Annotated in this window: 51 protein-coding genes, 2 pseudogenes and 1 other annotated feature (1 of these 54 running past the window's edge); of the genes and pseudogenes, 29 read left to right on the top strand and 24 right to left on the bottom strand. The window is 44.1% G+C overall.

Features of this window, described 5'->3' with window-relative positions; translation table 11 throughout:
* Positions 1-99 precede the first annotated feature (99 nt).
* Positions 100-1,089: pseudogene (locus tag MHM99_RS09645) on the bottom strand (TonB-dependent receptor plug domain-containing protein); the annotation flags it as partial.
* A gap of 444 nt (positions 1,090-1,533) precedes the next feature.
* Entirely contained in the window at positions 1,534-2,187 is a 654-nt protein-coding gene (lepB, locus tag MHM99_RS09640; protein WP_049588638.1) for a signal peptidase I, read from the bottom strand.
* A 329-nt stretch (positions 2,188-2,516) separates the two neighbouring features.
* On the opposite strand from lepB, the gene MHM99_RS09635 reads away from it, so the two are divergent.
* From MHM99_RS09635 to MHM99_RS09625, 3 genes are all read left to right on the top strand, one after another.
* On the top strand, positions 2,517-5,432 hold the full coding sequence (locus MHM99_RS09635) for a pitrilysin family protein (protein WP_343213278.1): 2,916 nt from the start codon (positions 2,517-2,519) through the stop codon (positions 5,430-5,432).
* A 258-nt stretch (positions 5,433-5,690) separates the two neighbouring features.
* Positions 5,691-6,536 carry a formate/nitrite transporter family protein gene (locus tag MHM99_RS09630; RefSeq protein ID WP_049588640.1) on the top strand — a complete coding sequence of 282 codons (846 nt, stop codon included), beginning with the start codon at positions 5,691-5,693 and terminating at the stop codon, positions 6,534-6,536.
* Positions 6,537-6,627: 91 nt separating this feature from the next.
* The gene (locus MHM99_RS09625; RefSeq protein WP_168463728.1) at positions 6,628-7,488 is read left to right on the top strand and encodes an alpha/beta hydrolase-fold protein; all 861 of its coding nucleotides are present in this window, start codon (positions 6,628-6,630) and stop codon (positions 7,486-7,488) included.
* 157 nt (positions 7,489-7,645) lie between these two features.
* Here MHM99_RS09625 and hisIE read toward each other — a convergent pair whose 3' ends face one another.
* The 8 genes from hisIE to hisG are packed head-to-tail and all read right to left on the bottom strand — an operon-like array spanning position 7,646 to position 14,786.
* Positions 7,646-8,263, bottom strand: coding sequence for a bifunctional phosphoribosyl-AMP cyclohydrolase/phosphoribosyl-ATP diphosphatase HisIE (gene hisIE / locus MHM99_RS09620; RefSeq protein WP_014950034.1), 618 nt, complete (start codon positions 8,261-8,263; stop codon positions 7,646-7,648).
* Positions 8,260-9,072, bottom strand: a complete 813-nt coding sequence (gene hisF / locus MHM99_RS09615) for an imidazole glycerol phosphate synthase subunit HisF (RefSeq protein WP_039222819.1) — start codon at positions 9,070-9,072, stop codon at positions 8,260-8,262. Before hisF ends, hisIE begins: the two co-directional genes overlap by 4 nt.
* Positions 9,054-9,791, bottom strand: a complete 738-nt coding sequence (gene hisA / locus MHM99_RS09610; protein ID WP_239219144.1) for a 1-(5-phosphoribosyl)-5-[(5-phosphoribosylamino)methylideneamino]imidazole-4-carboxamide isomerase — start codon at positions 9,789-9,791, stop codon at positions 9,054-9,056. Before hisA ends, hisF begins: the two co-directional genes overlap by 19 nt.
* Positions 9,791-10,420, bottom strand: a complete 630-nt coding sequence (hisH, locus tag MHM99_RS09605) for an imidazole glycerol phosphate synthase subunit HisH (RefSeq protein WP_239219142.1) — start codon at positions 10,418-10,420, stop codon at positions 9,791-9,793. The genes hisA and hisH overlap by 1 nt, the downstream gene beginning before the upstream one ends.
* Entirely contained in the window at positions 10,420-11,490 is a 1,071-nt protein-coding gene (hisB, locus tag MHM99_RS09600; RefSeq protein ID WP_014950030.1) for a bifunctional histidinol-phosphatase/imidazoleglycerol-phosphate dehydratase HisB, read from the bottom strand. The genes hisH and hisB overlap by 1 nt, the downstream gene beginning before the upstream one ends.
* The gene (gene hisC, locus MHM99_RS09595; protein WP_239219141.1) at positions 11,487-12,566 is read right to left on the bottom strand and encodes a histidinol-phosphate transaminase; all 1,080 of its coding nucleotides are present in this window, start codon (positions 12,564-12,566) and stop codon (positions 11,487-11,489) included. The genes hisB and hisC overlap by 4 nt, the downstream gene beginning before the upstream one ends.
* Entirely contained in the window at positions 12,566-13,870 is a 1,305-nt protein-coding gene (hisD, locus tag MHM99_RS09590) for a histidinol dehydrogenase (RefSeq protein WP_049588648.1), read from the bottom strand. The genes hisC and hisD overlap by 1 nt, the downstream gene beginning before the upstream one ends.
* 13 nt (positions 13,871-13,883) lie before the next feature.
* Positions 13,884-14,786, bottom strand: a complete 903-nt coding sequence (gene hisG, locus MHM99_RS09585; protein WP_014950027.1) for an ATP phosphoribosyltransferase — start codon at positions 14,784-14,786, stop codon at positions 13,884-13,886.
* A gap of 50 nt (positions 14,787-14,836) precedes the next feature.
* Positions 14,837-14,955: a sequence feature (His leader region), on the bottom strand.
* A 230-nt stretch (positions 14,956-15,185) separates the two neighbouring features.
* Between hisG and MHM99_RS09580 the strand changes: the two genes are divergently transcribed.
* Positions 15,186-15,425: a hypothetical protein gene (locus MHM99_RS09580; protein ID WP_049588649.1), complete on the top strand. Its 240-nt coding sequence runs from the start codon at positions 15,186-15,188 to the stop codon at positions 15,423-15,425.
* A gap of 15 nt (positions 15,426-15,440) precedes the next feature.
* Here MHM99_RS09580 and MHM99_RS09575 read toward each other — a convergent pair whose 3' ends face one another.
* The 4 genes from MHM99_RS09575 to MHM99_RS09560 form a co-directional block, all read right to left on the bottom strand.
* Positions 15,441-15,737, bottom strand: coding sequence for a hypothetical protein (locus tag MHM99_RS09575; RefSeq protein ID WP_336246532.1), 297 nt, complete (start codon positions 15,735-15,737; stop codon positions 15,441-15,443).
* Positions 15,738-16,110: 373 nt separating this feature from the next.
* A complete protein-coding gene (locus tag MHM99_RS09570; protein WP_049588651.1) occupies positions 16,111-16,683 on the bottom strand; it encodes a YSC84-related protein in 573 nt (190 codons plus the stop codon).
* A 180-nt stretch (positions 16,684-16,863) separates the two neighbouring features.
* Positions 16,864-17,133 carry a DUF6482 family protein gene (locus tag MHM99_RS09565; RefSeq protein WP_257721543.1) on the bottom strand — a complete coding sequence of 90 codons (270 nt, stop codon included), beginning with the start codon at positions 17,131-17,133 and terminating at the stop codon, positions 16,864-16,866.
* A 116-nt stretch (positions 17,134-17,249) separates the two neighbouring features.
* The gene (locus tag MHM99_RS09560) at positions 17,250-17,732 is read right to left on the bottom strand and encodes a DUF2244 domain-containing protein (RefSeq protein WP_014950020.1); all 483 of its coding nucleotides are present in this window, start codon (positions 17,730-17,732) and stop codon (positions 17,250-17,252) included.
* A gap of 153 nt (positions 17,733-17,885) precedes the next feature.
* Here MHM99_RS09560 and MHM99_RS09555 point away from each other — a divergent pair, with 153 nt between their 5' ends.
* The 5 genes from MHM99_RS09555 (at position 17,886) to MHM99_RS09535 (ending at position 22,040) form a co-directional block, all read left to right on the top strand.
* Complete coding sequence (locus MHM99_RS09555) at positions 17,886-18,794, top strand: sulfite exporter TauE/SafE family protein (RefSeq protein ID WP_049588652.1); 909 nt, start codon at positions 17,886-17,888, stop codon at positions 18,792-18,794.
* A 113-nt stretch (positions 18,795-18,907) separates the two neighbouring features.
* Positions 18,908-20,212 carry an alpha-amylase family glycosyl hydrolase gene (locus tag MHM99_RS09550; RefSeq protein WP_049588653.1) on the top strand — a complete coding sequence of 435 codons (1,305 nt, stop codon included), beginning with the start codon at positions 18,908-18,910 and terminating at the stop codon, positions 20,210-20,212.
* A gap of 85 nt (positions 20,213-20,297) precedes the next feature.
* Positions 20,298-20,516 (top strand): hypothetical protein, encoded by a 219-nt coding sequence (locus tag MHM99_RS09545; RefSeq protein ID WP_049588654.1) that lies wholly within the window; start codon positions 20,298-20,300, stop codon positions 20,514-20,516.
* 280 nt (positions 20,517-20,796) lie between these two features.
* Positions 20,797-21,645 (top strand): IS91 family transposase, encoded by an 849-nt coding sequence (locus MHM99_RS09540; protein WP_049588655.1) that lies wholly within the window; start codon positions 20,797-20,799, stop codon positions 21,643-21,645.
* Positions 21,579-22,040: a transposase gene (locus tag MHM99_RS09535; protein WP_080986458.1), complete on the top strand. Its 462-nt coding sequence runs from the start codon at positions 21,579-21,581 to the stop codon at positions 22,038-22,040. Before MHM99_RS09540 ends, MHM99_RS09535 begins: the two co-directional genes overlap by 67 nt.
* A gap of 556 nt (positions 22,041-22,596) precedes the next feature.
* Here the strand turns inward: MHM99_RS09535 and MHM99_RS09530 are convergent.
* On the bottom strand, positions 22,597-23,973 hold the full coding sequence (locus MHM99_RS09530) for an MBL fold metallo-hydrolase (protein WP_015067241.1): 1,377 nt from the start codon (positions 23,971-23,973) through the stop codon (positions 22,597-22,599).
* A gap of 537 nt (positions 23,974-24,510) precedes the next feature.
* Between MHM99_RS09530 and MHM99_RS09525 the strand changes: the two genes are divergently transcribed.
* From MHM99_RS09525 to MHM99_RS09500, 7 genes and pseudogenes are all read left to right on the top strand, one after another.
* A complete protein-coding gene (locus tag MHM99_RS09525) occupies positions 24,511-24,681 on the top strand; it encodes a hypothetical protein (RefSeq protein WP_020745882.1) in 171 nt (56 codons plus the stop codon).
* Positions 24,681-25,082 (top strand): type II toxin-antitoxin system death-on-curing family toxin, encoded by a 402-nt coding sequence (locus tag MHM99_RS09520; RefSeq protein ID WP_020745884.1) that lies wholly within the window; start codon positions 24,681-24,683, stop codon positions 25,080-25,082. The genes MHM99_RS09525 and MHM99_RS09520 overlap by 1 nt, the downstream gene beginning before the upstream one ends.
* Positions 25,083-25,282: 200 nt before the next feature.
* Positions 25,283-25,894 (top strand): annotated as a pseudogene (locus MHM99_RS09515) (tyrosine-type recombinase/integrase).
* Positions 25,895-26,241: 347 nt separating this feature from the next.
* Positions 26,242-26,781 (top strand): Pycsar system effector family protein, encoded by a 540-nt coding sequence (locus tag MHM99_RS09510; protein WP_049589187.1) that lies wholly within the window; start codon positions 26,242-26,244, stop codon positions 26,779-26,781.
* A gap of 32 nt (positions 26,782-26,813) precedes the next feature.
* Entirely contained in the window at positions 26,814-28,136 is a 1,323-nt protein-coding gene (locus MHM99_RS09505) for an adenylate/guanylate cyclase domain-containing protein (RefSeq protein WP_239219139.1), read from the top strand.
* Positions 28,137-28,898: 762 nt separating this feature from the next.
* On the top strand, positions 28,899-29,024 hold the full coding sequence (locus MHM99_RS21195; protein WP_264353761.1) for a hypothetical protein: 126 nt from the start codon (positions 28,899-28,901) through the stop codon (positions 29,022-29,024).
* Positions 29,025-29,218: 194 nt separating this feature from the next.
* Positions 29,219-30,190: a tetratricopeptide repeat protein gene (locus MHM99_RS09500; RefSeq protein WP_049589184.1), complete on the top strand. Its 972-nt coding sequence runs from the start codon at positions 29,219-29,221 to the stop codon at positions 30,188-30,190.
* Positions 30,191-30,561: 371 nt separating this feature from the next.
* On the opposite strand, the gene MHM99_RS09495 is transcribed toward MHM99_RS09500, so the two are convergent.
* The 4 genes from MHM99_RS09495 to MHM99_RS09480 all read right to left on the bottom strand — a co-directional run bounded on the left by MHM99_RS09495 (position 30,562) and on the right by MHM99_RS09480 (position 33,837).
* On the bottom strand, positions 30,562-31,185 hold the full coding sequence (locus tag MHM99_RS09495) for a phosphatase PAP2 family protein (protein WP_049587711.1): 624 nt from the start codon (positions 31,183-31,185) through the stop codon (positions 30,562-30,564).
* A 134-nt stretch (positions 31,186-31,319) separates the two neighbouring features.
* Positions 31,320-32,015 (bottom strand): calcium-binding protein, encoded by a 696-nt coding sequence (locus MHM99_RS09490; protein WP_049587712.1) that lies wholly within the window; start codon positions 32,013-32,015, stop codon positions 31,320-31,322.
* 317 nt (positions 32,016-32,332) lie between these two features.
* The gene (locus MHM99_RS09485; RefSeq protein ID WP_049587714.1) at positions 32,333-32,734 is read right to left on the bottom strand and encodes a GFA family protein; all 402 of its coding nucleotides are present in this window, start codon (positions 32,732-32,734) and stop codon (positions 32,333-32,335) included.
* Between the two features lie 47 nt (positions 32,735-32,781).
* Positions 32,782-33,837, bottom strand: coding sequence for an SRPBCC family protein (locus MHM99_RS09480; protein ID WP_049587716.1), 1,056 nt, complete (start codon positions 33,835-33,837; stop codon positions 32,782-32,784).
* A gap of 161 nt (positions 33,838-33,998) precedes the next feature.
* Between MHM99_RS09480 and MHM99_RS09475 the strand changes: the two genes are divergently transcribed.
* Together MHM99_RS09475 and MHM99_RS09470 are read left to right on the top strand one after the other, a co-directional pair.
* A complete protein-coding gene (locus MHM99_RS09475) occupies positions 33,999-34,919 on the top strand; it encodes a cation diffusion facilitator family transporter (protein WP_049587718.1) in 921 nt (306 codons plus the stop codon).
* Between the two features lie 103 nt (positions 34,920-35,022).
* The gene (locus MHM99_RS09470) at positions 35,023-35,355 is read left to right on the top strand and encodes a hypothetical protein (protein WP_044556999.1); all 333 of its coding nucleotides are present in this window, start codon (positions 35,023-35,025) and stop codon (positions 35,353-35,355) included.
* Positions 35,356-35,430: 75 nt separating this feature from the next.
* Here the strand turns inward: MHM99_RS09470 and MHM99_RS09465 are convergent, their stop codons facing one another.
* Positions 35,431-36,237: an EAL domain-containing protein gene (locus MHM99_RS09465; RefSeq protein ID WP_239219137.1), complete on the bottom strand. Its 807-nt coding sequence runs from the start codon at positions 36,235-36,237 to the stop codon at positions 35,431-35,433.
* Between the two features lie 297 nt (positions 36,238-36,534).
* A complete protein-coding gene (locus tag MHM99_RS09460; protein ID WP_014976932.1) occupies positions 36,535-36,774 on the bottom strand; it encodes a hypothetical protein in 240 nt (79 codons plus the stop codon).
* A gap of 252 nt (positions 36,775-37,026) precedes the next feature.
* On the opposite strand from MHM99_RS09460, the gene MHM99_RS09455 reads away from it, so the two are divergent.
* The 11 genes from MHM99_RS09455 to MHM99_RS09405 all read left to right on the top strand — a co-directional run bounded on the left by MHM99_RS09455 (position 37,027) and on the right by MHM99_RS09405 (position 47,757).
* Positions 37,027-38,946 (top strand): ATP-dependent DNA helicase, encoded by a 1,920-nt coding sequence (locus MHM99_RS09455; RefSeq protein WP_014950010.1) that lies wholly within the window; start codon positions 37,027-37,029, stop codon positions 38,944-38,946.
* Between the two features lie 78 nt (positions 38,947-39,024).
* Complete coding sequence (gene tsaB / locus MHM99_RS09450; RefSeq protein ID WP_101565148.1) at positions 39,025-39,741, top strand: tRNA (adenosine(37)-N6)-threonylcarbamoyltransferase complex dimerization subunit type 1 TsaB; 717 nt, start codon at positions 39,025-39,027, stop codon at positions 39,739-39,741.
* A gap of 128 nt (positions 39,742-39,869) precedes the next feature.
* On the top strand, positions 39,870-40,163 hold the full coding sequence (locus MHM99_RS09445) for a hypothetical protein (RefSeq protein WP_014950008.1): 294 nt from the start codon (positions 39,870-39,872) through the stop codon (positions 40,161-40,163).
* Between the two features lie 343 nt (positions 40,164-40,506).
* Complete coding sequence (locus tag MHM99_RS09440) at positions 40,507-41,160, top strand: Slp family lipoprotein (RefSeq protein ID WP_239219135.1); 654 nt, start codon at positions 40,507-40,509, stop codon at positions 41,158-41,160.
* Positions 41,161-41,257: 97 nt separating this feature from the next.
* Positions 41,258-42,097: an alpha/beta hydrolase gene (locus MHM99_RS09435; protein WP_014976929.1), complete on the top strand. Its 840-nt coding sequence runs from the start codon at positions 41,258-41,260 to the stop codon at positions 42,095-42,097.
* A 122-nt stretch (positions 42,098-42,219) separates the two neighbouring features.
* Positions 42,220-43,872: a long-chain-fatty-acid--CoA ligase FadD gene (gene fadD, locus MHM99_RS09430; protein WP_014950005.1), complete on the top strand. Its 1,653-nt coding sequence runs from the start codon at positions 42,220-42,222 to the stop codon at positions 43,870-43,872.
* A 62-nt stretch (positions 43,873-43,934) separates the two neighbouring features.
* Positions 43,935-45,092 carry a ribonuclease D gene (rnd, locus tag MHM99_RS09425; RefSeq protein WP_239219134.1) on the top strand — a complete coding sequence of 386 codons (1,158 nt, stop codon included), beginning with the start codon at positions 43,935-43,937 and terminating at the stop codon, positions 45,090-45,092.
* 120 nt (positions 45,093-45,212) lie between these two features.
* Positions 45,213-45,509: a YcgL domain-containing protein gene (locus tag MHM99_RS09420; protein ID WP_014950003.1), complete on the top strand. Its 297-nt coding sequence runs from the start codon at positions 45,213-45,215 to the stop codon at positions 45,507-45,509.
* A gap of 6 nt (positions 45,510-45,515) precedes the next feature.
* A complete protein-coding gene (locus MHM99_RS09415) occupies positions 45,516-46,598 on the top strand; it encodes a lytic murein transglycosylase (RefSeq protein WP_239219132.1) in 1,083 nt (360 codons plus the stop codon).
* On the top strand, positions 46,598-47,266 hold the full coding sequence (locus MHM99_RS09410) for a fumarylacetoacetate hydrolase family protein (protein ID WP_187446649.1): 669 nt from the start codon (positions 46,598-46,600) through the stop codon (positions 47,264-47,266). The genes MHM99_RS09415 and MHM99_RS09410 overlap by 1 nt, the downstream gene beginning before the upstream one ends.
* Positions 47,263-47,757 carry a YcgN family cysteine cluster protein gene (locus MHM99_RS09405; protein ID WP_061486105.1) on the top strand — a complete coding sequence of 165 codons (495 nt, stop codon included), beginning with the start codon at positions 47,263-47,265 and terminating at the stop codon, positions 47,755-47,757. Before MHM99_RS09410 ends, MHM99_RS09405 begins: the two co-directional genes overlap by 4 nt.
* 15 nt (positions 47,758-47,772) lie before the next feature.
* Here MHM99_RS09405 and MHM99_RS09400 read toward each other — a convergent pair whose 3' ends face one another.
* The 3 genes in view from MHM99_RS09400 to nhaB are tightly spaced (at most 3 nt apart) and all read right to left on the bottom strand, a layout consistent with a single transcriptional unit that may run on beyond the window.
* Positions 47,773-48,327 carry a GNAT family N-acetyltransferase gene (locus MHM99_RS09400; RefSeq protein ID WP_014949999.1) on the bottom strand — a complete coding sequence of 185 codons (555 nt, stop codon included), beginning with the start codon at positions 48,325-48,327 and terminating at the stop codon, positions 47,773-47,775.
* Positions 48,324-48,851 (bottom strand): disulfide bond formation protein DsbB, encoded by a 528-nt coding sequence (gene dsbB, locus MHM99_RS09395; RefSeq protein WP_187446650.1) that lies wholly within the window; start codon positions 48,849-48,851, stop codon positions 48,324-48,326. Before dsbB ends, MHM99_RS09400 begins: the two co-directional genes overlap by 4 nt.
* Before the next feature lie 3 nt (positions 48,852-48,854).
* On the bottom strand, positions 48,855-50,230 hold the 3' portion of the coding sequence (nhaB, locus tag MHM99_RS09390; RefSeq protein WP_014949997.1) for a sodium/proton antiporter NhaB. Its footprint extends 199 nt past the window's final position; the window shows 1,376 of its 1,575 coding nt (coding positions 200-1,575); its start codon lies beyond the right edge, outside the window; the stop codon is at positions 48,855-48,857.

The following is a 50,230-nucleotide window of genomic DNA, read 5'->3' as shown; positions in this document are numbered from 1 at the left end:
TTGAACACTTAAGGTAAAAATCGACTAGCCAACGATGCGTTGATCTGAGGTGTTCAAATAAAACCGGAATGGGTGTTCAAGTAAATCGGAATACGCAGCTGCACCGCCTACTTCAGACGTATTGTGCTGCATTGCAACTTCCATAAATGCTGTGGTTTCGTCGCCAATTTTATAGTCGAACTGACCAATAAAGCCCACGCGCTCAGAAGCCGGTATGGTTAAACCAAATGGGCCATAATCGAACAGACAGCTGCCTGACGCCGTTGCGCTGTCTTCCGGACAGTCAGGGTCGATAGTTTTAACGCCGTCTACGTAGAAGTAGCCTGGGTAACCTCGTGACGAACGGAAGTCCATACCGCCATAAGGAGATTGGTTGGCTGTACCGTAACGACCCATTTCGTCAGCGCCGAGCGTGCTGTTGTTGAAATAGTCGATGATAACTGTAGCACTGCTTTTTTCGCTTTGAGAGCCCCATAGAATACTGGCGGTGGTCTCATCATAGCTTGGGCCTGTTGTACCACCATAACCTGCATTAATCTCTAGACCTTCGTAGTCTTTCTTCAGTACTACGTTTACTACACCTGCAACAGCGTCTGAGCCGTAAATCGCAGAGGCGCCGTCTTTTAAGATATCGATACGTTCGATGGCGGATACAGGAATAGAGTTAATATCAACGAATGAGTTAGTGATACTTTCAGCAAAGGCACTAATTGCCACGCGACGTCCGTTTATTAGAACAAGCGTTGCATCTGGCCCCATACCTCTGAGGGATACCGCTGCCGCGCCATTGGCTGTAGAGTCTTGGCTGTTATTGCGCGTCGAGAAGGTACCCGCACCGGTGGCCGGCATACGCTCGAGTAGTTGTTGAAGGTTTTCATAGCCCATGCCTTCAATCATTGTTGCATCTATTGATTGAATAGGTGAAGGGCCTTCCATATCTGTACGTTTGATACGAGAACCGGTGACTGCAATTCGTTCAAGGTTGGCTGCTTCTTCGTCAGCTTGCTGTGCATACGCAGGAGATAGAGAGGTTAATCCTGAAAGTGCTAATCCCACTGCAATTGCACTTACTTTACGACCTTGTTTCATTGTTATTTCCTTATTTCCATTTTACTTGTTGTGTGTTTTTGCAACACGATGATGTTGCAGATTTATCAATAGCACTCCTAATACTTAAGTTGCAATAGGGTAAAACACGAAAGATGTGACACTTGGTTACAAAGTGTGTAAACCGAGTATTACTAATGTGAATTTGAAATAAGGGAATAGGGTATTATTGCGAAGCGTAAAAGCCTTGGGACAATGCTTCTACAACAAGACTAAATAAAAAAGTGGAATAAAACCCGTGCGTTCTGATAAGAAACAGAAACGCACAAATGGTAGTATTTTAGGTATTAAAAATAGTGCCTACTTTTTCGTGTAGATAACTTTTGATGGTAAACGCAGCTGATCTGACCAGTGACCGGGTGTTTAAAAATTGAGCGTAGGTAAAGGTCTATTTGCACTAATGTAAAGAGAATTTATCCTCGACATCTAATAAAGAGAAGTGAAAAGCCTGTCTTTTCGCGGTAAATACATATCGTCCGGATCTAGTGAAAATGCAACAGCGTTGGCTTTGCCCTGAATTTCTTCAATTGGAATGAAGCCATAATAACGAGAATCAACGCTATTGTTCCTATTATCCCCCATTGCCAGCACGTGATCTCTAGGTACAGTGACCAAGTTAAAGTTTTTCGCAGGGCTAGGTAATGGGTTAAGCGCTATGGTTCGTGTTTGGCCTAAAATCTCCTCGGAATAAAGATTGTGATCTTTGGCGCTTACCGTTGCTTTTTCACCATTGATAAAAAGTACGTTGTTTTCTAATTTGACCTTGTCACCTTCAATGGCAACCACACGTTTAATGAGTCTGGTTTCAGCTGCATTACTGTCAATGATTACAATGTCACCGCGATTGATGTTACCAGTTTTCGCGACAACAACGTCTGTGAACGGTAATTCTAGCGTGTAGGCTGATTTATCAACCACTACGCGGTCGCCTACTTGAATGGTGGGCTCCATAGAGCCTGTAGGAACATAATACCAATCAGCAACACTGCTTCGAAACGAGAAAAGCAAAACCATAAATAAAATGAAAGGCAGGTTGTTCTTAACGCTCTGTTTTAGATTTAACACGGCTTCGGTTCTCACTTTTCGTAGATTGCTCGTTAGTTCAAAGTTTTATTACGACATGGCTTGTGTAATAGATGTAGATTGTAAATTACCTAATTTGTTCAAAATTGAGGTGTGGAAAATGTAACGAACTATGTCGGTAGCTAATTAAGTTTGCTCTAGCTGCCGGGTATTGAGTGTTGATAAAAAGCAATAAAGCTCATAAAAATCATGTATTTATTTTTCTCTCTGTAAAAAGTGAACGCTGCTTCTTTAGGCATGCTAAAAATGACCGAAAAAGGAATGTCATGGCACTGGTGGTGCACTTGTGGTACTTGTTACGTTTTTGATTGGCAAAGAATAAAACAATGCTTAAAACATTCAAACGAACAAGAATGTACACTGCAATCGCTGTAATAGCGCTAAGTTCAGTATCGATAGGGTGTACGCATAACACCAATTACCCTCAAAATGCACAAACAGCTACCAACATAACTAGCGAAGCGAACTCTAATGCGGATACAACTACCGCTTCCTCGAATACGTCATTATTCAACGTAGACTACGAGCGCTTTACCCTGGATAACGGGCTTACTGTTGTGCTGCACGTTGACAGCTCTGACCCTGTTGCAGCTGTCGCCTTAACTGCCCACGTAGGCTCAGCCAGAGAAAAGGAAGGGCGAACGGGTTTTGCACACTTATTCGAACACTTACTTTTTCTCGAATCAGAGAATTTAGGAAAAGGCGGTCTTGATAAACTCAGCGCCAAAATTGGTGGCTCTGGTGCAAATGGATCGACGAGTCGTGATAGTACCAATTACTACCAAACGGTCCCTATTGATGCCTTAGAAAAAATGATCTGGGCTGAGGCCGATAAGTTGGGTTTCTTCATTAATACCGTGACAGATCCTGTGCTCGCTAAAGAAAAGCAAGTGGTGAAAAACGAAAAGCGCCAGAGTGTGGATAATCGCCCTTATGGTCACAATCAATATGTGATTGATAAAAACCTTTATCCTGAAGGGCACCCGTATAGTTGGCAAGTGATTGGGTCGTTAGAAGATCTGCAAAACGCAACGCTTGCTGACGTGAAAGAGTTTTTCAAAAAATGGTATGTACCTAATAATGTGGTGCTTACCATCGCGGGTGATATTAACGTAAATCAAACTAAAGCGTGGGTTAAAAAATATTTCGATGAAATTCCTGCGGGAGAGCAAATCAATAAATTACCGCCCCAACCTGCGAAGCTCAATGAGACTATAAAACGATTCCATATAGATAATTTTGCACAAGCGCCACTTTTAACTATGGTGTGGCCAACCGTACCTGAATATCACGATGACTATTATCCACTTCAAGTACTTTCTCAGTACTTAAGCCAAGGCAAAAATGCTCCGCTGAACAAGGTGCTTGTTGACGAGAAGAAGCTCACCAGTGATGTTTATCTTTATGGCTATGATGCTGAGATTGCTGGACAGCTACAACTGCAGGTTATGGCCTTTAATGGCGTGAACTTAAACACTGTTGCAGATGGAGTTAACGAAGCGTTCGCCCGCTTTGAGAAAGACGGGATTTCTTCAAAGGATTTGGCGCGTATAAAAGCAGGTCAAGAAACAGAATTTTATCAAGGACTTTCAAGCGTCTTAGGTAAAGGTTTTCAATTGGCGCAATACGAAATTTTTGCGGGCGGGGCTGAATTTATCAGCCAAGATGTTCAGAAAATTCTGGGCGTTTCACAACAAGATGTAATGCGTGTTTATAGCACCTATATTAAGGATAAACCGTTTGTGGCCACCAGCTTTGTACCTAAGGGACAGCAAGAGTTGGTGTTAAGCGGCTCTACAGAAGCTAATGTAGTGGAGGAGCAAATTGTCGCGGGGGCGGAAGAGAGCTTTGATGCGTCAGTTGCGGCTGAATACGAACGTACTCCGTCATCGTTTGATCGCACGAAAGAGCCTGCTTATGGTGAATCAATAGAAATTACACCACCTAAGGTTTGGCAAAATACACTGTCGTCTGGCATCAAAATAACGGGTATTGCTAATGACGAAGTGCCATTGGTCGCGTTTGAGTTAAAGCTGGATGGTGGCATGCTTCTAGACTCAGAAGGTAAAACAGGAACCGCCAATTTACTTGCCGCAACTTTGCTTAAAGGTACGGCGGAAAAAACACCCGAGCAGCTGGAACAGGAAATTGAGCTTTTAGGCGCTTCTCTGGAGGCCAGTGCTTCTGAAACTGACATTACTATTAGCGGAACGGTCTTGTCTAAGCACTACAGTGACTTAATGCAGCTTGTCACTGAAGTGATACTTTCTCCTCGCTTTGATGAACAAGAGTTTGAATTAGCTAAAGACGATACAATCAACCAGATTGAACAAATAAAAGCGAACCCTAATGCCATTGCATCGGTTGAGTTTAAAACACTGCTTTACGGAAAGGCGCATCCGTTTGCTCAAACGGTTCTTGGTGATAAGCAAACTGTAGATGACACAACGCTCGAAGATGTTAAGAAGTATTACGAGAAATACTTCACACCGTCATTGGCAAAGTTCCATGTTGTGGGAGACATCAAACAACAGGACGTTGTAAAAAGCCTAGCGCCACTTAATGCGCGATGGTTACCAAAAGATGTTACTTTTGCGAAGGTACCAGAGCCCAAGCTGCCAGAAAGCGCCCAACTCTTTTTCTATGACGTGCCTGGGGCTAAACAGTCAGTGCTTTATTTCGGCCATTCCGCCCCGAATGTTACTCATGATGATGCTTATAAAGTCAGTGTGATGAATTATCGTTTAGGCGGGGGCGGTTTCGCCTCACAGCTTATGCAGGAACTACGTGAAAACAAAGGCTACACCTATGGCATTCGTTCATCGTTTTCTAGCGATAAATATACCGGTGAATTCACCATACGAAGCGCCGTAAGGTCGAACGTTACCTTAGAAGCAACGCAAGCTATCATGGATATATTAGCAGAGTTTGGTGCAAACTATTCAGATGAAGATTTAGGCGTTACGAAAGGATTCACACTTAAATCTGGTGCAAGGGCGTTTGAGACGCTAGGCGCTAAACTGAGTATGGTTAGCGAAATCAGCGATTTTGGCTTGCCCAATGATTACGTTTTACAGCAAGAAGCTGAGGTGAAAGCGTTAACCGTGGGTGAGATAAAGCGCCTATACGGTGAATATGTACATCCTGATAAGATGATTTATTTGATAGTAGGGGACAAAGATACCCAGTTTGAGCGTTTAGAAGCGCTTGGGCTAGGGCAACCAACCTTGTTAAACCCTTAGTTCATGTTTGACGTTTTGCGAGCATTATAACGACCGGCAATAAAACCAAAGCCCTTGTGAACAGCGTTCACGCGGGCTTTTTTATTAAAATGGGTGCTATATCTGAAATAGGCAAATTTATTGTGACCAAAAACGTGCTTAATCAACGTAACCTAATAGGGAGGTCTGGTGATGCCTGTTAAGTAGCTGTGTCGTAGACCAAATACTATGTAATTGAGGTAAACGTCCTAGTTAAGCAAAGAGTTGCAGGAGGCATGAGTGACAGAAAAAGTGAAGGAGTCTGGGCATAGAGAGCAAGACGTTGCCCTTAGTCATACTGAAGAAAAAGATGTACGAGATAATCAGAGCTTAAATTCTGTTTCTTTGTATGCCATTGTCCACAGGGAAGGGTTAGAAGAACTTCAACGTCCTATGATGTCATTGTGGTGGTCTGGTGTGGCAGCAGGCATTGGTATCTCGATTTCAATTCTTGCTGAAGGAATTCTGCATCACCTCTTTGCAAACTCTCCCAATCAGTTTGTTATCGAAAACCTGGGCTATACGGTTGGTTTCGTGCTGGTGATTGTTGGTCGCCTACAGCTATTTACCGAAAATACGCTGTCAGTTATCCTGCCTTTGCTAAGCAAGCCATCGGTTAACATGGGAGTGTGCATCGCGCGCTTGTGGGGCATTGTCTTCGCCGCCAATATGTTCGGCACCTTTTTGGCTGCGTTTTTCAGCTTTTCGCTGCAATCTGTTCCACCAGAGCTGGTTGAAGGGATGACCGCTATTTCTGAACATTATGCCAAGCTATCACCGTCAGACGCCTTCTCATACGGCATTATATCTGGGTTTATCATTGCCGCTATTGTATGGATGAAGCCTTCGGTTAAGCATTCTCAAATATTGATGATAGTTATTTTTACTTATTTAATTGCTATAGGAAATTTTACGCACGTGATAGCCGGTTCAACAGAACTTTTCTTGTTAGCACTGCAAAATAAAATAAGCGTTCTTGAAACACTCTCACTAATTGGTGCAACATTACTAGGAAATATTGTGGGCGGAACGGGGCTGTTCGCGCTGCTGGCTTATGGCCAAGTGGTAAGAGAAATCGAGAAATAGAGAAGTCAAAAAGTGACCCTTGGTGTGCAAACAGTGGTTAATTGAAATTAGCTGCGTTATAACATTCCGTTTAAACCACTAAGGGATTACGGTGCTTCGCTTTCTAACAGCAATAATTCTTGTCGGAAGTGCATTTTCATGTGCTTTTGCTGAATCAATCATTAAACCTATCATTTCTGAAGCGTCTGTTTCGTTACCTAGAAGCAAAATGGTGACAATAGAAGATACGGAAACTGCACGTAAATATACGTTATTTGTACAGTTGCCAAAAAGCTATAACACATCTCCTTCCAAGGATTACCCCGTAATATACACAACAGATGCGCCTTACAGTTTTCCTATTATCGTAGGCTCTATGCGAATGCCAGTAAACGTAGGCCAAATGGAAGAAGCGGTCATAGTGGGGTTGTCTTATTCCCTAGAATCAAAAGGCGTGGAGAGTAGAGTAAGGGACTACACTCCTGCCATAGCCAATAGTTGGAAACTGGAAACCGGTCTTGCTGCTGAGTACCTGTCATTTATTAGACGAGATGTATTAACATTTATTGAATCTACATATCGAGTAGACGCCAATCGACGGACTTTTATTGGGCATTCATTAGGCGGGCTATTTGGCGGCTACGTGCTCATGCAATCTCCTGAAACCTTTTCTAACTATGTGCTTGTTAGCCCTTCAGTGTGGTTTAATGACGATTACTTACTAACCTTAGAAATGGCTGAAACTCAATCGCCCAAGCGTGTTTACATTGGTGTGGGAAGCTTAGAAACGCCTGAGTTTGGCGAGGGTCAAGATATGGTTGCGGGGAGCAAAGCATTGGCAAGTAAAATCATCGCTAAGGCAGATCAAAACATAACACTACAATTGCATGTTATCGGCGGTGCGTCACATGCGACCGTATTTCCCACCGTTGCTATCCAAGGGATCGATTGGATATTGGGAACGCCGCGTTAGTCGCGTTTTCTTTAACTGACGGATTATTTTATGCTCAATTTTTAGGCAGGCTAAACAATGTTAATTGCAATGAAGTGCAAAGCTCTGCGATACAAAAATGCCCTTCGCGTAGAAAACGAGAAGGGCATTTTGAATAATAAACGAGTTTTACAACGGATTACTTGTGGCGCTCACGCAACACATCAAGTGCATCGTTCAACGACATATCGCTCGCCTGAAGCAGTACCGTTAAGTGGTACAACAAGTCAGCGGCTTCATTCTTTAGCTCTTCTTTGTCGTGCACAGTAGCCGCCAATGCGGTTTCTACACCTTCTTCGCCCACCTTCTGCGCTATGCGCTTAATGCCTTTGTTGTAGAGGCTAGCGGTATAGCTACTTTTAGGATCCGCGTCTTTACGGGAAGCCAATACACGCTCTAAATCTGCAAGAAACGTAAAGGCTGGTGTGTTGCCGTCGAACCAACAGCTTTCAACACCAGTGTGGCATGTCGGGCCGTTAGGGTTGGCAAGTACCAACAGTGAATCTTGGTCGCAGTCACAAGCAACGCTCACTAAATCTAGCGTGTTACCTGACGTTTCACCCTTGGTCCAAAGACGCTGTTTTGAACGGCTGAAGAATGTCACTTTGCCCGTTTCAAGGGTTTTCGCCAATGCGTCTTGGTCCATGTAGCCCTGCATTAATACCTTGCCAGACAGTGCGTCTTGCACAATGGCGGGTAGTAGGTTGTCCATTTTGTCCCAAGCTAATTTATTGCTGTTTTCGTTAGTAATGATCACGGGTTTACTCCTTCTGCTTGCGCCGTTAATCCGTGACGCTTACGCATGGCAACGCCATTGCTGGTCAACTCTGCTTTCAACTCATCAATATTGATGATGCCCTTGTGAAATACTGATGCTGCAAGCGCGCCATCTACGTCAGCCTGTTGAAACACATCCGTAAAGTGGGCAATTTCACCTGCGCCACCCGACGCAATTAGCGGCACTTCACAGATATCGCGCACGGCTTTTAGCTGCTTCACATCGTAGCCTTTGCGCACGCCGTCTTGGTTCATGCAGTTCAGAACAATTTCACCCGCACCGCGCGACTGAACTTCTTTAATCCAATCGATGGTTTGCCACTGGCTTTTTTGCGTTCGCGCTTCATCACCAGTGAATTTGTACACTTCGTATTGGTCGGTTGCTTCGTTATAAAAGCTGTCGATACCAATCACGACGCACTGTTGACCGTATACGTCGTGTAGCTGGTTAATTAGATCTGGGTTATTAAGGGCAGGGGAGTTAATCGAAATCTTATCTGCACCCATTTCCAAAATGCGCCCGGCGTCTTCAATGCTCTTAATGCCGCCCGCTACGCAAAACGGGATATCAATAACCTGTGCTATACGGCTTACCCAGCTTTTGTCTACCACGCGGGCATCAGAACTTGCGGTGATATCGTAAAATACCAACTCGTCGGCCCCCGCTTTTGCGTATTGCTCGGCAAGAGGCACAATATCACCAATAATTTCATGATTTCTAAACTGAACGCCTTTAACGACTTTGCCGTCGCGTACATCCAAACAGGGAATTATGCGCTTTGCCAGCATGCAATAGCCTCCTTCACCGTGAATTTACCTTCAAGTAGTGCGCGGCCTAAAATTACGCCACCAACGTTTGTGGGTTTTAGCGCTTCGATATCAGCGATGCTGCCAATACCGCCAGACGCTTGCCAGCTAACGTGTGGGAAACGGGCTGCCATTTCTTGATACAGCTCAGTGTTCGCACCTTGTAGCGTGCCGTCGCGGCTAATGTCGGTACACAGCACATGCTTTGCGCCTACTGTAGCGAAGTCTTCAAGCAAGCCTTCAAGGGCTACGCCAGAATTCTCTTGCCAGCCGTGGGTAGCAATAAGCTTTTCACCGCTGTCGCTAATATTGATATCAAGGGCCAATACAATGTGCTCTGGGCCGTATTTTTCTACCCAAGACTTCACAAGCTCGGGTTGTTTTACCGCCAAAGAACCAATCACTACGCGGCTTACGCCCGTTTCTAGTAATTGCGCCACTTCTTCTTCACTACGGATACCGCCGCCTGCTTGAAACTGCATGCGCTTGGTGTCCACCATAGACTTAATTAGTGAAAGCTGACGTTTACTGGTGTCTTTAGCGCCTGTTAGGTCAACAATGTGCAGCCAGATTGCACCTTGGTCGGCATAGTCGTGAACCACGTCTACTGGGTCCAGTTCGTATTGGGTTTTCTGCTCGTAGTCGCCTTGATAAAGGCGTACTACGCGTCCGTCAATAAGATCAATTGCTGGAATAATCATTATAGGTTCACAAAGTTAGTCAGTAATTGTGCTCCGGCCTCGCCAGAACGTTCTGGGTGAAATTGCACCCCGTAAAAGTTGTCTTTATTTATCGCTGCTGAAAAAGTATTACCATAAGTGCAGCTTGCAAGCGTGTGCTCGTATTCAGGAACGGCAAAACTGTGCACAAAGTAAAAGTAGGTATCTTGTGGGATGCCCTTAAATAAACTTTCTTCTTTATGAGAGACTGTGTTCCAACCCATATGAGGTAAGCGCACGCCTTTTGATTCCATGCGAGCCACATGACCTGGCATTAGGTTCAAACAGTCGATGTTGCCTGTACCTTGAAAACCACCTTCAGCGCTGGTTTCAACCATAAGTTGCATGCCTAAACATACGCCTAGCACAGGTTGGGTAAGCGACTGCAGGGTTTCCACTAGCGCTTTTTGCTTAATGCTTGCCATCGCTGCTGCCGCTGTTCCTACGCCGGGTAAGAACACTTTATCAGCGTTTTTTATCACGTTTACATCGTCAGATACGTCCACTTCAACGCCTAAGCGCTCAAGGGCAAAGCGTACTGATGAAATGTTCGCGCAGCCGGTATTTACTATAACTATTTTTTGTCGCTGCCTGGGGTTTACCACTGACATTACAGGGCTCCTTTACTACTTGGTAGTGCATCACCTTGGCGCGTAATGGCTTGACGTAGCGCACGGCCAAATACTTTAAACAGGCTTTCTACCTGGTGGTGTGCATTACCTTCGCTGGTGGAAAGGTGCAGCGATAGTCCCATGCTTTGTGCAAGCGAGTAGAAGAAGTGCGGCACCATTTCGGTGGCCATTTCACCTACCTGGTCGCGGCTAAATTCAGCGTCAAACTTAAGGTGTGGGCGGTTTGAAATGTCCATAATACATTCCGCACGACACTCATCCATTGGCAACGCGAAACCAAAGCGACCTATACCGCGTTTGTCGCCCAGAGCCTTTTTAAGCGCTTCGCCAAGGGCAAGGGCGGTGTCTTCTACACTGTGGTGATCGTCAATGTGCAAATCGCCATCGGTAGTCAGGTTTAGCTCGAAGCCACCGTGGGTCGCAATTTGGTCTAGCATGTGGTCAAAAAAGCCCATGCCGGTTTGAATTGTCGACTTAGCCTGCGAATCAAGATCTACACGCACGCGAATGTCGGTTTCAGAGGTGGTACGTACCACCTCTGCAATACGTGACGACGCAAGTAAGCTTTTCTGAATATCGTTCCAGTTTAAGCTTTCACGGTTGTACTGAAAGCTGCGAATACCCATGTTTTCAGCAAGCTGTACATCGGTAATTCTGTCACCAATAACAAACGAACGAGTGAAGTCCACTTTGCCTTGCTGCAGGTATTCTTGTACTAAGCCAAGCTTGGGTTTGCGGCATGTGCAGTTATCAGCATCGAAGTGCGGGCAAATAAGCACGTCGTCAAACACTACACCCTGGCTTTCGAAAATGGCCATCATGGCATTGTGTGGCTTGTCGAAGTCTTCTTGCGGGAAACTGTCTGTACCCAAGCCGTCTTGGTTACTTACCATCACGAGTTTAAACCCAGCTGCCTTTAGTTTAAGTAGCACAGGAATAACGTTTGGCTCGAAAACAAGCTTCTCTAAACTATCTAATTGCTTATCTACTGGCGGCTCTTCTACGAGTGTACCGTCACGGTCAATAAATAAAATGGCTTGCTGACTCATGCCGCGTCCTCATTATTTTTAAATTCGTTAATTAGCTGCATTAAACGCTGGTTTTGCTCTTCAGTGCCTATGCTTACGCGTAAACAGTTTTGTAAGTTAAGCTGTTTTGATTGATCGCGAATAAGCATGCCTTGGCTTACCAAGTACTGCATTAGGGCTTGCGCTTTTGCGTAGCGGAATAAGATAAAGTTTGCTCGTCTATCACCCACTAACTCAAAGCCTTCGATAGATTCCAGCGCTTCGGCTAGGGCCTCTTTTTCCCGGTTAATGGTAGCCACCTGAAGCTCAAGTAACGTTAGCGATTCAGCCGACAATGCTTGTGCAGCAATCTGCGCTACTGGCTCTGGAATGGGATAGGGCGCTATCACTTTAAGTAGTGCTTGGATGACGGGTGCCTGAGCAAGTGTAAAACCACAGCGAAGACCGGCAAGAGCAAACGCTTTAGACAGCGTACGAAGTACCACCAAGTTTGGATAGTTGTTAATCTCATTTGCCCACGTATTACCCGCATCAAACTCAATATACGCTTCATCTACAACAACCAGTGCTTTATCGGCAAAGTGATTGAGCACGGTTTTAATGTCTTCACGAGCAACTGGCGTACCGGTTGGATTATTTGGCGCACAGATGAAAATCACGTTAACGTCATCTTCAGCGCATACAGCATTCACGTTAAGGCTAAAGTCGTCGTTAAGCGGCACTTTCTTAATGCCCACATCACAGGTTTCAGCACTGATTGCATACATACCGTAGGTAGGCGGGCATATCAGAATGCTGTCTTTACCCGGCGTGCAGAAGGTGCGAATAAGCAACTCAATGCCTTCATCTGCGCCGCGGGTAACTATAAGCTGCGATTTGTTGAGTCCAGTGTAATCGGCGTAACCACTCACTACCGCTTCGGGCTGACATGACGGATAGCGGTTAAAGTTGCTGCTATCTACACTGTATTCGTTGGCATAAGGTGACTCGTTGGCATTAAGCCAGTCTTGACCACCTGAAAACAAGCGACGAGCCGATTCATACGGCTTTAGCGGCACTAAATTTTCGTTAATTAGGTTATCGATAAGTGCCGACATTAGGCGTCTCCTTGCTTAAGTGCCTGCATGCGAAGTGCAACGGCCTGTTCGTGTGCATCTAAGCCCTCGGCAGCGGCCAGTGCCATAATCGCAGGGCCTAAATTACGCATGCCGTCTGCGCTTAGCTCTTGAATAGTGTAGCGACGCATAAAGTCTAATAATCCAAGGCTAGAGTAATTCTTAGCATAGCCATAGGTTGGCAGTACGTGGTTAGTGCCCGACGCGTAATCACCTGCAGATTCTGGTGACCACGGGCCTAGGAATATAGAGCCTGCGTATTTAATTTTTGGCAAATAATCACGGGCATTCTCTATTTGTACAATTAAATGCTCAGCAGCGTAGGCGTTACTTGCTTCAATGGCTTGCTCAATGGAATCAGCCAAAATATAACGCGCATTTTCCATAGCAGGGCGTGCAATCTCAGCGCGAGATAGGGTTGCTAATTGACGTTCAACCGCGGCTTTTGCTTCTTCAATAAGTGTAGCGCTGTTAGACACCAAAATAGCCTGCGAGTCTGGACCGTGCTCGGCTTGGGAAAGCAGGTCGGCCGCTACAAACTCAGGGTTTGCGAACTCATCAGCAAGTACCAACACTTCTGATGGGCCGGCCGGCATATCAATAGCTGCACCATCAGCACGTTGGCTTACTTGCTGTTTAGCTTCAGTCACAAAGCTGTTACCCGGGCCAAAAATCTTATCTACTTGAGGAACGCTGTCTGTTCCCAAGGCCATAGCGGCGATTGCTTGGGCACCACCACACAAGAAGATCTTGTCGATGCCGCATTTTCTGGCCGCATACGCAATTTCAGGCGCGATAAGCTGTTCTTTGTTTGGTGGAGTACAAAGTAGCTTATTTTCGCAGCCCGCCACCAATGCAGGTACGCCTAGCATCAATACGGTAGAAGGAAGCGGCGCGCTGCCGCCTGGAATATAAAGACCCACTGCATCAAGGGCAGTGAAGCGCAGCTCGCATTTAACACCAGGCGTTGTGGTTAGCGCGATATCACTAGGCATTTGCGCTTCGTGAAACATTTTTATGTTGTTGAACGCAGTATCGATAGCACTTGCTACCTCTGGCGTTACCTTCGCAGCAAGAGCATCAATGTTTTTTTGTGAAAGTACAAGGCTAGTTAAGTCTGGGCAGTCAAATTTACGTGTGTAATCAAGTACTGCCTCATCGCCTTCTTTTTCAACGCGGGCGATAATGTCGCCCACGGTCTGCTTTAACTGTTGGCTATTGGCCATAGCCGGGCGGGCTAGCGCCTGTTTTTTCTCATTTACCGAAAGAGATGACCAAGTAATCATAATTGCCTGCCTTTTAGCCCATCATTTTTTCGATTGGCATTACAAGAATAGAGCTACAACCAAGGGCTTTAAGTTTCTCCATGGTTTCCCAGAACAAGGTCTCTGTAGAAACAACGTGGATAGCAACTTGTTCTTCATTTCCAGCAAGTGGTAGAACCGTAGGATTTTCAGCACCTGGAAGTAGGCTTTTCACCTGCTCTAAATACGCTTTTGGTGCGTGTAGCATGATGTACTTGCTTTCTTTTGCTAGTAATACGCCATCAACACGTGGCATTAGTCGGTTAACCAGTGTTTCTTTCTCGTCGCTAAGCTCGCCATCAGCGCGCTTAATAAGTACCGCTTTACTGCGGAAAATAACGTCTTTTTCAACAAGACCGTTAGCTTCAAGGGTTGCACCGGTAGATACAAGGTCACAGATAGCGTCAGCTACACCTGCTCGTGGGGCCACTTCCACAGAACCTTGTAGCATTACAGCCTTTGCATTTATGCCCTGTTCTTTGAAGTAGCGCTCAAGTAGGTAGGGGTAAGTTGTTGCTACTTTTTTGCCTTCTAGCGACTGGATTCCTTGATAATCCATCTCATTAGGTACCGCAATAGACAGGCGGCAGCCGCCGTAGTCTAGACGACGCAGTACTTCATATTCGAATGGCTTGCCCGCCGCTTTACGCTCTAGCATTTTCTCTTCGAGCTCATTTTCGCCAATAAAGCCTAGGTCTACTACACCATCCATAACAAGACCTGGAATATCGTCGTCACGCACGCGAAGCAAATCAATAGGCTGGTTCGTAGAATGCGCAATCAGCAGGCGATCACGAATATTGAGTTTAATGCCTATAGCTTTCAGTAGGGCAATGCTGTCATCGCTCAATCGACCTGATTTCTGTACGGCAATTCGAAGTCTTTTGCTGTTACTCATTGAAACATTCCTTACACGTTGTGTTTTAACTTTTGATTGCGCCTAAAACGAAAAACCCCCGGAAGTTTCCTTCCGAGGGTCGAGAATTTGTTTTATCTGCGCCACTGGAAGGATACATAGACCTTCCAGCACGAACCTGAAAGGTTATGCTTTGTGGTGATGGTGATGTTTCGTCGCGCAGTTGATCATTTTGAAAATTTTAATTCCTAATTTCGAACGGCTAAAACATTAGCGTTTTGAATTAGGATTTGCAAGGTTAAAGTGAACTCTTTTGGCACATTAACTCTAATTTAATGTGTATATAATAAAACAATTCGTTATGAATTAGTTTTAAACCGTAATTTTTGGCAACTCGTTGCCGATAAGTTATAGAGACAAATGCAAACTTCTGGAGGGCGTATGAGCAACGATCTACTGTTTCCCATTTTGCCTCGCAACACAAAAGTGCCGATTGAGACGGACGACCGCGTGAAGAAAGTGCAAAAGACCAAAAAGACCGAGCATTTTAGTGAAGAAGAGCGCGATCAGTTTCAAGACGTGAAGCGAACTGAGATTATCGAAAAATCAGCTGAAAACTCGAAAGATAAAGAGCGAGGTAACAGCGAGGGTGGGCTTAAGCATATTGATATTGATGTTTAGCGAAACTTGTTAGCGTTAGGTTTTGCTCGCATTGAGTTCTTCAAATAAAGCCGCAATTTGATTCGTCACTTTGTGCTTAGGTAAGTAGAAAGGCAGCGGCATTCGCTTAGAGTGAGACTCTTTCACTTTTACCGTGGCACTTATATAACTTTCTAACACTGGCAAATCTTGCTGCTTAAGTGTCTCAATTAACTCTCTTGGAAGCTTTGCTTGGCTATTGAATTGATTAACAACAATACCCAACAAACGCAGTTCAGGGTTGTGGTCTTCTTTTAATTCCATTGCATTTTCAAGTAATCGCTCACTAAACAGCGAAAAAAATCAACACCGCAAAACCACGTGGTTTTATATACCTAGAATGGAAAGCGTTATGGTTAGTATAAAAAAGTCTGTATGGCAGCTTGCAATAATGCTTCTGGCGTTTGGATGTCCAATAATACTTACATCAGCCGATGTGTACACTGCGCAATATTACGCAGATAAAGGATTGAAAAGTGCTAAGCATTTTCCTGGATTGGCGAGTCTTTGCGATATTAGTCTTGAGCCGCGGGATATTTTTATTGTAAAGATTTAGAGCGGTAGCTGGCAGTTGTGCAGAAAAAATAAAAAGGCCTCTTGCATGCAAGAAGCCTTCGGTGTGTTGGAGCGCTAATCGCTAATATGGTTAGGAATAGTTAGGGCGGAATTAGTTTAGTTCTTTATCTACCCAAAATTTCGTGCCTTTAACAGTGGCCTGTAATGTAAGGCCGCTTTCAGTCATAGTATACACTGTGACGTTACCCAAGTACCCTTCGCCTTCTGCAGATGCACCTTTGTTACCGGCTTTCGCTGCTACATCCGCGTTGCCACCTACGGTCCATCCATTTTCAATAAAGTGACTCATCGCTTTTTGTGTGTGGAAAACCATAACAATTCGGTAATCTTTTGCGCCTAAGCCAAGGCCTACGCCACCTTCGGCCATATTCATATATGTTTTTGCGCCGGTTACATTATTGTTTACAACACCATAGCCTGTGCCCGCCGCCACAAAGAATACGTTGATGTTAGCATTGGTAAATACGGCGTAGCCGGCAGCGTCTTTCACCTGAGAGCGCGTATCGGGCTTTTCAGAATAAAGACGGGCAAGCGCGTTATCTTGCATATCTAAAATAGCTTGTCGCTTTTCAGCTACACTTCCGTCCCCCATAGAGGCGCACGCCGTCAGTGCCAAAACGGCAGCCATAAACACGGACTTAATAGCTAACTTACTTATTTTCATGCAATTCTCCTTAGCATGTAGGTGTTTTATTAACTACAGAAGAAGACCATTCTTACTGTTTCTAATTCAATAAAATACCGTTTTAATTTACGTCACATTAGTTGTACGCAAAAAACGTGCTAAGTGGTGCATGGAACATTGAAAACTATTGGTCTTACTTGCTAGTACACCTGCAAGTCGCTACCACTCAATTTCAAGCTCTAATGCACCGGGATGATCGGTTTGACCAACCATTTCTTCATACGGTGTGCTTTGACGGAGCCAAACTTTCTCAAAGGCTTGAGAGTCAAAATGCTCCCTAATCTCGTTCAAACAGTGAAACGTTTTAGGTTGTGACTTGTTGTCGCGAACCAAGGTGCGTGAGGCGCCCATACCGGTTGATGCGAGGTAATTGCCGCCTTCTAGTGACTCGATGTATAAGTTCATAGTGTAACCCTCATTAGGTCGCAACTCGTTATAGCTGCGTCTTATATCTAATTAGTCGAAAATAGCCACAATGATCATTAATTTTGTGTCATGCACGATAAGGAGCCTTACGCATTGGTTGCATTTCAAAGCAACACGAATTACCACCACTTATTCGAACATACTGCGATCCCCGCCTTTTGCATACATTCATGAACACGCTCTTTGTCTTCTAAATTTAAAAATGATCCCACTTCAAATTGCTGCAGAGGGGCTTGTAGCACAAGCTGTGGCGCACATTTTAAGCTCAAGTCTTTTTTATAGTACAAGGACGTATCAGGGCGGAAGAATTCTATGCTGATACCGTTTGAGCTAGTGACTTGAATGCTGTTTGATGAAATTAAGAGCGTCTCCCAGCGGTATGTTGCTTTAGAAACCAAATACATAATCAGTGCCAGTAACCCGACCTCCAATCCTGCAAAAGGTAATATGACCCACGCACCGGCCAGTGACCAAGCAATAGCTATCGAGCTGATAAAAAGGGCAAAAGCTGCAATAAGGTGCTTTGTCTGTTGCCATGTTGCTGAGCGGTTTGGCGAAAGATGCAGTTGCACCTGGTGCTCAAATGTAGATACTTCAACCATGTTTTTTAAAATGCTGTATATGATATCTGTGTAAGTAAAACCTTATACGTAGTGGGATAACAATAGTTTGAAAATTGTACAGGTGCTAGTTGGCTGCGTACTTAGAAAAGTCATGCCGTGTAACTTGCCGTATTTTCTGCCTTAAGGACGTATGTGATTTCTCTCATCAAGCAAAACGCTGGTAAAACAGCGTTGATAGTACTTTTATTTTTATGGATCGGCAGTTTGCTAGCGCAACCAGCCCCTATTGAGCTTGTTAAAGAGTTCGGGCTTTTCAGCGTTCTTGGCGTTATTGGTGCTATATTTGCGAATGCCACTGGAGCTGGCGGTGGCGTGGTTTTCGTTCCGTTTTTTAACTACCTGTCATTTTCTGCGCAAAGCGTTGTGGCAACGAGTTTCGCCATCCAATGCTGTGGTATGACCGCGGGGGCACTAACTTGGGCCGCGTATTATAAACACCAACACAAGTATGATCAGTATTGGAAAGCATTACCCAGTGTACTGATGTTAACGGTTCCCTCGTCAATATGCGGCATAGGATTCGCTCAGTATTCATATCAAAGTACAAGGCTTCTAGAGCATTTGTGGGGTGGGGCCAATAACCTTCACATCGCTTTTGGTAGTTTTTCTATTCTATTAGCAATCGCAATATTTGCTTCTATTCCGCTAATGAAGCGTACCCATTTCAAAAAAGACTTACATACGAAAGATCTTTTGCTTTTACCTTTCATTGGTTTTTTAGGAGGCATTATCACCGCGCGGCTTTCGGTAGGGGTAGGAGAGTTAGTCGCTGTTTACCTCATAATTCGAGGGTTTAATGTAACTTTGTCTATTGCCAGCGCGGTTATCTTGTCGGCTTTTACTGTGTGGTCTGCATTGCCGTATCACGCTTTTATAAGCGAGTCTGTGGTATGGCAGGTTGTTTTGTTTGCTGGGGCTGGTGCAATAGTCGGTGGAACGATTGCAAAGTTTGTTGTTTTAGCATTTTCGGTTCAGCGTCTAAAACTTTTTTTCGGTATTTGGGTACTAATTTTAGGTGTTACAAGTTTACCTATTCTTTAAGCCACGAGCTTGCGGCAGTTAAAGGCCCAGCTCGCTGCAATTTGAAGCCTAAAGTAACGCGACGCAGAACCAGATTCTTCTTCTAAACGCTAATCTCGATAAGGAAAGATAATATGGATATCAATCCTGTTCCTAAGAAACGATATAACGTGCTTCAGCCAGAATGGTCATCTCACGCTATTATTTATCAGGTCAATACACGACAGTTTTCAGAGCAAGGTAATTTTGAAGGAGTGAGAAAGGGGTTATCCCACATTAAATCACTTGGCGCTGATATTGTTTGGCTTATGCCTGTTCACCCTATTGGTGAAAAGAATAAAAAGGGAGAGCTTGGAAGTCCCTATGCAGTAAAAGACTATCTGGCCATAAACTCAGAATTTGGTAGCGAAGAAGATTTCAAAGCGCTGGTGGATGAAGCGCACAAGCTTTCGCTAAAAGTCATCATAGACTGGGTGCCAAATCACAGTGCGTGGGATAATCCTTTGGTTGAACAGCACCCCGAGTGGTACGCCAAAGACTACAAAGGAGATTTTCGTCCATCTCCGTGGTGGGATTGGAGCGATATCATAGAGTTTGATTATGAACACGTTGGCCTTCGCAAATACATGATTAACGCGTTGTGTTATTGGGTTGAAAAGTTTGACATTGATGGGTTTCGCTGTGATGTAGCGGGGTATGTCCCCAACGATTTTTGGCAGCAAGCAGTGCAAACGCTGAGCGCAATCAGACCAGTCTTCATGTTGGCTGAATGGGAGAATCGAGATCTTCACGAAAATGCGTTCAATATGACATACGCATGGAGTTGGAACGAGACGCTACACGAACTCGCACACGGACAATGTTCGCTGGATAGGTTGCGCAAGTATTATTCGTGGAACGAACGCAGCTGGCCTCACTCCGCTTACAGAATGACCTTCGTTAGTAATCATGACAAAAATGCCTGGGATGGCACTCAGCGCGAACAATTTGGTGATGCGCTTGAAGCCTGCATTGCGTTGTCGGTGGTAGGTGAAGGTATGCCGCTCATTCACAACGGGCAAGAAGCCGGGGAAACCAAGCGTTTAGCGTTCTTTGAGCACGATCCTATACACTGGCAAGAACATGAAATAGGCAACTTGTACCGCAAGCTAATTGCTCTTAAAAAGTCCAAAGCCGTGCTAGGGAACGGAGAGTACGGGGCAAGAATGATACAGGTGCCAAACTCTAAGATGGATAAGGTATTTAGCTTTGTACGTTGTAGTGAAAGTGAAAAAGTGTTCGTTGTGATTAATTTTTCAAATGAGTATCTAGAGGTGACCTTTGAAGAACCATTGTTTCAAGACGAATATACACAATGGCAGCATGAGGAGAAGCGAAATTTTGAAGCTGGTTCTGTCTGTGAGCTTGAACCTTGGCAGTTTGAAATTTGGGTAGCTTGAAGCGTTGATCGTTTGGTGTAGTGTTTAACTACAAAAGGTATATAAGATTTTTCATTTTTTACTGAGTAAAGATTAAGGACTAACTATGACTACGAATGATCCAACTGAAAAAAGCGAAGACCGCTCGTTAAATAATCACGCTGCGCTGAAAACATCCATTGCCAATGGTGATGTAAAAGAGGTCAAGACGCGACTTGAAGGGCATACTTTGAATAAGCTAGAAAAAGGTTATCTTATCGATCTCGCACGCTTGAGTGGTAACAGTGAAATCGAGGAAGTGATCAAGTCTATACCCGAAAGTTAGGTGCTTACTTAATTCATCTAATGTGAATCTAATGTGATTCTGATGTGAATCAGTCTCAACTTGATCTGTCAGATTCGAATAATAGGACTCAATCAAATCTGAGAGTCGCATATGTGCCAATAGCAGCCGTTCGAATATTTGTAATTAAACGGCAGAAAAGTACGTGAAGCGGACCTTGGAGCAATGAACTTTCCATCTCAAAGACCAGTAGACTAACAACAAAACTATCTGCAATCTGGGCTATCAATCCCTGGCAAGGACGCCATTGTTAGCCATTAACATGCATACCTATAAACGACATCGGCCAGAGCAAACATTGCTATACCAATTGGTTGAGCAATATTATCCAGATTTTCTGGAGTACCTTTCCCATCAAGGAAAGACATTGCTACTTCATGTAGATAAAGAGTTTGCAGAATTTCTAAAGTGTGGTCGGTTTGAGCATGGATTTCTCAGAGTCGTGTGTGACGACTGCAAACATGAGAAGCTGGTCGCGTTCAGTTGCAAACGTAGGGGCTTCTGCCCTATTTGCGGGGCAAGACGGATAGCAGAGAGTGCGAAGTTACTGGTTGACGACGTTCTTAACGGCTATCCCATACGTCAGTGGGTGTTGAGTCTACCTATCCCATTGAGGCTGCTACTTGCCAGATATCCCAAAGAGCTCAGCAAAGTCATGCAAATCATCCATCGCACGATTTCAACTGACATCATCCATCGAACAGGTTACTTGAAAAAGCAAGCCAAGACGGGTGCAGTAACGTACATTCAGCGTTTTGGAAGTGCGCTAAACTTGAATATACACTTCCATATGCTCTTCCTCGAGGGCGTTATTACAGAAGAGCGAGGGCAAACCAAATTCAAACTCGTCAAAGCGCCGAGCCATAGCGATATGGAACAGATAGTTGACAACATCAGCCACCGCATTGCGGCCTATTTAGAGAAGGCCGGGCTCATTCAGCGTGATATGGACAATGCTTTTCTCGATTTTCCCATGGATGATGAAAATAGCTTATTGCCCTTGCAAGCGGCCTCGGTTAGTTATCGTATTGCTTGGGGCCAGATATGGGCAAAAAAGTATTTACCTTACAAACCTTGCCCGCCAAAGACAAACAACACTACGGACAATTAGCCCAGATAGGCGGTTTCAGTTTACATGCTGGCGTATTCGCAGACGGTCACCAAACCGATAAATTGGAACGCCTGTGCAGATACATCTCAAGACCAGCCATAAGTGAACAACGATTGAATCTTACAGATTCAGGTAAGGTGAGGTATAAACTAAAGACCCCTTACAATGACGGAACGACCCTCGTGTTCTTCTCTCCACGGGATTTTCTCGGCAAACTCGTTGCTTTGATACCACCACCTCGACTTAACCTCACGAGGTTTTATGGGGTATTTGCTCCCAATGCTATAGTTCGTGCCGAGGTGACTGCTTCACAACGTGGTAAGAATAGTCCTCGTTTAGCAGAACACCTGAAAGATTCAGAAAAGCCGTATCATTCCCGCAATATGTCTTGGTAACCCGGTCACCGGCGCAAAGACTGAAACGCGTATTCAACATCGACATTACCCAATGCGAGGTTTGCGAAAAATTTAACGTAAAGGTCATTGCTTGCATAACTGACGCGATCATTATCAATAAAATCTTGTCATATTTGGACAAGCACAATTTACCGGAAGCGAGTAATAATCCCCGTACGCCGCCACTTCGTGCGCCACCAAGCATTGACGCATTCTGCGACTATACCATTCAACGTGACTTCGACTTTAGTGCATGAACCACAAAAACCTACCATTACTTAAACACGCAAATTGTTGGGGTGAGGGCTTTCACATATCTTATTGCAGATTTCAGTACCAAAGACCAGTTAACTTGCCTGTCTTGATGACAACTACTCCACTGATTTCTGAAAAGTACCCGTTTGACACACGTTCAACTAGCCTTAAATACATCTGACACGGTGGGTAGTACATAGCGTTAATATTTCTTATACACACAAGCTGTCCTGACCATTCAGGCTAACACATCCGGCTTCCTTGCCGTGAGGATGCGCTCTGCGATGCAGATGTAAATCTGTTAGGTGCCTTGTTGGTAGCTCTGCCAGGCTTGCATTGAACCAATAAAAACATCCACGTTTTCAAAACCCTGTGCCAGCAGGTAACTGGCTGCTACGGTGGCGCGCTTACCGCTGCCACAGGCCAGTGTATAATGGCGGGATTTATCCAGTTGGTGGCACATTTCCGGCAGATAGCCTAAGTAGATATGCTTTGCCTGGTCAAATTCGTTGTTTTCAACCTCTTCCTGTTTGCGAACATCCAGCAGTTGCCAGTTAGCACGTGGTGCTCTAATGCGCTCATCAACCTTATCTGCAGTAACGGCGTTCACATGCTGACGATGGTAAGCCTCAATGGTATCTGGCTTTGGTACCATGGTCAGATAACCACTAATCTGCTGGTAGCCCATCCGCCACAGCTGTTCGGAGCTTTCGGTTGCCTGTTGATGGGAATCTGCCACCAGTGCGATAGGTGTGGAGTAGTCCAGAAACCAACCACCATAAGCGCTGAGTAAGCCGCCCGGCAAATTAAGACTGCCGGGATAGTGACAGTCTCGAAACTGGGCATGACTTCTTACATCAATGAGCACGCCGGGACGTTCTGCGCTTTTCTGCCAGGCTGACTGAGCATCCTGTGCCAGCTTCTGGCACGCCACTGGCGGTAAAGGCGTATCCATCCCGGTAACGTTAGACTGCTCCATTTTGCTAAAGTAGGGAGCAATATAATGATTCTCTTTTAACTTACGCTCTATAAAGGCTTTTTTAGAGGTACATTGATAGCCCGGGTTTTGCCGTTTCTCAATGCCTATGGTGGTAAACTCACGTTCTGCCATGCCTGAGCCACACACCGACCCTGCGCCATGAGCCGGGTACACAATAATGTCATCACCCAGGTTGGCCAGCGTTTGTAGGCTGTCATAAAGCTGGCCAGCCATTTTTTCCATTTCCTCGGGGTAGAAGTCTGTGCGACCGACTTCACTGACAAATAAGGTATCGCCGGTAAATACGCCGATAGGCTGACCGTCCTGTTCGTTGTCGATAGCCAACACACAAATACTGTCTTTAGTATGGCCGGGCGTTGCAATAACTTCGAGTGTCCATTTGCCAATCTCAAATTTATCGCCATTACCGGCCTTGCGGGCATATTCGATAGGCTCGTCAGCGTATTTACCATGGTAAATATCAGCACCGGTCTGGTTGGCCAGCGCTACCGCGCCAGAGATAAAGTCTTCATTGCGGTGGGTTTCGATGATGGTGGTGATCCGGCATTCATGCTTTCCGGCAAGGGTGAGATAATGCTGCGTATCTAACTGAGGATCAATCACACAGGCTTCACCATCGCTGCCAATCAGGTAGGAAAGGTGCGCAATGCCCGGTGTTTTAACAGATTCTACAAACATAGGTTAGCTCCACTTTGGGGTTGTGCCGCGCACAACGTGAATGTATTCACTTCACCCTAAGCTTTCAAATGTCACGCCGAATAAAAAGTTTAAATAAAACAAGTAATTACATTTTCTACCCAAAAGGCTTCCCAGTAAATGAAGAAATATTCACTTAATCCTATGTAAAATTTACATGCTATTGCGGGATAAGCGTGCCCGTTGCAGACGCTGTTTGAGGTATTGCAGTCAGGGAAGCAAAATCAGCAAGGCTATTGCCCAGTAAATTAACGGTTCCTGCAGGCCGGTTTTGCGAGACCAGCTAAAGTGTAACAGGGCCAGTAAAACAACCAGGTAAATGGTGTTATGCAGGGATTGCCAGCGATTGGCGCAAAGCAGAAGTAGCTGTTCAATAATCTGTTGCGTCCGCTCCTTGTCTTTTGTTGCCTGAAGAGGCAATTTAGCTTGGTATGTGTGCATATGATACCAATAGTCTTGGCTTAATATGTTTCTCCTAAAATCAGGTGTATACTATCGATCTAGTTATGAGAGGTATTTATGAATACAAAAATTGAAGTTTACGGTGTTAAAGCTGTTCAACGCCCCAAAGTTCCAGCAAGAAAGAAACTTGACCTCTCTGGTGAGTTTGGGCAACAGATCGTGAAATCCGAAACTAAGCTAGTGCTAAGAACACACAAGCGTACGTTCGAAAAACTCGCTTACATGTAATGGAGCTTATTTTTTTCCCCTTCGAGCGCGTTATAGAGATTAACGCCTACATTCTCGAAAACGAGCCTGGTATGAAGGGGGCCGCTGATATCAATAAGCTTCAGGGGGCGCTAGGCAGGATTGATAATGCTATTGTTTATTTAGGCTTGAATGATGTTTTCGAAATAGCAGCAAAGTATGCTTCCTCTATTGCACTTTCTCATTCGCTTCCTGATGCAAACAAACGGACTGGTCTCGCTGTAGCTTTGGAATATTTATCTCTCAATGATTATGAATTAATTGCTGATAACGAATTATTCGCAGATGCCATCAGAGATTTGGTTGTGGGCAAAATTGGTGAAGCGGATTTTGCTGACCTTCTTTATGCTCAGTATATTTCTGAACAAAATCAAAATAGTTAAAATTTCATGCAGTTTACTTTGGCCATACCTGCGCAAGTAGGGTAAAGAAAGCGCAGTATATAAGAAATCATATAGCTTCTCAGTCTGATGGTTGAGCAATGCTGAATTCCCGGTAAAAAAATCTGTCAGTACCATTATTCAAACCATAAACTTTGGCCGGACTGCCATAATTATGTTTCCTATTAAACAGGAGACAAATCATGGCAATTAAAATCCATACACCTTGGAACAAAAATCGTATTATCGGTCAGAAAAAGCCTCTTCAGATATCACATATATGGGGTATCCGGATTCGCTAAGAGCTTGAAGGACGGACTCGTGATCTAGCACTGTTCAACCTTGGTCTTGATAGCAAACTACGAGGTTGTGACCTTGTTAAACTCAAGGTCTCCGATGTCGTTTGCGGACGCTCAGCTCTTAGGCGCACGCATCTCGTTCAGCAAAAAACAGGTAGTCCTGTCCAATTTGAGATAACACCAAACACGGGAGAATCGATATTGGCTTGGGTAAAGAAAGCTGGATTAAAACCCTCTGATTATCTTTTTAAGTCCCGTATACATAGCGCTGAGCACATATCAACTAGACAATATAACCGCATTTTTCACGGATGGATTGAAAAACTTGGTCTAGATACATCTCTCTACAGCACCCATTCAATGCGCAGAACCAAGCCTTATCTGATTTACAAGAAGACTAAAAATCTCCGGGTAGTTCAACTCTTGCTGGGCCATAAAAAGTTAGAGAGCACTGTTCGCTACTTAGGCATTGAGGTGGACGACGCTTTGGAAATATCGGAATCTATAGAAGTTTAGGCTGTAAGGGGCTGCCTGTGCAGCCCTTGTGTACGTAAAGCGGTCGCTTAGATACACAATCCAGACAAGCAATACTGAGTGCTCATGGCGCATTATCGGTTTAAAAGCAAGTCTTTTAATTTATGTAAATAAGCTTCTTCCCTCCCATATTGAGGATAACACCCAAATAGCTTTTTTTTGTCTAGCACTTTAGCTAGTTCTCATTTTTCCTTTGTGTAGCAATATGATAGTTAGTTTGATATTAATAGTGAAAATAAAACCGTGAGTGATGCGCTAGCAGAAAATCTCGCAAATGACGCATAACTAAATCGTTATATCCCCGTTTACCATATGCTAGGGAGGTTCACTTGAAGGAAGAAACTTTTGAGGGGAAGTGCTCGTTTTTATTCGATGTTATAAAAAGGTATGACCACTATATTGGTACTACCAACTTTAAAGTCGGTCTACTGATGTCATTCGTTGCCGCGATCATACTTGGTTTATCGATACGGATAATTCTGATGGGACCGCCTGAATCTGACTGTAATTATTTGTACTACACTGCATCTGCTTCTTCGGTACTAACAATATTATTATCACTTCTCGCAGCAATAAATCTTCTCCGGGTGGTTTATCCAAGCTCAATAACAGATGAGGGTTACAAATCCTTGATCTTTTATGGCGATGTTATGGTCACGGAGAACGGAGCTGATGGATATGCTAAGAAAATTAAAGAGGCAACCCTTGAGGAGATTCTAGAGGATTTATCTAAGCAAACCTTTATGGTCGCGGAAATTGTAAATGAAAAGTTTAGAGTTTTGAAAATCGCAGTGAAGATTTCTGTTTGGGGTGTTTTACCTATGTTAGCTGTTTCGTTGTTATTATTGATAATTAATGGAGCAAGTTAAATATGGATAGCTTCGAGAAGACGTTCGATCACATGTTTAAGGCTGTTGGAAATCGTTCCGCCACGGCTGTTGCGAAATCAGCGTCTAGCGAGAGACTTGACTCAAAGCAAATGAGTGACGATTTCTCTGACCTACCTTCTGGACCGCAAGAAGAGTTTCTTCTCCAAGCGAAAATCAGACCAATATTTGGAAAGCCGGGAGTAAATAACTTACCAATCGGAACTCACCCAGATTTTATATCTCTAGAGGGTACCAAAACCACACAAAAGCATTATACCTGCACCATTTTTGTTGACATCAAGGGATCAACAAGACTGTCGCTATTGTATCCTCTGGAGTTTGTCTTCCAATTTAAGAATGCTGTAATTCAAACATGTGTTGAGACTATTAGAGCATTTGATGGACACATACATAGACTGATGGGTGACGCTGTAATGGCTTTTTTTGGCGGCAGCTCTACAGAAAAAGAGGATGCTATAGCAGATGCAATTAACTGTTCAGTAACTTTACGCGCAATTTTGGAAGGTAGCATTAAGCCTTGGATGGAAAGAAAAGGCTTAGATGCGAGTGACTTTGGCTTTAGAGTAGGCTGCGACTTTGGAAATGACGAAGAAGTATTATGGGGAAGTTTCGGATACAGAAATGTAGGTGAGGTTTCGGCGACCGGTCTTCCCGTAGATATGGCATCTAAGCTTCAAGGGCTAGCTGGAAAGAATCAAACGATGCTTGGGCAGGGATTGCTGGATTTTGTTCACTGGCCAGAGAAATATTCTAAGATAAAGACTCATAATCGTGAAGGAGAGAAAAAGTCTTTACCAGTAGTAAGTCCAAATATTACAGATGCCGACGGAAATCCGCTGAATTACAAAATGAGGCAATTAGACTATGATAAGACCTTAGAGTTTTCTGCCCTTCCCAGAAGCTTCAGAGAGAAAATTTGTAGTGGCTCTGTGAAGAATCATGCTGAAATAGATTACAAATGTTATTCGATAGCAAACGGCAAGAGACTAGACTATATTTCTGCTTCAAATTTTTTAGAGCCAAATATTTCTTTAGTGTTTGTGGTTCAAGCCAATACCAAAAATAGGCTAAATTTTCCACTTAAAGTGGTGTTTAAAAAAACCAACCACGGACCCATCCCCCCTGAGAATGAAAGAGACATTGAGCAAGAGGGTGTCACTAGGTATCTCCGCAAAGAAAAAGTAAGCAAGTACAATCAATCTTACCACCCAATCTCCAAAGTCGAACTGCCAGAGGCCACACTTTACAGAGGTCTCCATACGATGAAATGTGAAGTCTATGACTCCAATGGGGGATTACTTTTTCGTGACTGGATCGGGGTTATGATTAGGTGACAGATTCAACAATTGCAGTCATGCGGAAAAATTAACCCTTGGTGAGGGCACGAAACTTCCGCTCTTTGTCTGAAGTTGCCGCCTTGGCATTTACGCTGCTCGGTACGTTTTGCGGACCTTCGCGCATTCAGATTTTAATGGCACCAATGAGCGTTAAGCGGAAATAGAAGCAATTAAGTGTCTAGAGAAGTCTGGTCGATCCAAATTACAACTTAAGTTCATTATGAAAAAAAACACTATAATATTTTGTTTCACAATTTTATTGATGCAGACAGTAAATACTGCAAATGCAGACATTACTATGTCAAGTTATTTAAAAAGCAGGCATAAACCGTATATGCAATTTTACGTTGTAGGTGTCGTTAGGGGCCTTCAATGGGCAAATACTGAACTGATTAGCAAAGGCGAACAGCCTTTGTTTTGTGAACCTAAAAGCAATATATTGAACAATAAAGATATATTGCCAATGATTGATGCGCTTGTTGATAAGGTTTCAAAGAAAACTAAGGAAAGAATGGACATCGAGAACCTAATAAAATTTATGCTTATAAATACATACCCGTGTTGACCACTTTCACCGTATTTTTGAAGAACGCAGTATATATGCATATCACGGAAATCAACCAGCATAAACGTGCCAAAGTTGTAAGACGGAACTCACATCGTTGTAGACCGCTATTTGTTTTTTGATGCCCGTCAGAGCTCGCAGTAGAGCAACTCTGTACATGAAACTGACTTTTACCACTTTTTTAAAAAAGAGTTATGATGCAGGAGTTAGATGTATTGGTGGCATCTCTACTGCATTTAACAATGGTGAATAAATTTGGGTTATCACAGATCATACAGCAAGAAAAAGAACTTGCTGAAGAGCAAGCCAAACTCATGTAGAGAGCCTACCTGATGACTGTTCAACCTCTTTTTTTGTTGAACCACCAAGTGAATGTCACTATCTTTAGAAGCTCGATACTGTTAATCTCTGCGGCCTCAATATGACCATCTGAGTCTTTTACCTGTTAGTTGATCACGTCTTCTATCTCATATAATGTTTTTTAGAAGGTAACGCAGCGAAATAAGGAGAACTAGTGAAATCATTTATATTTGTCTTTCTATCATTATCTTTTATGTTTTCTGCGTTGTGCTTTGCTGACGATTTAGATGATGCTAAATCAATATTGAGATATCAACTCCCAGAAGAAATGAACAGTGCTTTACCTCATATTGAGCGGTTAGCAAACAAGAATTATTCTTCGGCTCAATTAGTTATAGGTGGAGCTTATTATACAGGCTTTGGCGTCCAAAAAAACTACAGAAAAGCAATAAGCTGGTTGGAAAAAGCCGCCTCTAGTGGCAATACAGACGCACAACAAATGTTGGCACGTATTCACGCAGAAGGCAACGGGATAGCCATGACACAAGAAAACGAAGAGGCCATAAATAAATTTGCATTTAATTTTCACAAAAACGAAGCGGAAAACGGAAAGCTCGCGGCAATCGTGGTTCTTGGCAGTTTGTATAGTAAAGGTCGGGGCGTAACGCAAAACCTAAAAAAATCTTATGAGCTTAATAAAAAGGCAGCCGAAAGAGGTCACAGAATAGCGCAATACAGGTTAGGTCGAGCTTATAAATATGGCGAAGGTACGCTGCAAGATTATGAGAGAGCTTTGTATTGGTTCAATGAAGCTGCAAAGCAGGGCTCATTAGATGCTATGGGCTCACTATCATTATTTTATACTAAAGATTATGGGCCGGTATCAAATGCAGAGCGTAAGGCAGAATGGGAGTTGAAAGAAGGTTTAAATGGTGGTTTCAGTGCCCCTAAAGGATTGATGCTCGTTTATATGATCGGTACAGGCGTGGTGCAAGACTATACCGAGGCATACGCTTGGGGTCTAGTGTATAAACAAAAGCTGACTTATGAAGATGACCAATTGAACGGATTTTTAGAAACCTTAAGGGCTGAACTTGGTAGTAATGGAACCGTAAAAGCACAACAACGTGCTAAAGAGCTACTTTCCACTATTAGAGAGAATGAGGCTCGTGATTTTCTCAGGTAGTTAGACCGTCAACAAAAAAAATTACTCGACCCGATGAACATTGCCTCTATTTTGTCTATTGTCCTTGCTTGGGGCGTTGCACTGCCGCTATCAGACGATAGCGCCAGTTAAATTTAACGCTATTTGCGTCTCACATAGTGCACAAACCTGAAGTGCTAAACCAAAAACCGAAGTGTCGGCTTGTTCTCTGAAACGGACCAGCGCATTGGTTGTGGTCAAGGTCCGCTTTACGCTCATAGCTGCCTGTTAGATTGAGTCTAAACCTATCCATCGAAACTGTGAGATCAGATATGAGCACTACATCTAATATAGGTGTGTCACTTCCTATAAAGAAAGGAGGCACACCGTAGCTCGTATTTCCGTGATTAGCGTTATTTAAATCGATTCGGCAGATGAGAGCTTTGCTTAAGACCTTCAACTTCATCTTCAACAGGCTTTTCGAGCTTTGACACCGCGTAGGCCACGCCAAAGCCCAAACAACTTCCCACCAAAACATCTGATAAGTGATGCGCGTCGCGCTTAGTCCTCGACTTTCCTATGACTGCTGTAGCAGCTAGGCCTGCCGCCGACGCTAACAATAAAGGTCCAGAACTACGAGGTATTGAACCAGCCACTGCGGCTACTGCTGATGCATGTCCTGATGGCATAGAGTTAAATTTGTCTTTCAATGCGGGGCCTTTTATCTCAGGGCTGCTCTCTGCTCTTGGGCGCTTTCGTCCAATCAAACGTTTAAGCCCTGCGTTAAATAATCCCGCCACTGAAGCTGATAACGTCGACTTTAAAAGAAAGCGCTGCACCTTTGGTGCATGCGTCATCTTAGATAGCGCGTAAGCAGAACCCGTAATGGCGACGACAGATGGAGGTGTTGTCGCCTTGCTCAAAGTGCTTGATGTTATAAAGTTCTCTTTATTTTGCGTTGTATTAGCGCTGGGCTTGTTCATTTTTCGCAGTGCTCGATACGCAAGTAGGCCTTTAATTCCTGTGGAAGCTAACATAAAAATCCCTCTTAGATAAAGTGATGGACTATTGAGGAAAGTTCTTGCCGTGTACAACATTGAAGCCACGTGGCCAAAACATGCTGTAAACGTAGAAAAAGAGCCGCACGTGCGGCCCTAACATCACTTAGTCATTACTCTTCAGAACTATCACTTGAGTTACTTTCAAACTTACTCTGATAACGCTTAAATTCCGTACGCGTAATTAATTCATCGTCATTTGCGTCAATATTATCAAAATCACGCGTTAAACCACTTCGCGAGGCTTCAGCTTTAGTAAGCTTACCGTCGCTGTTAGCGTCCATCATCTCAAATTTACTGCGCGCAATGACCGCTTCATCTGCGATAACCGTATTATCGTGAACAACAGTATCTTCAGCGACTTTGTCAACGTTTGTCTTTTCTAAGTTTCCGTTAGCCTTCAACTCAGTCTTAGCTCGTAGTTCGTGAGTCAGCCTTTTGTCTTTCGTCGCGGCAACCACTTCATCGACATCAGTATCAACTTTAACTTCCGTTTCCATTGTACCTTCTGTACCCATACTCTCTTTCATCGATTTTACCGTTGCAAGCACGTCGTCATCGAAATGTTGAGGGTGCTTCGTTACATGAGCATTGAACTCTTTAATTGAAAGCTGCATGTCTGAATTGGTATCAATTTTGGAAAAGTGCGCATAAATCTCATCGTCGTCAGCTTCTTCTCGTGAAATATAGCCGTTGTCATCGTTATCCAAATCGGCAAATGTGGTGTCTATTTTTTCGATACCATTGCCGGCAAACGCGGCAGTAGAAAGTGCGGCGCTGATTAGTGTAGCAATTGTTAATTTTTTCATATCTAACTCCTTGGTTTTTTGGCCTCCATACTGCTTAAAAACGGAGGAGAGTATTCACATGGAGTTATTCACAGCATATGCCATTTCAATAAAGTTTTTTTAGATCATTGGTTTATGTTTTTTGAAAGGTTGAGTGACGACAGGCGGAATTGTGAGATCTATAGAATTTTCTGAAAAAGTTACTCGCTATTTTTGACAAAAATGGAACACGTTAAGCGGAGAATATTGTAAATACGAGCAACAATCGACCTGCCTTATTTCAAGCAGCGAATTTTGTTAAGCATAAAGCCATTAGGTTTCGAATGAGTACTCAATGTTTATTGCGGTAAACGTTCAAATTTTGTAATGGTTTCTAAGCTTTCTTCCCACGCAGCTTTGCTTACGCCGAAGATATGTGCAGTAGGTTTAATCAGTAGTTTCGTATCCAGACACCCAGCGGGTACGGCTAGAATGTCACCGAGTTGAGTACACGGAAGGGCTGAACCACAAATTTTACAGAAACTTTTGCTATGACGCGTGTTCTCGAGCGTGAAGTTGACTACAGCGTCAACACCCGATGCCCAAGTTAATATAGCCGAACTTGAAAACAGGTTGGCTGCGAAGGCCGAACCTGTATCCTTTTGACAATGTTTGCAGTGGCACAGATAAAAACTGTCAAAATCACCCTCAATTTTAAAAGTTACCGACCCGCACAAACAAGACCCTCTGTAATTGTTCATCAAAACTCCTTTTTTGTGAAATAACACCATTTAAAGCACTAAGACTGCTACTGTCTAGCAAGCCAATCGTAAAAATGCGCCACGCCCGCTTCTAAAAACGGTTCTATGGGGCCGTGTTCTTCTTCGCCTGATAAATAAAGTGCTCGTCGACCTTTTTCTAGCAATAGGCAGGCTTTTTCATCTTCTACCGCTGTTTCCATATAGGCCGCTTTTTCCGCTGCAAAGTAGTCTGGCATATCTTTATAAAGTGCTTCGGGATAATAAAATTCAACGTGGTTTACACATGCGCCGGCACCTTTGGGATAAATCGTGCTGACGACAATAATATCTGGGTACCACTCAATCATAATATTAGGGTACAAAAAGCACCATATTGCGCCAAAGCGAGGAAGTGTTTGCCCAAACCGTGCTATTAATGCGTCTTGGAACTCTCTGTAACGCGGTGTTGTGCGCTTGGTAAGCTGGTCGCCTAGCCCAACTTTTTGAACTGAAAAATCATCGCCAAACGACCATTCTAAATCATCGGGTTTAACAAACTGGCGAAGCCCAGGGTGCATGGAGTACACGTGATAGTTCTCTAGATAGATTTCGATGAATGTCTTCCAGTTAAATTGATATTCCGTGGTTTCAGAACCGGCGTAAAAGTAATCGGTAAAGTCGATATAGTCCTCAAGCCCAAGGGCAGATAAGACCATATTAGGAGAGCGCCCTCGAAATAGAAGACCGTTCCACACTGACAGTGATTCCTTTTTCAACTGACCGCTAGGGGCATGCTTAAAGTGGGGCGCACCTTTAAGCTGGCCTGTATTGTCATAGCCCCAGCAGTGAAGTTTACAAACTATGCTGCGTGCCCGGCCTTGCCCTTCAAGAAGTTGAGCTTGTCGATGTAAGCAAACATTGGATATAAGTTCATAATTCTCACCTTGATTAAACAACGCATAACGGTCGCTAAAGTGAGGCAGTACTTGATAGCTAAACTTCTCTGGCACCATTAGGGAATGGCCCGCATAAGCAAGCCCTCGAGAGAATGCCTGCTCGACTTCCTGCCGGCTTTCATCAGCATCAAAGTAACTTTTTATAGAAGGATGGGTAACGATTTTCATAGTTTAAAACGGGTGCTAAAAACGCAGTGCGTTGAGTCGAAATAATATAGGCGCTATGTATCACTGAATTGCTTAAAAAAATAGCAATATTTTATTTAAAGCACTATTTTTTTTAAAATATCGGAGTAGAATCCGCGCACCTTAATTTCGAAGTGATTTTCATGGACATTGGCTTCCATCACCTTGAAGAAAAGCGTCTATTAACGCTTTCTTTTTATATTGCCGGCGCATTTGTCGTTATTGCGTTTGGTTTTGCCATTTTAACGAGCTCAGGCGCTATTTTATTTGATGCTGCTTACTCGTTAATTGCTTTTGTCATGTCAATGCTAACGCTTAAAGTGGCCAATTTGGTTCAACGTCCTGACGATGACCGGTTTCACTTTGGTTACACGGCAATTGAACCTACGCTAAACATGTTTAAGTCGCTTATTATCATTGCCACGTGTGTGTATGCGGTCGCGAGCTCTGTTCAGAGTTTATTAGCAGGTGGGCACGCAGCTGAGTATGGTATTGGTATGGTCTACGGTGTTGTGGCAACGGTTGGCTGTTTTAGTATCTCTCTGTACATGCGAGTAAAAGGTAAGCATTTACTGTCCGACTTAGTAAAAGTGGATTCTCACACTTGGATGATAGACGGCGTGCTAAGTGCATCCATCTTGTTCGCTTTTATTTTGGCCTACGCGTTAGAGTTGACGGAATATAGAACGCTGTCGCCGTACGTTGATCCTGTTTTATTGATTATTCTTGGTTCGGCAATGTTGCCGGTGCCTTTTAAGATTTTGCGTGAAAGCCTTAATGAAGTAATTAACAAAGCGCCGCCTGAAGCTATCTCGGCGGTAATCGAGAAAAAATTCAAAAAAACGTTGGCTGACGTACCGTATGAGCATGTGGAGGTGCGAATTAGTAAGCGGGGTAGGGATGTTTATCTGCTAGTCCATATTATTGTGGATGATGCATTCTCGTTTGCAACGATCAGTGAGTTAGATGAAATTCGACTGAAATGCGAAGCAGAGATGCGCGAGTGGGACCCAGCAATTATCATGGACATCTTGTTCATCAAAGATCCTGAACTAGCAGAGTAATGATATAGGGTGAATATGATATTTCTCGTATTCACCCCTTGCGTGGCTGGCAAAATTCTCCAAATTTTCCGATAATCAAGTCTTTAAGCTAAATGAAGATGTGATGGAAACGCGACTTCCGCTATATAAAAAGCTGCTGGTGATGTACAGAATAGAGCCGGGGTGTTTAGGGCCGCAAGGTACAGACTACGTCGAAGAGTTTTGTGTATTCGCTAAAAAGCGGCTAAAAGACAAACACGGTCATTGCTTACGATGGACGATTAAGCCGCGCTATGACAAAACACTACCTGAGTTGGAGTTTCAAATAAAAAACGGCGTGGTTTCGCGTGATAATGCCGCTAAGTACATGGATAGCTTCAACATTGATATTGACGCATTTGAAGAAGAGTTAGAAGAGTCGCTGGCAGATTTGGTTGACGCGTTTTTCGAACGATGAACCGGCCTTGCTCAAATTAACTTTCAGCGTTTTTACGGTAAGATCCAGGCTGGATTAGATTGTAATCAAGCCTACTTAATTAAACTTCTTCTCAGGTACGCTTGGAAATGTTTCAAAAAGCGGAGGAGAGAAAAAGTATCCTTGCTGTTTTACTATATTTAATTCCGCCAATGTATCTCGTTCAGCTTTGGTCTCTACACCTTCCGCAAGCACATCGATGTTTAGTGCTGAACAAAGCTCGGCAAGTGCCTTTACAATTAACGTTTTCCTATTGCTTGTGTCTATGCCACGAATTAGGCTCATATCGATCTTGATACTGTCTGGGGCGAGTTTAGCTAACCAGTCTAAATTGGCAAAGCCCGAGCCGAAGTCGTCAATAGCAACCTTAAAGCCGATTTCTTTATAATAATCGATAATATTTTGAAGGTGAGCAGTGTCAGCTATTTTTTCTCCTTCAACTACCTCAAACGTAATTTGCTCCCTTGGGAAGCCATATTTATCAGCTGCGGCGAGTGTGGTGCGAATGCAAATGTTAGGTTTATAAACAGCCCCGGGCATAAAATTTATACTTAGCCGCTCTTTAATCTTAGCTTCTGCGGCTAACGCAATGGCTTTAACTCTGCAAGACTGGTCAAATTTATAAACATTTTGAGCAGTGACCTGACTTATAACGGTGAGAGCAGGCTCATTATTTAGCCCTCTTACCAATCCTTCAAAACCAAACGTGCGTTTTTGTGACAGGTCAATAAGAGGCTGAAACGCCATGCTAAAGTCAAAATCAAGTGCTTCTCCGTTGAGGCAGCCTTCACACGATAGTTCTCTCGCTTCTTGCTCTTTGATGTATATGGGAAGTTCTGAGGCTGAAATACCGTTAAAATTCATGAGGCCAACTTGGTTAGGAATTAATAAAGTGTAACTTGACCTTAGAATGACCACACTTATTAAGTCAAGTGGCAAGGTAACTGTTTGATTCGACGTTGAGAATTCTCGGAGAGTAATTCTCGTTTGGGTAGCTGCAGCCTTACTGGCGATAAGTTCATTTCAGCGCTTATAAACCTTAGTAAGTAGACTGGAGTTGATTGCGTGGTAAGCGCAATTTAATACTTTCTTTTTGTAAAAAAGGGCATAAAAAAGCCTCAACGCATACGTCAAGGCTTCCATACTAATCGAACTATTGTATTAGTTTAAAGATTTCAGTTTCTGGTAACCTTCAGCTTCTAGCTCATCATTTACGCACTCTAATACAAATACGTCTTCCGACTTGCCTTTTGTGCCTTCTTCTTCAGCGATTTCTTTACAGAACTGGGTTAATTCCGCTACCAGCTCTGCAGGTGCTTCGTCTGATGCAGCTGCAATTACAGAGAACGCCATTGCGCTTAAACCTACTAAGCCTAAACCTATAAAGCGTAAACCTTTCATAATTACCTCATTTAATAGTTGAGTATAAACATTTACGAGCTGGATATTGCGCCTAAGTGTTAAGATTAAAAAGCTAATTTTTTTGTTCTAGAAGACAAATTCTTTTCATCAAAAATTTAACAATTGCTTTGACTCTAAAAGGCGTCAGGTAGCAAATGCTGACGCTAAAATGCAAACCTTTAATGGGCATTCCATAGGCTTTTTGGCATAATGCGCGGCCTAAAGTAGAAAAGTAATGACAGCGCTTAAACCATGCCCACAATAAATAACGTATTCTCTTCAGATGGCCTCCTCGCAGGCGCTATCAAGGGGTTTGTACCTCGCGAAGCTCAAACTGAAATGGCAAAGGCGGTTAAGCGCGCTATTGATACCACAGGTAGTTTAATAGTAGAGGCCGGTACGGGAACGGGAAAGACTTTCGCTTATCTCGCTCCGGCATTGTTGAGCGACGGAAAAGCCATTGTTTCTACAGGGACTAAAAACTTACAAGAGCAGCTATTTCACCGCGACTTACCGCTGGTAAAAAAGGCCTTAGGCAGCAAGCGAAAAACTGCACTGTTAAAAGGCCGTTCAAACTATCTTTGTCTACACCGTGTAGCGCAGCACAGCGGCAATTCTACGCTGGTTGAAAAAGAGGTATTGGGTCAGCTTTCAGAAGTGAAACGTTGGTCTAGTACTACGAAAACAGGTGATATGGGGGAGCTTAAGACCCTTCCCGAAGATGCCCGTGTTTTACCGCTGGTTACCTCTACAGTGGATAATTGCTTGGGCCGCGATTGCCCAGATTATGAAGATTGCTACTTGGTAAAAGCGCGCAGAAAGGCGCTGGATGCTGATATTATTGTGGTAAACCACCACCTTTTCTTTGCTGATATGGCACTGAAAGACACAGGGTTTGGCGAACTTATCCCAGAAGCTGATGCGATTATTTTTGATGAGGCTCATCAAATTCCCGATATTGCCAGCGATTACTTTGGCGAGTCACTTTCGACAAGACAAATTCACGATATTGCGAAAGATATCACGCTGTTGTTCAGAACAGTGCTAAAAGATGCTGGGCAGCTAGATAAAGCGGCTGACAAATGCAGGATGATTGCCTCTGATTTACGGTTATTGTTCCCGGATACGGCTGAACGCGGCAACTGGGCTGAGGCGTTAGACCGTGACGACGTACGCATGCAGGTGGGCAAGCTGGCCGAAGCGCTAGGTGTACTGCATGAAGTGTGTAAGCTACATATTGGCCGCGATAAAGATCTAGACAACATGTACGAACGTGTTGTGGCTGCAAGAGAGCAGTTAGATGCGTTAAGCGACAATAAGCAAGAAAATGTAAGTTTGTGGTATGAAACTACTCAGCGCCACCTCATTATGCATTTAACGCCATTATCAATTGCCGCTAAATTCAGACGTTTCGTGTCATCGCCGCCGCGCGGGTGGATTTTTACCTCGGCAACCTTAATGGTAAACGGCGGTTTTGATCATTTTCAGCGCCGCATGGGCTTAGAAGACGCAGAAACGTTAGGATTAGATAGCCCGTTTAATTATCCTGAACAGGCCATGCTGTGCGTGCCCCGCTATTTACCAGAACCAAACAGCTACGCTATGCGCGAAACTTTGCTAGAAACAGCCAAACGGCTAATCAAAGCAAGTCGCGGGAGATGTTTCTTGTTGTTTACTAGTCACGCTATGCTTCGAGAAATTGCGCAGAAGCTAGAAGATGAGATAGATAATCCGCTACTGGTGCAAGGGACTACCACCAAGCAAGCATTGCTGGATGCCTACCTTGCAGATGAAAAAGCGGTACTAATGGGCACAGGCGCGTTTTGGGAAGGGGTAGACGTACGCGGCAACGACCTGGTTTGCGTGATGATTGATAAGCTGCCCTTTGCGTCACCTGATGATCCGCTGCTTCAAGCGCGTATGGAAGATGTAAAAAAACGTGGAGCAAACCCGTTTGGCGTTATTCAAATTCCCCAAGCTGTTATTACGTTAAAGCAGGGCGCGGGAAGACTCATCCGAGATCCTTCAGATAAAGGCGTGCTGGTTATTTGTGACAATCGATTAGTGACGAAGCCTTATGCCAAAACCTTCGTCGGAAGCTTGCCAGATATGAAAAGAACAAGAAGCTTGGATGAAGTGGAAAAATTTTTAGCCGGCATTGATGAAGCCTAAGTTAAAGTACTGAAAAAGCGGTAAACGTGTATTACGCCATTAGCCCCGTTTTCAGCTTATATGAAATAAGAGATAAACATGAACATTTTAGCTATAGACACTGCAACCGAAGCTTGTTCGGTTGCGCTTCAATTCAAAGACACCGTCATAACGCGTTTCGAGATATGCCCTCAGCAGCATAGTCAGCGACTGCTTCCCATGGTCGATGAGGTGTTAAAAGAAGCAAAGGTTTCGCTGGGCGACCTAGATTTACTGGCTTTTGGTCGAGGCCCAGGCAGCTTTACCGGTGTTCGCATAGCGACGGGAATGATTCAAGGTTTAGCGTTAGGGACAGGCTTAAAAGTAGCGGGCGTGAGTACGCTTGAAGCTATGGCGTTTGAAGTAGCGTCTAAAACTCAGCATAAAGATGCATTGATTGCCGTCGCGTCTGATGCGCGTATGGGGGAAGTGTACTTCGCGGTTTACTCTCAGTCGCAAAATGGGCTTGTACTTTGCACTGAAGAGCAAGTTTGTCCGCCCGAAATGGCTATTGAACAGCTAAAAGTACTTAGAGAAGAAAACGGCGCGGCTGTAATTGCAGCTGGAACCGGCTGGTCTGCCTACGAGGAGCTTGATAACTGGAAGTCTGAAGTATGTGGTGAGGTAGCGTCTGACATCACACTTCCAAACGCGCAATACATGCTTAAACTTGCAATAGATGCACATAGTAAAGGCGAAGTATCTGACGCTGTGAATGTTGAACCTGTATATCTGCGCGATAAAGTTACGTGGAAAAAATTACCAGGCAGAGAGTAACGACACGCCGCCAAATATTGGGCGCCCATTACTAACAATAAATAAATCGAGCAACGGGAAAAGAGGAGCGAGTCTTAAGGTTTAAGCTCGCTTCCCAATGGTATGATTCTTGCTTGAGTTAACTCTGTATGATTATCAATAATAATTTCGCCGTACCGTCTTCCGAACCTTCGCAAGGCCGCGTCGCTAAAATTAACAAAGACCCTGAACAGCAAAGTAAAGGGCAAAGCGAATCGTCTGCTAGGGCGATTGTTGTTGCGCCCGACGAACAGGGAACGGATAACGCCAAAGCGTACCAACAATTTATTCGTGAAGATGGCAACACGTATTCTCAAAATGCCATAGCGTCATACACGAGCTTTGAAAAGCAGCAGCAACGCGAGTCTATTCAATCTATGTTCGGCGTGGACATCTACGCGTAGTTCAGTTCCAAGCACCATAATTCACACCGTAGATAAATTTAACAAATTGTTAAAACCCGCTGTGTATTTTGAACCAAAGCCTACCGTACATACTCTACAAATTGTTGGTTGGGATGATCTATCTCATTTAAGCGACATAGTGTTTGAACGGCAGTGGTTGTCCATTCGTATAAATGCTAATGTTTGGTTGTTGGTATTCGGTTTTTCTTTTTCTCATAAAGAGATACATGAAAGTAGAGACGGGTTGTAATCGAAATTTCACTGTATTTTTTAAACAACCCAGTGCTTGTAGACTGACTTTTATTAAAACGCAGCATTTTCTAGGATTTATAGGAGCTCGTCGATGTCTCGGTATTTAGTTTTACTTACAGCCTTTTTATTTGCGGGCTGCACAATAGTCCCAGATAGCATAGAAGTGCCTGAAGGAACGCAGCTAGTTAGCTATTCGAAAGCGGTCACGTCGGGGGCGAACGCGCAAGGCCAAAAGGCCAGATGGGGAGGAATGATTGTTGGTGTTGAAAATAAGCCTAACAAAACGTTCATTGAACTCGCTCATTTTCCGCTAAATCATTATGGCAAGCCTTCAACAAATGGTGAGACGTCGGGTCGATTCAAAGTACAAATTGATGGCTTCGTCGACCCAATTGTTTTTGAAGAAGGGCGTGCGGCAACGTTTCTAGGTACAGTTACCGCTCCAACTGCGGGCATGGTGGGTGAGCAGCCCTACATTTATCCGACGATCATTGCCGATGACTACCACATGTGGAGGAAGCAAGAGGTTTATGATGTAAATACTTACTTCTTCAATTACCACACAGGTTGGTATTCACCTTTTTATCGCTTCAATGGCCCTTGGATGTATCCGCATTTTAATCGAACGCGCGTAATTCGTTACGAAAATGCGCCGAGCAAGGCCACGCTTCCCTCTAAGTTGAGTCGGACAAAAAGCAACATGAAACCCACTATACAGCCAGCAAAGATAAATAAAGAGAAATAAAAAATTAATGAGAAGGGCGGCATGTTATTGCCGTCTTTTTTTGTTTGTAAGACAAATGCGGAGTGCGGGCGGCAATAAGTTGCCATAAGGGATAGACATGATTGAAACAGAATTTAACATTGGGGCATTACATTTAGCTGCGTTAGATAATCAAGGTGCCGGCAAAGTCGTACTTGGTTTACACGGCTACTTGGATAACGCAGAGAGCTTACGGCTGTTAGCACCCTACCTACAAACTCACCGCTTTATTGCGCTAGACCTAGCTGGTCATGGTCGTTCTGGTCACCGTGCACTAGGCGCACATTACAATCAAGCTGATTACCTGCAAGACCTTTATGCGCTAATAGAATCTCAAGAGTGGGAAGAAGTCATTTTATTAGGACACTCTCTCGGCGGAATACTAGCGAGCCTTTTCGCCGCACTTTTTCCGGAAAAAGTCACTGCTGTAATAAGTATTGATGCTTGTGGGCCGCTTACCGAAACTGAAGAAACAACCGCAGCACAAATGCGTGACGCAATAATGAGTCGTCACGCGAAGTCGCGAAATAAACTGCGAATCGTTGATTTAGACGACGCAGTTAAAGCCAGGTGCAAGGTATCAGATATTCCTGCCGAACACGCGCGTTCTATTTTATCGAGAAATTTGACCCAAGATGCAGGGGGACATTGCTTCTGGTCGAGCGACCCGAAGCTTCGTACAAAATCTACACTAAGACTCACAGAAAAGCAGGCAGAATCGCTAATGCGTGCTATTGTATGCCCAATTCTTTTTATTGGTGCATCTAACAGTTTTAAAAACCTTGAGACTGTTTTCCCCAATCGCAAGGGGTGGTTTTTAAATGCGCAATACGAACAATTAGTAGGCGGTCACCATATTCACATGGAAAATACTGACGATGTAGGGGTATTAATTCGTCATTTTGTTGAGCAATTGTAAATTGTGCCGTTTATTTTTTTTTACACATCCTATACTATTCGCAAGTTATCAGACCAGTTATATAAGTGCAGCTCCCCATGCGCTATATAAAATAGTATAAGAATAAAGTAGAGGAGGTTTTGGTGGAAAAAACCTGGCTTAAGCATTACGACCCTCGCGTTTCCGCAGAAATTGATGCCGATCGTTACGCATCTGTAGTAGACATTTTCGAGCAGTCGGTAAAGAAGTTTAAAAACAAAGAAGCCTTCATTAATATGGGGCATTCAATCACGTTTGAAGAGTTAGATACTTTATCAGCTCAGTTTGCCGCTTATTTGCAAGCAAGCGGACTAAAACGCGGTGATGCTGTGGCAATTATGATGCCCAACCTTCTTCAATACCCTGTTGCCATGTTTGGTATTCTGCGCGCAGGGATGGTTGTGGTTAATGTAAATCCTCTCTATACAGCTCGTGAGTTAAAGCACCAACTAAATGATGCTAATGCAAAAGCCATCGTTATTGTTGAAAACTTTGCGTGTACTCTAGAAGAAGTCATCGCAGATACGAATCTACAAGAAGTCTTTCTGACCGCTTTAGGCGATATGCTTCCGGCACCTAAGCGCTGGATCGTGAACGCAGTAGTGAAGTACGTTAAAAAGATGGTGCCTTCGTTTAATCTACCTGAAACGACATCGTTTATGTCTGCGGTTAAAAAAGGGCAATCTCTTGAATATAAACGCCCAGATATCGATAGCGGCGATTTAGCGTTTCTTCAATACACAGGTGGCACAACGGGTGTTTCTAAAGGTGCCATGCTTACTCATCGCAATATGGTGGCTAATCTTGAGCAGGTCTCGGGAATTTTAGAAACAGTGATTGAAGAAGGCGAAGACTTTGTTGTTACCGCGCTTCCGCTTTACCATATCTTTGCGCTACTGGCGAACTGCTTGATGTTCGTTAAATACGGCTGCCGTAACTTGCTTATTACCAACCCACGTGACATGCCGGCTTTTGTAAACGAACTTAGCAAATATCCGTTTACCATTTTACCTGGCGTAAATACCTTGTTTAATGGCCTGTTAAATACGCCTGGATTCAGTGAACTTGATTTCAGCAAATTTAAGTTTGGTTTAGGCGGCGGTATGGCTGTTCAACGTCCCGTAGCAGAAAAGTGGGAAAAGGTAACCGGTACTGTGCTTCTTGAAGGCTATGGGCTAACAGAGTGTTCGCCTGTGGTAGCGGTTAACCCGCCACAGATTGAAGCTTATAAAGGCGCAATCGGAATGCCGGTTCCTTCTACAGATATTAAGCTCCTTGACGACGACGGTAACCCTGTCGAAAAGGGCGAGCCCGGTGAAATGTGGGTAAAAGGGCCACAGGTAATGAAAGGATATTTGAACCGACCAGAAGCGACAGAAGAAATTCTAAAAGACGGTTGGTTAGCCACAGGTGACATCGCTACGGTAGATGATGAAGGTTACTTCTATATTGTTGACCGTAAAAAGGATATGATCCTAGTTTCAGGCTTTAACGTGTTTCCTAACGAAATTGAAGAAGTGGCTGCAATGCATGAAAACATTGTTGAAGCAGCTGCTGTTGGGGTTCCTCATGAAGTCAGTGGTGAAGTTGTGAAATTGTTTGTAGTTCGAAACAGCGACTCACTTACTGAAAAAGACGTTATCGCGCATTGCCGTAATCACTTAACGGGTTACAAAGTGCCTAAGCAAGTTGTTTTCAAAGACGACTTACCAAAAACCAATGTAGGTAAAATACTGCGTCGGGAGCTTCGAGACTAATTTCATTGAAATAGTTTTGTGAAAGCCGGCGTAAGCCGGCTTTTTTATTACTGTGCAAAAATATGCAATATCAATTAATTACAACATCTGAACAACTCGAAAAAGTGTGCACTGCCGCACAGCGTCAAGAGGCGGTAGCCTTAGACACCGAATTCGTAAGAACGAAAACCCTTACTCCGCATCTAGGCCTAATACAGCTTTACGATGGCCATCAGCTGGTACTCATCGATCCGCTTGCCATAGACAATATGCAGCCATTTATCGATCTCATGGAGAATACCGAAGTCGTAAAAGTACTGCACTCGTGTTCTGAAGACATTGAGGCGTTCCTTACCGCTTTTGATACCGTACCAACGCCTGTGTTCGACACGCAGCTTGCGGGAAGTATTTTGGACATGGGGCCGTCACTTGGCTATGCAAAGCTTGTAGAGTTGCTGTGTGATATCAGTTTGGACAAAGGGGAGTCGCGAACCGATTGGTTAGCCAGACCACTACGTGAAGCGCAGCTTAGCTACGCAGCGAATGATGTGCTGTATTTACTGCCTTGCTACCAACAGTTAGCCAGTAAAGTACAAGAGGCGGGGAAAGTGCACTGGATTTACCAAGAGATCACTTTGCTAGTTGATAAGAAGCGCGCTCAAATGCCTGAAGATTTTGCGTACTTAAGCATTAAGAATAACTGGCGATTGAACAGCGAGCAGCTCACTGTATTACAGGCACTAGCGGCTTGGCGTTTGAATACCGCACGAAAAAAAGATCTGGCCCTAAACTTTGTGTTCAAAGAAGGGCATTTGTTTGAAGCGGCGCAGCGTCTTGTCGATAGTAAATCTGGCCTTTCGCGTATTAACGGCGTGAATCATCAGTCGGTACGCCGCTACGGTGACACCATCATCACGCTAATTGAAGAGGCGAGAGCAAAATACGCGCAAACACCAGAAAAGCTCAGGCTTCCGGTTGTGCTGCGGTTAATTGATATCGCCAAGTACAAAAAAACGCTGGCCGAGCTTAAAGTTATCAGCGACCAGATAGCGAAAGACAATGCCGTAAATAGTGACGTTATTGCCTCTAAAAAACAGCTGAATCAACTGTTAAAATGGTACTGGTTTTCGGTTGATGAGACCCGCGTGCAGGGACTAATGCCCGATGTACTGTCGACGTGGAGAGAGCCATTGTTTCGCTCTCACGTAACCCGCTTACTTGGCGACGCTCCAGCCCAATAGTGCCTTAAAAGCAATATGGGTGAGCAGTATTGGCGAGAGGTGTATGCTCTCTGGCCAATTAAATCTGCATAGTGACCCCAAAAGAACTAAACAAACGAATTAAGAAAGAGTAAAAATTCTATGTTATGCGCAGTTTATAAAACGCGAAAGAAAGACGGCATGTATTTGTACGTGCCAAAGAAAGACCATTTTGAAGACGTGCCAGAGCCGCTTATGGCGAAGTTTGGTCGCCCAGAACTAGTGACTATCATCGCCCTAGAAAAGCGTGAGAAACTTGGCCTGGTTGACAAGCAAAAGCTTATCGACGAGCTTAATGAAAAAGGCTTTTACCTTCAAATGCCGCCAAAAGAAGATAATTTGCTAGAGCAACACCGTGAATCTCTTGGGCTTTCAAAAACGCCCGATAAGAAGTTTTAAATATCCATGTTATTAAAGACTCTAAACCGCTTAGTTAGCCGAATTACCTTTATAGCTAAGCGCAAAAATCGTAGTTTATTTCCTCAACCGCGCAATATTGCCCTAGTTTTATCGAGTATAACCTTAAGCTTTTCACTGGCAGCTCATGCCGAAAATCAGCCAAGTAATGACAGTGGGCTTAGTGAGACGGGCTTCAAAAGCTACGTTGCTCAACTGAAAAAAGAAGCGGCCGAAAAGGGCATAGATAAGACTAAATTAGATTTAGCGTTTGCTGACATTACTTTCAGGCCCACGGTGGTCAAGTCTGACAAAAGCCAGCCAGAGAAAAAAATAACGTTAGATGACTATCTAGCAACGCGAGTACCCGACTGGAAAGTGAAGCAGGCGGTTGAGCAGTACACTGAACACAAAGTACTGCTTGACGAAATTGCTCAAAAATACGGGGTTCAGGCACGCTTTATTGTTGCGCTGTGGGGTAATGAGTCTAACTTTGGTAAAATTCAGGGCAACTTTGGTGTGCTGTCTGCACTGGCATCTTTGGCATATGAAGGGCGACGAGAAAAGCTGTTTAAAGACAATTTTTTTGCGGCACTTCAGATCCTAGATGAAGGGCATATCTCTGTAGATGCGCTTAAAGGCTCTTGGGCCGGTGCGATGGGACAAACACAGTTTATGCCCATATCCTTTCTAAATTACGCAGTGGACTACGACGGAGACGGCAGAAAGGATATTTGGGGGACCAAGGCAGACGTATTTGCGTCAATCGCCAACTATCTATCATCTGAAGGTTGGGATAGTGAAGGGACGTGGGGACGCCAAGTAATACTAACCAAACCAGTACCTTTTTCAGGGTTAGCGAAATCTAACATGAAGCCGTTGGCCTTTTGGCAGCAGAATGGCGTCAAACGCTACAACGGAAATGAACTCCCCAATGCAGAAATCAGTGCATCGCTTATTATGCCAGATGGTGAGCAAGGCCGAATTTACTTGGTGTATAACAATTTTCACACACTGATGAAGTGGAACCGCTCGTCTTACTTTGGCGTTTCGGTTGGGTATTTATCAGAGCGGATAAAACGAGGTTATTAATGGCTTATCGTCACATCGATTCTCAAGGCAATGAAATATCACTACCCGTTGGTAAAGTAGTGTGTATAGGTAGAAATTACCTCGACCACATTCAAGAAATGAATTCTACCGTATCTGAAGCACCCTTGCTGTTTATGAAGCCAAAGGCTGCCTTATGTTATATGCAGAAGCCTATTGACATTCCTACCGACAAAGGCGAGTGTCACAACGAGCTTGAAGTCGCTGTGCTGCTAAAATCATCATTGAAGAATGCGAGTGTAGATGACGTAAAAGCCGCGATATGGGGTATTGGACTTGGTCTCGATTTAACCCTTCGCGAGGTTCAAGCCGAGCTTAAGAAGCAAGGCCAGCCTTGGGAAAGAGCGAAGTCTTTCGACAACAGTGCACCGCTGTCAGGCTTTGTGCCGTTAAGTGAAATAGAAAACTTGGAAGACCTGCGTTTTACCTTAACTATAAACGGGGTGGTTAGACAGCAGGGACATACCGAGCTGATGCTGCACAAAATCATCCCACTTATCGCCCATATGTCATCTATATTTACGTTAGACAGCGGCGACGTGATTCTTACAGGCACGCCCAAAGGGGTAGGTAAGCTTTGCTCGCAAGATACGATTGTTGCAACGCTAGACAATCATTTAACCGTGGAAACCGAGGTAATAGCAGAATGACAGCCGCGTTTTGGGAAACCAAATCTTTAGAAGAGATGACCCAAAAGGAATGGGAATCACTTTGTGATGGATGTGGTAAATGTTGTCTGCAAAAATTTATCGATGATGACGCGGTAGAAGAATACGAAGTGACCGACCACATTAACGATAATGAGAAGATTCACTATACCAATATTGTGTGTACGTATTTGAACACAAAAAAATGTGAATGTACCCAATATGAAAGGCGTACGGAGCTGGTGCCTGATTGCGTGAAGCTGACAAAAGAGAATCTAAAGGATATCTTTTTTATGCCTAATAGCTGCACCTATCGCCGCCTTTATGAGGGAAGGGGCATACCGTCGTGGCACCCATTGTTAAACAAGGGAAAGAAACACGTGATGCACGCAAAGGGAATGTCGGTACGCAATAAGACTGTTTTTGAAACCGATGTGGATTTAAATGACTTTGAAGACTATATAGCCATTTGGCCTTTAGAAGACTTAGATTAACGCGCAGAACGCGCGTTAATCGCCATTAACAATCGCATAAAGCAACGCATCGCGCCCGAATACGCGTTTGCGACAAAGCCCTTCTTTTGTACCACCAATTCGCTCTGCTACACGTATGCTTGCCTTGTTGTTAGGCTCTATAAAGCATTCTAATCGATGCAAATTCATTTGAGAGAACGCAAGCTTCTTCAAGGCTTCACAAATCGCGGTAGCTAAACCTTTCCCGCATGCGTCTGGTCTGAGCCAGTAGCCAAGATTAGCGGTAAGGTGCGTGTGGTGAATATGATTGATAATGCCCATACCTAAGCACTTTTCGTCGTGCATTAGCAAGTAGGTAAGTCCATAGCCTGTATCTCGGGCCTTTTCCATGTTGGCGATGCACTGTTTGGAGAGTGCAGGCGTAACAGGGCAAACCGCTGAACCAAACCAAGGTTTTACGTGATGGATAGACTGTTGCCCAGCCTCACAAAGCGCATAGCAGTGTTTCTCCGCAATGCGCTGAATGGAAATGGGGCCTTGCTCCGTATGTATTGGAGGTAGGCGTGACGGTAGAATGGATAAGTCGATCAAAAGGGTTTCTTATCCAAGAATCGACATGCAAACACAATAGCGAATACAGCAAAGTAGGCAGCAAAAATAATCTGCATCCACTCAGCCATTCCCATAGACAAAAACTGCCATGAATCTTCTAAACAGTCACCTTCAGCAGCAAATACAGCGGGTAGCCACTCGTGAAGTTGTAACCACGAAGGGAAGTTTGGCACAATTTCACAGCTGGCAAAAAATGGGTTCGCAGCATTGAGAATGCCAACGTGTTCTTTGGCAATTAAGAAGCCCCATCCTGCAGATACAGCCCAACCAGCGAAACCAAGCATGCGTGTAAAGCCATTGTTTTTAATAACGACAATAAGTGCTGACAACACAATACCGTACATGGCGGTTCGTTGATAAATGCACATAATGCACGGCTTTAAACCCATGCCATACTGAAAGTAAAGCGCAGCAATTTCTAATGCCAATGATGTGGCGAAAAGCACAAGCCATGAAGACTTGTGCTCTGCCCATTGGCTAATGCTGTGAATGATTCCGCGCATAGACTAGTGACCTACCGCTTGAGCACCCGCTTCAGCAGCGGTGTGGTGTTCAATGAGGTGCATGTCGTAAAGCACCTGAGTAGCATCAGCAAGTCCAATGTAAGTTGCTAACAAACCAACGATGGTCAGCACGATGGTATATGGCAATGCCATCATAACCATACGGCCGTACGACAAACGAAGCAGTGGCGCGATGGCTGAGGTTAGCAAGAATAGGAAAGCAGCTTGACCGTTTGGTGTTGCCACGCTTGGTAAGTTGGTTCCCGTATTGATTGCTACAGCAAGCATATCGTACTGGTCACGTGTGATTTGACCGGCCTGTAGAGCCGCTGTGACTTCAGTGATATAAACAGAGCCCACAAACACGTTGTCACTCACCATCGAAAGCACACCGTTAGCAAGATAGAACATAACCATTTGCGTTTCGCCTTCAAACGACAGTACCCAATGGATTACCGGCTGGAAAAGGCCTTGGTCAATGATAACGGCTACTACACCAAAGAATACGCAAAGTAATGCGGTAAATGGCAGTGCTTCCTCGAACGCTTTTCCAAGTGCGTGTTCTTCGATAACACCGCTCATAGAAGTAGCAAGTACAATAACTGACAGACCAATAAGACCCACTGACGCCATGTGCGTAGCAAGACCAATGATTAACCAAACACCTATTAGTGCTTGTACTACCAGCTTAGCGGTTTCACGCTTACTGCGGCCCTTGTCCATATGGTCGTTATAGTCGACCAAGATCTGTCTTACCGCTGCAGGTAATTTTGCGCCGTATGAAAACATACCGGTTTTTTCCAGAATTACGGTGGTAAGTAGTCCAAATACGAATACTGGGATAGTAACAGGTGCCATACGGATGAAAAATTCAACGAAGTCCCAGCCGGCCTTGTCTGCAATAATCAGGTTTTGTGGTTCACCTACCATGGTCATAACACCACCAAGGGCAGTACCTACCGCTGAGTGCATCATAAGGTTGCGTAGGAAAGCTCTGAAGTCTTCTAAGTCGTGGCTTCCCAGCTCGTCGTCGCTTGTGTGGTCGTGATCAGAATGAAACTCCTTGCCCGACGCTACTTTGTGATAGATAGAGTAAAAGCCTAGACCGACGCTGATAATTACAGCAACTACCGTTAATGCATCGAGAAACGCCGATAGAAATGCAGATGCAAAAATAAACGATAGGGATAAAATTAACTTGTTGCGAACCTTAATCACTAATTTGGTGAACAAGTACATAAGCAGGTCTTTCATGAAGTAAATGCCCGCTACCATGAATACCAGTAGCAATAGCACTTCTAAGTTAACTTCAATCTCATGCATCATATGGCCAGGCGATGTCATGCCTATAAACATCGCTTCGATGAGCAGCAGGCCGC

The sequence above is a fragment of the Alteromonas sp. MmMcT2-2 genome, assembly GCF_022348305.1.
GTDB classification, from domain to species: domain Bacteria; phylum Pseudomonadota; class Gammaproteobacteria; order Enterobacterales; family Alteromonadaceae; genus Alteromonas; species Alteromonas macleodii.
The sequence above is the reverse complement of the archived record's forward strand: the minus strand, read 5'-3'. Positions and strand labels throughout refer to the sequence as shown.

Coding starts and splice junctions, on each gene's coding strand:
- MHM99_RS09635 (WP_343213278.1), top strand. CDS start 2,517: ATGCTTAAAACATTCAAACGAACAAGAATGTACACTGCAATCGCTGTA.
- hisF (WP_039222819.1), bottom strand. CDS start 9,072: ATGCTGGCAAAGCGCATAATTCCCTGTTTGGATGTACGCGACGGCAAA.
- hisA (WP_239219144.1), bottom strand. CDS start 9,791: ATGATTATTCCAGCAATTGATCTTATTGACGGACGCGTAGTACGCCTT.
- hisH (WP_239219142.1), bottom strand. CDS start 10,420: ATGTCAGTGGTAAACCCCAGGCAGCGACAAAAAATAGTTATAGTAAAT.
- hisB (WP_014950030.1), bottom strand. CDS start 11,490: ATGAGTCAGCAAGCCATTTTATTTATTGACCGTGACGGTACACTCGTA.
- hisC (WP_239219141.1), bottom strand. CDS start 12,566: ATGTCGGCACTTATCGATAACCTAATTAACGAAAATTTAGTGCCGCTA.
- hisD (WP_049588648.1), bottom strand. CDS start 13,870: ATGATTACTTGGTCATCTCTTTCGGTAAATGAGAAAAAACAGGCGCTA.
- hisG (WP_014950027.1), bottom strand. CDS start 14,786: ATGAGTAACAGCAAAAGACTTCGAATTGCCGTACAGAAATCAGGTCGA.
- MHM99_RS09580 (WP_049588649.1), top strand. CDS start 15,186: ATGAGCAACGATCTACTGTTTCCCATTTTGCCTCGCAACACAAAAGTG.
- MHM99_RS09570 (WP_049588651.1), bottom strand. CDS start 16,683: ATGAAAATAAGTAAGTTAGCTATTAAGTCCGTGTTTATGGCTGCCGTT.
- MHM99_RS09560 (WP_014950020.1), bottom strand. CDS start 17,732: ATGGTTGAAGTATCTACATTTGAGCACCAGGTGCAACTGCATCTTTCG.
- MHM99_RS09550 (WP_049588653.1), top strand. CDS start 18,908: ATGGATATCAATCCTGTTCCTAAGAAACGATATAACGTGCTTCAGCCA.
- MHM99_RS09545 (WP_049588654.1), top strand. CDS start 20,298: ATGACTACGAATGATCCAACTGAAAAAAGCGAAGACCGCTCGTTAAAT.
- MHM99_RS09540 (WP_049588655.1), top strand. CDS start 20,797: ATGCATACCTATAAACGACATCGGCCAGAGCAAACATTGCTATACCAA.
- MHM99_RS09535 (WP_080986458.1), top strand. CDS start 21,579: ATGGGCAAAAAAGTATTTACCTTACAAACCTTGCCCGCCAAAGACAAA.
- MHM99_RS09530 (WP_015067241.1), bottom strand. CDS start 23,973: ATGTTTGTAGAATCTGTTAAAACACCGGGCATTGCGCACCTTTCCTAC.
- MHM99_RS09525 (WP_020745882.1), top strand. CDS start 24,511: ATGAATACAAAAATTGAAGTTTACGGTGTTAAAGCTGTTCAACGCCCC.
- MHM99_RS09520 (WP_020745884.1), top strand. CDS start 24,681: ATGGAGCTTATTTTTTTCCCCTTCGAGCGCGTTATAGAGATTAACGCC.
- MHM99_RS09505 (WP_239219139.1), top strand. CDS start 26,814: ATGTTTAAGGCTGTTGGAAATCGTTCCGCCACGGCTGTTGCGAAATCA.
- MHM99_RS21195 (WP_264353761.1), top strand. CDS start 28,899: ATGATGCAGGAGTTAGATGTATTGGTGGCATCTCTACTGCATTTAACA.
- MHM99_RS09495 (WP_049587711.1), bottom strand. CDS start 31,185: ATGTTAGCTTCCACAGGAATTAAAGGCCTACTTGCGTATCGAGCACTG.
- MHM99_RS09490 (WP_049587712.1), bottom strand. CDS start 32,015: ATGAAAAAATTAACAATTGCTACACTAATCAGCGCCGCACTTTCTACT.
- MHM99_RS09485 (WP_049587714.1), bottom strand. CDS start 32,734: ATGAACAATTACAGAGGGTCTTGTTTGTGCGGGTCGGTAACTTTTAAA.
- MHM99_RS09480 (WP_049587716.1), bottom strand. CDS start 33,837: ATGAAAATCGTTACCCATCCTTCTATAAAAAGTTACTTTGATGCTGAT.
- MHM99_RS09475 (WP_049587718.1), top strand. CDS start 33,999: ATGGACATTGGCTTCCATCACCTTGAAGAAAAGCGTCTATTAACGCTT.
- MHM99_RS09470 (WP_044556999.1), top strand. CDS start 35,023: ATGGAAACGCGACTTCCGCTATATAAAAAGCTGCTGGTGATGTACAGA.
- MHM99_RS09465 (WP_239219137.1), bottom strand. CDS start 36,237: ATGAATTTTAACGGTATTTCAGCCTCAGAACTTCCCATATACATCAAA.
- MHM99_RS09460 (WP_014976932.1), bottom strand. CDS start 36,774: ATGAAAGGTTTACGCTTTATAGGTTTAGGCTTAGTAGGTTTAAGCGCA.
- MHM99_RS09455 (WP_014950010.1), top strand. CDS start 37,027: ATGCCCACAATAAATAACGTATTCTCTTCAGATGGCCTCCTCGCAGGC.
- tsaB (WP_101565148.1), top strand. CDS start 39,025: ATGAACATTTTAGCTATAGACACTGCAACCGAAGCTTGTTCGGTTGCG.
- MHM99_RS09445 (WP_014950008.1), top strand. CDS start 39,870: ATGATTATCAATAATAATTTCGCCGTACCGTCTTCCGAACCTTCGCAA.
- MHM99_RS09440 (WP_239219135.1), top strand. CDS start 40,507: ATGTCTCGGTATTTAGTTTTACTTACAGCCTTTTTATTTGCGGGCTGC.
- MHM99_RS09435 (WP_014976929.1), top strand. CDS start 41,258: ATGATTGAAACAGAATTTAACATTGGGGCATTACATTTAGCTGCGTTA.
- rnd (WP_239219134.1), top strand. CDS start 43,935: ATGCAATATCAATTAATTACAACATCTGAACAACTCGAAAAAGTGTGC.
- MHM99_RS09420 (WP_014950003.1), top strand. CDS start 45,213: ATGTTATGCGCAGTTTATAAAACGCGAAAGAAAGACGGCATGTATTTG.
- MHM99_RS09415 (WP_239219132.1), top strand. CDS start 45,516: ATGTTATTAAAGACTCTAAACCGCTTAGTTAGCCGAATTACCTTTATA.
- MHM99_RS09410 (WP_187446649.1), top strand. CDS start 46,598: ATGGCTTATCGTCACATCGATTCTCAAGGCAATGAAATATCACTACCC.
- MHM99_RS09405 (WP_061486105.1), top strand. CDS start 47,263: ATGACAGCCGCGTTTTGGGAAACCAAATCTTTAGAAGAGATGACCCAA.
- dsbB (WP_187446650.1), bottom strand. CDS start 48,851: ATGCGCGGAATCATTCACAGCATTAGCCAATGGGCAGAGCACAAGTCT.